Genomic DNA, 57,671 nt, shown 5'->3' on the forward strand with positions numbered 1-57,671 from the left:
TTTAGGGCCGGAAGGCGGTGCCGGTAACCTGGTGATTTGCGAAGTGCTGCTGATGCACATTAACGAAGCCATACTTGATGAAAACGGAAAAATAGACCCTTACAAGCTGGATGGTGTAGCCCGTATGGGTGGAGATTATTACCTGCGTGCCAACGGCGACTGCATCTTCGAACTCCCGAAACCGGTTAAGAATAAAGGTATTGGCATAGATATGTTACCGGAGCATATCCGGAACAGCGCTATACTTACCGGTAATAACCTGGCCCGGCTTGGTAACTCAGAAACGATACCTACACATGCTGAAGTTGAGGCATTTAAAGCTGTACCTATTGTTGCTTATACTTTAAACAAGTATAAAAACGAACCAGCTATACTTCGTCAGGAGCTTGAGATGCTGGGCAAGAAACTTTTAGAAGATAACCAGGTGCAGGAAGCCTGGAAGGTGCTACTGATGACCCAACATATACATTTGACATAGGACCCAGAGAAAAAAACTTTCAATTTCCCTATAAAGTATAAAACCCGCCAAGGCGGGTTTTATACTTTATAGTTTTGTCTTTAATCTTATATCTTACGTCCTGTGTCCTAGTTACGTACTGCAATCATCAAACCAAGCTCTTTATAACGCATACCAAAACGTTTTGCAATTTGGGCATTTGTTAAACTGCCTTTGTAAATATAAACGCCGCTACGGTAATGCTCATTCGTAAACAGCACCTCGCTTACACCGCCATACTTAGATATTTCAGTTAAGATTGGGGTAAAGATATTGCTTAGTGCTGAAGTAGCTGTGCGTGGTACCCGGGAAGGTATATTAGGAACGCAGTAGTGAATAATATCATACTTACGGTAGATCGGGCGACTATGTGATGTCAATTCAGAAGTATGAAAACAGCCTCCATGGTCGATGCATACATCAATGATCACAGAACCTGGGTTCATTTGAGCTACTACACTTTCCTCCACCATACATGGCATGCGACCATCCTCAGCCACCAAAGCGCCAATTACCACATCAGCCTGCTTTATCTCATGGTATAGTACTGTCTTATCTAATGTAGAGGTAAATAATTGTGTACCCACATTATGCTTTAACCGGCGAAGCTTATAAATATGGTTATCAAACACCTTTACTTCTGCTCCTAAACCCAAAGCTGCACGGGCTGCATATTCGGCAACGGTGCCGGCACCAAGTATAACTACCTTGCTTGGAGGCACACCTGTTATTCCGCCAAGTATAATGCCGCGCCCTTCGTTGCTAATGCTCAGGTATTCCGCTGCAATTAGCATTACAGTGCTACCGGCAATCTCGCTCATAGCCCGTACGACAGGTTTCGAATCAGATTTATCACGGAGCAACTCAAAAGAAATAGCATTAATTTTTTTACGCAGCAGCGCATTAATGTAATCTGCTGTTAAGCTACCAAACTGCAGGGCAGAAATAAGTGTCTGACCAGGTCGCAGGTATTCTATTTCGTCGTAGGTAGGTGGCGCTACTTTAAGTATAATATCGGCATCGTATACTTCTTTGGTAGAGTAAACAACTTTGGCGCCAGCCTCTGAGAATTCGTTATCAGAGTATTTTGAAGGACTTCCGGCCCCTGCTTCAATCCAGATGGTATGGCCGTGATCTGTAAGTTGTTTTACAGCATCTGGTGTAAGCCCTATGCGGTTCTCCTGAAAAGACGATTCTTTAGGTATACCTATAAATAGGTTGCGTTTACGCTCTTCCACGGCCAGCATCGACTCTTTTGGGTAAAGTGCCTGTCCGGCTGCTATTTTTCCAATTTCTACGGCGAATCGCTCCGTCATATCACACCTCATTTATCGTCATGGTACGCACCTCGCTGCTAACCTCAGGTTGCAGGGTTACAAGCAGATAATGCTCCGGCAACAGATTGGGGATCAGGGAAGGCCACTCGATCAGGCAAATATGACCAGAATCGAAGTATTCCAAGGCCCCAATGTTCAGCGCCTCACGTTCATCGCTTATCCTATAAAAATCAAAATGATAAATTAGTTTCCCAGAATCCGTTTCGTATTCGTTTACCAGGGCAAAAGTCGGGCTGCTCACATTTTCCTGTACGCCTATCTGGCGGCAAAACTCTTTTATTAAAGTGGTTTTGCCTGCACCCATCGGGCCTTCAAACAGAATAACAGGTACTTCGCTGGCGGCATCCAGCAGCATAGCCGCTGCCGTTGGCAGATCGTCTAGCGAAGTCATCTGAAATTGAGCTTTTTCTATGCCAGTGTTATACATTTTTAGGTGTAAGCGTGACAAACGGTATTATGCACTCCTCCAACGACACCCCTCCGTGCTGGAATGTGTCTTTGTAGTAGTTCACGTAGTAGTTATAGTTGTTTGGGTATGCAAAAAAGTAATCTTCTATTGCAAACACAAACGTAGTAGAAACATTGGCTTTAGGCAAGAAAAATCGCTCCGGCTTGCGTACTGTAAACACATCTTTATCAGTGTAACCCAGGTTCTTGCCGTGTTTGTAACGCAGGTTTGTATTGGTCTGTCGGTCTCCAATGATCTTAAATGGCCTTTTAACACGGATTGTACCGTGGTCAGTGGTTATGATTAGGCGGCCTTTTTTCTCGGCGATCATTTTTAGTGTATCAAACAGCGGTGAGTGCAGGAACCATGATTTTGTTATGGAACGGTAAGCTGATTCGTCCGGGGCCAGTTCGCGCACCATATTACTATCAGTTCGGGCATGCGACAGCATGTCCACGAAGTTATACACGATCACATTCAGCTTGTTGTTATCCAGGTTACTGAACTTGCCAAGTAAGTCTTTACCTGCGGCTACGTTTGTTATTTTGTGGTAGCTATGCTTGTCTGTTACCCGGTTCTGCTGAAACTGGATATCCAGAAATTCAGGTTCGTTCAGGTTTTTGCCTTCATCCTCATCGTCGCTAACCCATAGGTTCGGGTATTTTTTAGCGATCTCGGTTGGCAGCATTCCAGAGAAGATAGCATTACGGGCATAAGCAGTAGTGGTCGGAAGTATAGAATAATACATTTCTTCTGAGTCCACTGTAAAGTAATCGTTTATGATCGGCTCCAGCACTTTCCATTGGTCGTAACGCAGGTTATCAATCAGTACGAAGTATACTGGCCTGTCCGACTCTTTCATCATCGGGAAAACACGTTCTTTAAATATCTGGTGAGACATTAATGGCGCATCATCGCTCTCTTTATTTATCCAGTCTTCATAATTATCCATGATAAACCTGGCGAAGTTTGAGTTTGCCTCATCCTTCTGCATGTTTATCACATCGGCCATACTTTTGTTTTCAGTCTCGTCTATCTCCAGCTCCCAGTACGTTAGTTTTTTGTAGATATCGGCCCACTCGTTAGGGCTCAAACGCTCTCCAAAAGCCATACCCAACTGGCGGAAGTCGCGCTGATAACTTTGGTTCGTTCTTTCTGATACCAGTCGTTTATTTTCGAGGGCTTTTTTAACAGATAGAAGGATCTGGTTCGGGTTAAGGGGCTTGATCAGGTAATCAGTGATTTTGGCACCTATCGCCTCTTCCATAATATGCTCTTCCTCGCTCTTCGTGATCATGATCACGGGCATGGCCGGGCGAATCGTTTTTATTTCGTTCAGGGCTTCCAGGCCACTTATACCTGGCATATTTTCATCCAGGAAAACCACATCAAAAGGTTGCTCCTGTACTTTATCAATGGCATCGGCACCACTGTTAACAGGAGTTATGTCGTAACCTTTATCTTCCAGGAACAGAATATGTGGCTTGAGCAGGTCAATCTCATCATCGGCCCACAAAATAGTATATCTTTGCATAGTTTTATTTAGATAAATTGCTAAACTGCTTCGTTGTTAAATTGTTATAAGCACGTAACAGCACTTAAAAGTATAGGACCTGTTACTACTTACGAAATATTGTGCAGTAAGAGTATGTGTGACAGAAAGTTACGAAAAAGAAGTTAATTTCTTTAAACACAACAATTTAACCATCCAACAATTAAATACTTCGTTCTGGTGAACAAGAAAAAAATCTTCAACGACCCGGTATACGGCTTTATAACAGTTCCGTCTGAGCTCTTGTTCGATATTATTGACCATCCGTACTTTCAGCGCCTCCGCCGTATTAAGCAACTTGGCCTTACAGAGATGGTTTACCCGGGTGCATTACATACCCGTTTCCACCATGCCTTAGGTGCCATGCACCTGATGAACACTGCCTTACAGACATTAAAAAGTAAAAATAACGAAATTTCTGATAAGGAATTTGAAGCTTCTTTAATTGCCATACTGCTGCACGATATCGGCCACGGCCCTTTCTCGCATGCCTTAGAAACCGCTATTTTCAAGGAAGTGCACCACGAGCACCTCTCGCTGCATATTATGCACTTGCTTAACGAAGAATTTGGCGGAAGATTGAGCCTGGCGATAGATATATTTACAGATAACTACGAACGCAGGTTCTTTCACCAGCTTGTTTCGAGCCAATTAGACGTAGACCGCCTGGATTACCTGAACCGCGACAGTTTTTATACCGGTGTATACGAAGGCAAGATTGGGGCTGACCGCATCATAAAAATGCTGGATGTAGCCAACGACAAACTGGTTGTAGAAGAAAAAGCAATTTATAGTATTGAGAACTTTCTGGTAAGCCGACGCCTGATGTACTGGCAGGTATACCTGCACAAGACTGTTATCAGTGCAGAAAATATGGTTTTACGTGCTGTTCAACGAGCCCGCCAGTTGCTGCAGCAAGGTATAGAAGTACCAGCCAGCCCTTGCCTCAAGTTTTTCCTGGCCTCAGATCTGACCATTCAGGATTTTCAGCAGGACCCAAGTATACTGGAGCGTTTTGTTAGCTTAGACGATCATGATATCTGGAGTGGCATAAAACAATGGGCTTCTCATGAAGATAACATCTTGTCTTACTTGTCGGGTTGTATATTAAACCGTAAGCTATTTAAAGTGATCATATCTAATAAAACTATTGATGAAGATATGATGCTAGGAATTGGGGAACTGATACAGGAACGCTTTAAGGTAGCTGAGGAGGATATCAAGTACCTGATGATTTCAGGAAAGATCAGCAACAACGCTTATCAGGCCGAAGGACAATCTATTGACGTTTTAACAAAATCCGGTTACGTGGTTAACGCAGCAGATGCATCTGATCTGCCAAACATACAGGCACTCAGCAATAAAGTTGAGAAGTATTATGTTTGTTACCCAAGAGAAGTAGCACATTAAGTAAGTCTAGTTCCTAGTATGTAGAGTATGTATCAGGTTCTAGACCTAGCTGCATGCGAAACCTCTGCTAATGTTTTGATTTATTTCACCTAGCTCTCTACTAAAGCAGGAGAGGGAGCTTAGTTAGCACCTGCTATAGTTTAGGTAGTAGTTCTATAGTTGCCATTTTAACACCCCTGTGAGCTCCGCTCGCAAGTTTCGAACTCCCGTTCTCACTTGTCCTCAAGGGGACAGTTCTGCCACAACTATAGTTAGAATATAGTTTTATAGTTAGAGTCCATGAGCGGACAGGTAGCGACCTGTCCCTACGGAACTACATTACTAGAAAAGCTAAAAGCTATACTTCTCCATCAAACTATAAAATTAACTATCGAATGATATCAGTCTTCGGGTGGAGCGCCTTGTAAATATCTGGTGCCTGTAGGGCATTGCGACGTTAGGAGCAAAAGAGATTTGCACCGCGCGATGCCCGAAGACGAGGCCTCCCGGCCGTGAGGGCACCAATGCAAAAGATGAAACGATAGGCAAGTAGAGCTCCCAGGATTAAAAGTAGCTATGAAAATATAGCTTGGTTCGAGTAGGTATAGGCTTCAACTAATAAACTTATAAGACCCCCGCGATAAGAAATCAAAATGACAAAGCAGAAGCTATAAGTTCAGACTCTAGTAAGAGATGCGCACGCTATAAGGCCTTACCGATAGATTCTATCTTAAAATAATCTGGAGTGCTTTAAACGAATCTTTTCGAATTTAAACTTGATTTGACAAATCATAAACTATACTTTTAACTCCAACCACCTCCGATAATATAATAGCTCACCCTACCCTCCCACGTTAACTTTTTATTAAGTTTGCACCCCGGAAGCACTAGCGTTTTTAAGTTTTTGCTATAATTTTACATCATGGAATTTACTGTTCAACAGATAGCTGACCTATTACAGGGGGAAATCGAAGGGGATAACTTAGCGAAAGTCAGCACTTTAGCCAAAATTGAAGAAGCCCAGAAAGGTGCTTTAGCTTTTTTGGCTAATGCAAAGTACGAACCATACTTATATACTACCGGCGCCAGCGCAGTTATAGTTTCTGATAAACTGGAACTTAAAAAGCCTGTTTCGGCTGCACTGATCCGCGTAAGTGATCCTTATACCAGCTTTTCTACTCTTTTACAGTATTACCAGGCTACAATACTTGCTTCTAAAACCGGGGTTGAAGAACCTAGCTTTATCGGCAGTGGCGGCGAGATTGGGGAAAACCACTACCGTGGCGCCTTCTCTTATATTGGTAATAACTGCAAAATCGGACAGAATGTACGCATTTTCCCTCAGGCATACATCGGCGATAACGTAACCATAGGCGATAACACTACTATTTTTGCAGGAGCAAAACTTTACGCAAATACTGTTATTGGTAGCAACTGTACCATACATGCGGGTGTTGTGCTTGGCAGCGATGGCTTTGGATTTGCCCCGCAGGAAGATGGATCCTATAAAATAGTACCACAGATTGGGAATGTAGTGTTGGAGGATGATGTATCTATTGGCGCCAATGCTACTATAGATTGTGCGACCATGGGATCTACTATTATCCGTCAGGGTACAAAAATTGATAACCTGGTACAGATCGCCCATAACGTGGAGATTGGCAAGCATACAGTTATAGCAGCTCAAACAGGTATTTCAGGTTCCGCTAAAATTGGTAACTATTGTGTAATTGCGGGTCAGGTAGGTATTGTGGGGCATATTTCTATTGCAGATAAAACAACTATTGGTGCTCAGTCTGGTGTAGGAAAGACCATTAAAAAGCCTGGTACAATTATACAGGGTTCTCCTGCTTTTGATTATAAACAAAATTTACGTGCCCTTACTGTTTTCAGAAAATTACCTGAACTGCAGCGTGAATTAGAGGCCTTACGCGACAAAAATTAACTATACTTTGTAAAGCCTTTTCTCCCAGAAAAAATAATACTGGCAAGGCAGAATATAAAATCTTAAGTTTGCGGTAAAATGGTCGGCTGCTACACAATAGTTTATAAACAACGACCACAGGACCTGCTAAATGCAGCCTCCAGATAAGAATAGATTTGTAAATGAACTATAAACAGCATACCATAAAAGCTCCGGTAACAGTTTCCGGTATTGGATTGCATACAGGCGTAGTGTCGAACATGACATTTAACCCTGCTCCTGCAAACCATGGCTATAAATTCCAGCGCATTGATTTACCAGGCCAGCCCATTGTAGCAGCCGATGTTGACAATGTAGTGGACCTTTCGCGTGGTACAACCATTGAGCAGAATGGAGCCAGAGTAAATACCGTAGAGCATACCTTGGCTGCATTGGTAGGCCTGGAAATAGACAATGTACTCATTCAGTTAGATGGCCCTGAGCCTCCAATTATGGATGGTTCGTCTATCGAGTTTGTGCAGGCATTGTTAAGTGTTGGTTTGCAGGAGCAAAATGCATTACGCAATTACTTCGAGTTAACCGAAGGCATCACTTATAAAGATGAAGCACGTGGTGTTGAGATAGTTGGTTTACCCTTAAATGATTACCGCCTGACGGTAATGGTTGACTATAACTCTCCTGTTTTAGGCAGCCAGCATGCATCTATTACCAACATGAACCAGTTTGAAAAGGAAATCGCGCCTTGCCGTACTTTCTGCTTTTTACACGAACTGGAAGCACTTCACAAGCAAAACCTTATAAAAGGCGGTAACCTGGATAATGCAATCGTTATTGTTGACCGTGTGGTGAACGATGATGAACTGACAGTACTGGCAGATCTGCTTAATAAACCTAAAGTTGAGGTAAAAGAGACCGGCACGTTAAACAACGTGGAGCTTCGTTACAAAAACGAACCTGCACGCCATAAACTGCTGGATTTGATGGGTGACCTTGCCCTGATCGGCAGACCTATAAAAGGACAGATTTTGGCAGCCCGCCCAGGTCATGCAGCAAACATTGGTTTTGCGAAAAGAGTAAAGAAAGCAATTCAGGAAGCTTCTATACAGAGTGTACCAGTTTACGACGAAAAGAAGCCACCTGTAATGGATATTAACCAGATCACAGCTACCCTACCACATCGCTACCCATTCCTGCTTATTGATAAGATCATCCACCTGGATGAGACAACAGTAACAGGTGTGAAAAATATAACGATGAACGAGCCGTTCTTTCAGGGCCACTTCCCTGGTAACCCTATACTACCGGGCGTGATCCAGATCGAAGCAATGGCACAGACAGGCGGTATCCTGGTACTGAATACTGTAGAGAATCCTGAAGATTACTGGACATATTTCCTTGGCGTGGATAAATGCCGCTTTAAGCGCAAAGTTATTCCGGGAGATACTATTATCTTTAAATGTGAACTGCTGGCTCCAATCAAACGTGGAATTGCCAAAATGAGTGGTCAGGCTTTTGTAGGTGGCCAACTGGTAATGGAAGCAGAAATGTCGGCAAGTATAGTTAAGAAAAAAGCATGAACCAGCCGTTAGCATACATACACCCGGAAGCGAAGATCGCGCACAATGTGGTAATAGAGCCATTCTCTACTATATACAAAAACGTAGAAATTGGTGAAGGGACCTGGATTGGACCGAACGTAACTATTATGGAAGGCGCACGCATCGGTAAGAACTGTAAGATCTTCCCTGGTGCTGTTATCTCTTCTGTTCCGCAGGACCTTAAATTTGCAGGTGAGGAAACTACTGCCGTTATCGGTGATAACACTGTTATTCGTGAGTGTGTAACAGTAAGTCGTGGCACTATAGATAAGATGCGTACTGTAGTTGGCAGCAACTGCCTGATTATGTCTTACGCGCACATCGCCCACGACTGTATTGTTGGTAATAACTGTATTGTAGTAAATGCAGTGCAGATGGCCGGCCACGTAGAGATGGGTGATTTCGCGATTATTGGCGGGTCTAGTGCAGTTCACCAGTTTGTAAAGATCGGTGCACATGCCATGATCTCGGGAGGTTCACTGGTTCGTAAAGATGTGCCTCCTTATGTAAAAGCAGCCCGTGAGCCACTTACGTATGCTGGTATCAACTCTATCGGGTTGCGCCGCCGTGGTTTTACAAGCGAGCAAATTAACGAAGTACAGCAGTTATACCGTATCCTGTTTATGAGCGGAAATAACACAACAGAAGCACTGGATAAGATCGAACTTGAAATGGCTCCGAGCAAAGAGCGTGACGAGATTGTAAACTTTGTGCGTAACTCTGGTCGTGGCATTATTAAGAGCTACTTCGGTAAAGATGCAAATTAACCTAAGCAATTTAGGTAAACGATACAATTACGAGTGGATTTTCCGGAACCTGACCTATACTTTTGAGTCAGGCACTGCTTATGCCATACTTGGGCATAACGGGTCCGGGAAATCCACTCTTCTTACTGTTATATCAGGGCACAACCTGCACTCCGAAGGTGAGATAAAGTATAGCTCAAACGGCACCATTATACCCGTCGAAAAAATTTATACTTCCCTTTCGCTTACTGCCCCCTATCTGGAGTTGGTAGAAGAATTTACATTGCTGGAGATGATAGATTTTCATACCCGGTTTAAACCACTTCGCCATAACCTGACTAACCTGGAACTGATCGACAGGATGGGCCTGCAGAAATCAAAGTATAAATTTGTTAAGGATTTTTCCTCGGGGATGAAGCAGCGCCTGAAACTTGGCCTGGCGATTTATTCTGAATCAGAGTTACTACTGCTGGATGAGCCTACCACTAACCTTGACCAGGAAGGCGTGGCATGGTATCAGGAACATGTAACACAAAATAAAACCAACCGACTGATTATAGTTGGCTCTAATATTCACCACGAATATAGCTTTTGCGAAGAGCATTTACGCATAACAGATTACCATACCGTTTCTACCAAACGTACCGTATAAACCGTTCAAAATTGCCAGTGTAGTTATTAATTTTAAAGTAAGCTTTCTACATTTGCAATTATAACAAGCAGACACCATGGGAAGAGCATTTGAATTTAGAAAAGCCCGCAAGTTTAAGCGCTGGGATAAAATGTCGAAGGCATTTACGCGCCTTGGTAAAGAGATTGTGATGGCCGTTAAGGAAGCCGGACCAAACCCTGAAACTAACGCCAGACTTCGTGCGGCTATGCAAAACGCTAAAGGCGTTAACATGCCGAAAGACCGCGTGGAAGCTGCCATTAAACGTGCATCTTCTAAAGAAGAAAAAGATTACGAAGAAGTTGTGTACGAAGGCTATGGCCCGCATGGCATCGCTATACTTGTAGAAACCGCTACTGACAACATCAACCGAACAATTGCAAATATGCGCGTATACTTTTCGCGTGCAGGTGGCGCAGTTGGCAAAACAGGTTCACTGGATTTTATATTTACCCGTAGAGGCATTTTTAAAATAAACCCGGAAGGCGTTGATATTGAAGAGCTGGAACTGGAACTGATTGATTTTGGTGCAGATGACATTTATGAGCACGAAGGCGAAATTATAGTTGAAACTGCCTTTGCTGATTTTGGCCAGATGCAGAAAGCCCTGGAAGAAAAAGGCTTGAATGTAATAAGCGCTGAACTGCAGCGTATACCAAACACCAGAACAGAGTTAACCGACGAGCAGGCAGAAGAGATAGAGAACCTGGTTGAAAAGATTGAAGAAGACGATGACGTACAGGCTGTTTACCATAACATGGCTTAACAGCATTACATCTATAGTATACTTGCAAAAGCTGCCCTAAAGGCAGCTTTTGTTGTTTCTATCAGTACACTTTTCAGGTTAGGTCCGTACTTACTCATCTAGGCTCTCCTGATTCCGCTATGCTAATCTATGTCTTGTTTGTGATTGGTTTTGTATTGCTCATAAAGGGAGCAGATACCTTAGTTACAGGTGCAACGTCCATTGCTAAAAAGTATCAGGTTCCTGATATGGTGGTTGGCTTAACAATTGTTTCGATAGGCACTTCTTTACCTGAATTAATAGTAAATATTTTATCCAGTATAGAAGGTCAGCCTGACCTGGCAATAGGTAATATTTTTGGAAGCAATGTAGCTAACCTGCTTCTTATATTGGGTGTAACTGCTATCATCTGCCCTTTGCCAATAAAGCGAAACACCATACTTACCGAAATTCCATTTTCGCTGATAGCAACCCTATTGGTTGGGTTCCTGGCCAACGCTAAACTTTTTGATGACCATATGCAGCTGTACATCAGCCGGAGCGATGGCTATATTCTGATCTTTTTCTTTATACTATTTATGGCCTACATCTATAACATAGCCAAAACAAATAAAGATGAAGTTCTAACAGAACAGAAGTCCTCTGTTATGCCGCTCAGTAAAGCACTTATTTATATTCTTTTGGGTATCGGAGGTTTGTTTCTGGGTGGTAAATGGGTGGTAGATGGAGCCGTAAGTATAGCCAAAATTGCAGGGTTCAGCGAATCATTTATCGGGTTAACAGTGGTGGCTGTGGGTACCTCGTTGCCGGAACTGGTAACTTCAGCTACAGCTGCCTACCGCCGAAGTATAGATATTGCGGTTGGGAATGTGGTAGGCTCCAATATTTTTAACCTGCTCTTGATATTAGGTATTAGCGCTATTATACATCCGCTGCCCTTTAATGTGCTAAGCAACTACGATATTGTAATGATGATTTTTGCCAGTACCCTACTTATACTTACCATGCCTTTGGGGAAACGAAATGCAATTGGGCGAATTAGCGGCACCATCTTCCTGTTGATTTACGCTGGCTATATAGTCTTCCTGATAAATAGGGGTTAATTTACATATTAGCACTATCTGCTCATCGTTAGATTTATCTGCAATTTATACTTGACACCAGCTATATCTCCTTTAACTCATTAACCACAAGTACTCAGATCTTAAAACATTCAACACACATTTAATAATCTATATACCAATATGTTATCATATTATACTAGAAATTGACGTAGTTATGACGTACCTAAAAAGTAGCTATGATGTGGGTACTTTTTATACACTTTGCTTAATTTCAAGTAGACTTATATCACAATAGAGATAGACTTATATAGTTGAACCATAATTCTAGTTAATACATGGATCAGAGGTGTATAAGTCTTTTGGCTAATCTATGCCATTACCTCCAGTTTGTATTCTATCTTATACATTGTTTATTGCCATAGTTTGAGTTTTTAATCAATCTAACAAATTTTCCTATGAGAAAATACTTCTACACAGCTATGGGTTGTCTTACCATGGTTGCCTGCATTAACTCGGTTGCCTATGCAGACAATCCCGGTAAAGTACGACTCAAAAAAGAAAAGCGCTATGCCCAAACAGTAACTGGTAAAGTTACCTCCGAAAGCGGTGAACCACTGATCGGTGCAAGTGTTACCTTAAAAGGTACTTCTACAGGAGACGTTACTGACATAAATGGTAATTTCTCTCTTAATGTGCCGGATGCGGGTGGTACACTTGTGGTATCATACATCGGGTTTATAACACAGGAGGTGCCTATTGATGGTCGCTCAACTATAAACATCACACTTCAGACAGACGCAAAATCTCTGGAAGAAGTAGTAGTGATCGGGTATGGCGTGCAAAAGAAAAGCGTGGTAACAGGTGCGATATCCAGCGTAAAGAGCAAAGACCTGGAAAACCAACAGATAACTCGTTTGGAGCAAGCCTTACAAGGCAGAACTTCGGGTGTTGTTGTTGCATCCACATCTGGAGCACCTGGCGCCGAATCTACGGTAAGAGTTAGAGGTATAACTACACTTAATAATAATAACCCGCTCTATGTAGTAGATGGTGTTGCGGTAACTGGAGGTATAGATTATCTGAACCAGTCTGATATCGAATCAATTGAGGTATTAAAAGATGCTGCATCGGCCGCTATATATGGTACCAGAGGTGCTACCGGCGTAATACTTGTAACTACCAAAAAAGGAAAAGAGGGTTCTTTACGATTAAACTATAATGCCTACTACGGCACACAGTCACCAACCCGAAAGATTGATCTTTTAAATGCCACAGAATATGCCACTCTCAGAAACGAAGCATCTGTAGCAGGTGGTGGACCAATTATTTACGAAGATCCTAAAGCTCTTGGAGAAGGCACAAACTGGCAGGATTACGTTTTTAACGACGACGCTCGCATCCAGAACCATGACTTTAGCATAAGCGGTGGTAACAACAAATCAACATATTATGCCTCTTATGGATACTTAAACCAAGAGGGTATTGTAGCATCTGAAATATCAAACTTTGAGCGCCACAACGTACGTTTAAACTCCTCACACAAAGTAGCAGACTGGCTTACTTTTGGCCAGAATTTGGGCTATTCACATATTAAAGGTATGGGCGGCTTTAACCCAAACACTGAGTTTGGTGGTCCTCTAAACTCAGCTATCAACTTGGATCCCATCACCCCTGTTCTGATTACAGATCCTGCTATTCTAAACGATCCGAACAGCATTTATAACAAGCAACCAGTTGTAAGAAATCCACAAGGCTACCCTTATGGAATTTCAACCACAGTTATGCAGGAAATGACAAACCCATTGGCCTACATCCAGACTCAAATAGGTAATTATGGCTGGTCTGAAAACCTGGTGGGTAATGCATTTGCTGAGGTTGAGCCACTAAAGGGTTTAAAATTCAGATCAACATTAGGTGGAAAATTAGCTTACTGGGGCGGCGAAAGCTTTAGGCCAATATTTTACCTGAATGCATCTACCACTAACCAGCAAACTGCACGCAACCGTGACAGACACATGGTGATGGACTATAATATTGAAAACATACTCTCCTACACACGTGAACTCAATAATCATAATTTCACAGTTCTATTAGGTCAGGGCGCCTACAAAGATGGAGAAATAGGAGGAATGGGCTTAACATACAATGCTTTACCAGCTATAAGCTTCGACGATGCCTCCTTTAACTTACCAGTCCCAAGTTCAAACATTACAGCATACGCTTACGATAACATAGCCCATACTGTAAGCTCTTTATTCGGCCGTGTAATATATGATTACAAAGAAAAATACCTCTTTACAGGTATTATTCGGCGCGATGGATCATCCAACTTTGGCTCTAACTACCAATACGGCTACTTCCCGTCAGTTTCATTAGGTTGGGTGGCATCTAACGAAGAATTCTGGCCAGAGAATAATGTAGTAGATTTCCTAAAGATTCGTGGATCATATGGCGAAGTAGGTAATGACCAAACCAAACCATTTGGGTTTATAGCTACAGTAAGCCCAGGACGAAATTATACTTTTGGAAATACACTAAACCAAGGCTATATCATAGGTTATAGTCCTAATGCTCCTGCTAACCCTGACTTACGCTGGGAAGAAACAGCCCAGACTAACATTGGCTTTGAGACAACAGTTCTGAATAGCATCAACTTCACATTTGACTGGTTCAATAAAAAGACTTCTGGCATCTTAAGACCATTGGAGCTACCTGGCATGGCTGGGCAAACTGGTAACCCTATGGCTAACATTGCGGATATGCAGAACAGAGGTATTGAGTTGGAACTAGGTTATAATCAAAAGTTCGGTGAAGTTGGCTTCAGTATAAGTGGTAATGCTGGCTATGTTAAGAACGAAATACTTTCACTGGAAAGTGGCAAACAGTTTACAGAAGACGGTGCCGCCAGGATACAGACCTTTACATATGCACTTAACCGAAACATTGTAGGTGAATCATACTACTCTTTCTATGGCTTTAAAACAAACGGTATCTTCCAGAACCAGGAAGATGTGGAGAGTTATGTAAGCTCTGCCGGAACCGTAATACAGCCAAATGCAGTACCTGGTGATTTCCGTTGGGTAGATACAAACGACGATGGCCAGATTACAGAAGCTGACCGTGTAGTGTTAGGTAAACCTCTGCCAGACTGGACTTTTGGTTTAACGCTGAACGCAGATTGGAAAAACTTCGACGTGTTAATCTTCGGACAAGGTGCAACTGGCCATAAGATCTTCCAGGGACTACGCCGTCTGGAGATAGCAACAGCTAACTGGCAGACTAAAGCTCTGGGCCGCTGGACAGGTGAAGGTACATCCAATGACTTCCCAAGAATTTCTACTTCAGACCCTAACAACAACTTCTCAAACCCTTCTGACTTCTATTTAGAAGACGGAGATTATTTCAGGATCAAGACGTTGCAAATAGGCTATACTATACCTGCTTCGCTTACTGATAAAATTTCTATCCAGAAGGCACGCTTCTATTTGAGCGGTAACAACATCTTCACTTTTACCAAATACACCGGATACGACCCTGAAATAGGTGGAGATAGAGCTATCTATGGTATTGACCGTGCTTTCTATCCGCAGGCACGCACATTTATGGTTGGTGTAAACTTAGGTCTATAGTTGAGAAGTACTTCAAAAGAAAGAATCATGAAAAATAAATTCATATACGCAGCCATTTTTTCAATGGCACTGCCACTATTAAGCTCATGTAGTGATGATTTTCTGGATGTAGACCCGGAAGGTACCATTCTGGAATCTGAGTACTACAAAAACCCTGAAGAAGCTTATGCAGGTTTAGTAGCAGCTTACGACCCACTTGGTTGGCAGGCTGGCGATACCTATCATAACATTGGCGCAATAAACGCTGCCTCTGACGATGCACATGCAGGTGGTGGAGGCCCATCAGATATGCACACCTGGCAGGTATGGAACAGGTTTACATTAGACCCTGCTAACGGCCCGCAGGAAGAATACTGGGACCGAAACTTCAGAGGTATCGCCAGAGCGAATGTTATACTTTCGAAAGTAGAGGCTGGTGTACCAGGCTTGGCTCAGACAGTGGCAGATCGCTACATAGCTGAGGCAAAATTCCTGAGAGCTTACTACTACTTTGAACTGGTTCGCCTGTTTAAGAATGTGCCACTCATTACAGCACCGCTTGCAACCGAAGAAATATTTAACCAGGTGCAGGTAACTCCGGACCTGGTATATGCCCAGATCGAGAAAGATTTGGCAGAAGCTATACCTGATCTGCCTGTAACTGTACCTGTAGCCACAGAAGGTGGTCGTGCCACACAAGGCGCTGGTAAAGCATTACTTGGCAAAGTATACCTGTTTCAACAGAAATGGGATGAGGCAGCTGAGCAACTTGCAGATGTAAATGGCACACCTGGCGAAACAAGTATGTACGGCTACAGATTGATGGATAACTATGGTGCTATTTTCGACCCTGCAAACAAGTTTAACAGCGAATCTATTTTTGAGATTGCCCATACCAACCTTGCAAGATCCGGCTGGGAGGCATGGCCTAACTTCGAAGGCAACGTTATGGTACAGATGTTTGGGCCAAGAGGTTATTCAGGTCCTACTTATGTAGCAGGCTGGGGCTTTAACCCGCTTACTGAGGACCTGGTAAATGCACTGGAAGGCGATCCACGCTATGAGCACACAGTACTTGACATTAAAAGTATAGAGGGAGCAACCTACGAGCCTAGCTACGACGATACTGGTTTCTTCGTCAAAAAGTATGCACCAAGAGCAGCCTGGGTAACAACTGCAGGTGGCGAACCGGCCCTGAACTTTGCAGTTAACTATATCGAAATACGCTTAGCGGATACTTACCTGATGGAAGCCGAAGCTCTTGTACAGGGAGGTGGAGACATCACCAGGGCTGCCGATCTTTTAAATGCCGTTCGTGGTCGTGTTGGACTTCCAGAGGTAGCTCCTACCCTGGATAACATTTACAAAGAACGCAGACTAGAACTGGCGACAGAAGGGCACCGCTTCTTTGACCTGGTCCGCACCGGAAGAGCAGCATCTATCTTAGCACCAATGGGCTTTGTGGGAGGTAAGCACGAAATATTACCTATTCCACAGGAAGAATTATCAAATACAAAGCTGGTTCAGAACCCTGAATATCTGTAACAGCCGATCATTTCAAATATAAATGAATAAGATCATGAAATATAAAAATATACTTTCCAGAGTTTATTCTTACCTGGCTGTGGCACTGGCAGCAAGTATAGTTGGTGCCTGTACCCCGGAAGAAATGGATGGTGGATTAGGTCCTGCACCTACCTCCGAGTCAGTCGAGTTTTCTATGGCTCCAACGCAGGACAATCCAAACATCATCACCTTCACTAACCAGACCCCAGGAGCATTTAAAGCTATCTGGGATTTTGGAAATGGCAATACTGCCGTAGGCGACCAGGTGAACGGAGCTTTCCCGGTTGAAGGTACTTATACTGTAAAACTTACTGTTTTAACACGTGGTGGTTATGCATATAACACGAAAACGGTAACTATAGCCGAAACCAATGTTTCGATGCTGAACAGGGAAGATTACAACTTCCTGACCGGCGGTGCAGATGATGAGGATGGTAAAACATGGGTGATAGAGAAAGAGGTAAAAGGGCACCTTGGCGTAGGTGATGCCTCTGCCCCTAATCCCACACCTAACTGGTGGGCTGCCGGCGCAAACGAGAAAGCTGACGTTGGTTTATACGATGATGAAATGGTATTTAAACTTCAGGGCTTCTCTTATACTTACATAAACAATGGTAACACCTATGCTAACAAAGATTATGCTTCAGAGCTAGGGGGCACTAATGCTTCGGCAGATGTTACCGTAGCTTATACTCCTCCTACTAATATGAACTGGAGCATAACTGAAGAGAACGGCAAAAAATATTTGTCAATCTCTAACGGCGGCTTCTTGGGTTACTATGTTGGTGAGTCTAAATACCAGATACTGGCACTTAGCGAGAATGAATTATACCTGATGAGTTCTCAGAAAGGTGTTCCGGGCAACGCCTGGTTCTACCGACTTGTACCAAAAGGTTATGTAAGACCAGTGGAGCCTAAGCCGGTAAAAATGGAAGACATGGAAGATAACTTTGATGAAGAAGGAAACCTTGTCTGGAAGAAAGAAGCACTTACCCTGAACGAATCCTACGATAACCCTGCCCCTGTTGGCATTAACAAATCAGCTAAGGTGGCCATGTATGTAAAACAGGAAGGCCAACCTTACGAATTTGCCAACATGTTTACTGACTTTAACTATAACTTTGATTTAAGTCAGCGCAATGTATTTAAGTTAAAAGTATACGTGCCGAGCTACAACGACTTTATTACACAAGCTGGTGAAGACTGGGCAATCAAGAACTTGTTAAAACAGGTTTCTATAAAGCTTCAGGATGGCACATCGGCACAGCCTTGGGTAAACCAGGTAGAGATAAAGCAACCAGTAGATAAACTGGATCAGTGGGTGGAATTAACCTTTGATTTCTCTGCCTTTAAAGACAGAAAAGACCTGAACAGAATTGTAATACAGGTTGGTGGCGAAGGCAACTTTATACCAGGCATCTTCTTCCTGGATGACTTCAGACTTGAATAATAGGTGGATGTATAAACAGGGCCGGGAAGCTGCATTATTCCCGGCCCACATCTAACTTCTTTTTACCCAGTACCCCAAATCATACTTACCAAGACATGTTTTTTAACAGACATAAATTTCAAAAAATGCTGTTCATTGTTACTTCTCTCTTCCTGTCCATGGTAGCATCCTCTTGCTCAAAGTCGGAAGAACCCAAACCATACATATCACAACCTAAAACACCTGAAGACCTGAACTGGAAGTTCGAAACTACCCCTGTCTGGGCCGATGAGTTTAATTATAGCGGTCAGCCTGATGCTGCCAAATGGGGATACGACATTGGTGGAACCGGCTGGGGAAACAATGAACTGCAGTATTATACCAACAGTACTTCTAATGCCAATGTAAGCGACGGTACCCTGAAGATCACAGCCAAAAAGGAAAGCAAAGAAGGCAAAGAATATACTTCAGCCAGAATTGTAACCAAAAACAAAGGCGACTTTTTGTACGGCAGATTCGAGATTAAAGCGAAGCTGCCAACAGGCAGAGGTACCTGGCCTGCCATCTGGATGCTGCCAACCGATTGGGCCTATGGCGGCTGGCCAAAATCCGGAGAGATTGACATCATGGAGCATGTAGGCTACGACCAGAACAAAGTGCACATAACAGTACATACCGAAGCTTATAACCACGGTAAGAACACCCAAAAAGGTCAGAGCAAAGTAATTGAAACCGCCAGCACAGCTTTCCATACTTACCGCGTAGACTGGACCCCTTACGCTGTAAGAGGCTACATCGACGATGCTCCGGTTTTCCAGTTTGTGAATGAAGGAAAAGGATTTGAAGTATGGCCTTTCGATAAGCGTTTTCACCTGCTGCTTAACATAGCTGTCGGTGGTAACTGGGGTGGCGCACAGGGAGTTGACCCTAACGTTTTCCCACAGACAATGGAAGTAGATTATGTAAGGGTATATAAGATGATTGAGAAGTAATCTTTAAACAGATTTATACTTTCAATGTCCTCCAAATCGGGAGCAACAGAAAATACTCCTGCTTTAAGTATAACTACAAACTATAAACCCGTGAAATATACTTCTCTATTGAGCCGATGCTATAGTTTCTGTATGTTGCTGCTGATGCTCCCTTTTATCTTTTCCTGTAAAAAGGAGATGAATGATAAAGGTGGTGTTACACCCGGCAACCCTACATTCGGTAAGGTTTCTTTCTGGCTTACTGACCCGGCAGCATCTATACTTTTTAAAGAGCAGAATCAGTCGTTAGCCTTTGGAGCCTCTTCTAATCAGTATCAGGTAATAGAGATAGATACAACTACCACCTACCAGACCATAGATGGGTTTGGTTATACGTTAACAGGTGGTAGTGCTATGCTGCTTCATAAAATGACTCCTGCTTCGCGGGCGGCACTTTTAAAAGAGCTTTTCAGTACAGAAGGTGCAGGTATAGGAGTAAGTTACCTGCGGCTTAGCATCGGCGCGTCAGACCTTTCAGACCATGTTTTTTCTTACAACGATCTGCCTGCCGGACAAACAGACCTGCAGATGGAGAAGTTTGACCTAGGCCCGGATAAGCAGGATCTCATACCTATACTCAAAGAGATACTCGCTATTAATCCTGACATCAAGTTAATGAGTTCGCCTTGGTCCCCTCCCACCTGGATGAAAACCAACAACAACTCTGTAGGAGGAAGTTTGAAACCTGCGTATTATGATGCCTACGCGAAGTACTTTGTAAAGTATATACAGGCAATGGCTGCTGAAGGCATTCGTATTGATGCGATAACGGTACAGAACGAGCCCCTGCACCCGGGTAACAACCCTAGCCTGTTAATGCCAGCGCAAGAACAGGCAGCATTTATAAAGCAAAGCCTCGGACCAGCCTTCAAAGCAGCAAACCTGGATACGAAGATCATCATCTACGACCACAATGCAGACCGTATCGACTACCCTATCAGCATCCTGAATGACCCGGAAGCCAGGAAGTATATCGATGGATCAGCTTTCCACTTATATGGCGGAACTATAGATGCCCTGGACCAGGTACACAAAGCCCACCCTGACAAGAATTTATACTTTACAGAACAATGGGTCGGTGCCCCCGGTAATCTTGCTGGAGACTTAGCCTGGCATACTAAAAACCTGATTATCGGAGCTACAAGAAACTGGTGCAAAACGGTATTGGAATGGAACCTGGCTGCTGATCATAACCAAGATCCACATACAGAAGGTGGTTGTACGCAATGCCTGGGAGCTGTAACTATAAATGGCAGCAGCGTTACCCGCAATCCGGCTTATTACATTATAGCCCATGCATCCAAGTTCGCCAGACCAGGCTCTGTACGAATTGCTACTAACCTACCTGCAGGTTTACCCAATGTGGCCTTTAAAACCCCTGAAGGTAATAAGGTACTAATTGTTTTTAACGATGGTCCATCTGCCCAGACTTTTAACATCCGCTACAAAGGCAACCTGGTTACAACCAGCCTTAATAAAGGCGCTGTAGGCACTTATGTATGGTAAACTGATGGCTAAACTGAAAACAACTTTCCCGCTGAAAAAAACCAACCACTTCTGCTCTTTTGTGAAGCAGTACAAGAAGTGGAAAACTATAAAGCTGCCCGCACCGGTTGCTGAAGTAGTACCTGAAAACAAACAGAATGTTAATTCCTTACCAAACGAGAATTAAGCTACATGAAATTAACGAACGCAACATTTACAGCTGCCTTGTTAGCGTATGCCATGCTAACCGGCTGTCAGTCACAGAAACCGGCACCTGTTACAACCGAAGAAACAGCTACTGCGGTACAAGCAAACCGGGCAACTACAGAAACTGATAAAAAGATAGAAGACCTGCTTAGCCAGATGACACTGGAAGAAAAAGTGGGCCAGATGGCACAGATCACGCTGGATGTAGTTGGTAAAGGCGACAACAGATTTTCGAGTTACGAACCGTTAAAACTGGACGACAAGGAGCTGCGCAAAGCACTTGTAGACTATAAAATTGGTTCTATACTTAACACAGCCAACAACCGGGCCCGCACTCCTGAAAAATGGTACGAGATCATCAGCCAGATTCAGAACGTAGCCATGAAGGACACACGCCTGAAGATTCCGGTTATTTATGGCGTTGACATGATACACGGTGCTACTTATACGGCCGGTGCTACCATGTTTCCGCAGCAGATCGGGCAGGCCGCAACCCGCAACAGAGAGTTGGTGCGCCGTGGTGCCGAAATAACAGCCTATGAAACCCGGGCCAGCTCTATTCCCTGGAACTTCTCCCCTGTTCTGGACTTTGCACCTGACCCCCAGTTTTCCCGTCAGTTCGAGACCTTTGGTGAAGATCCCTACCTTACCTCGGAACTGGGCGTGCAGATGATTAATGGATATGAAGGGGATAATAACGACATTGGCCATCCGGAGCATGTAGCTTCCTGTATGAAACACTTTTTGGGATACCAGGTGCCTTCATCCGGTAAAGACAGAACGCCAACTTACATTCCGGAAACAGCCTTACGGGAGTACCATTTGCCTGCATTTAAGGCTGCCATCGATGCCGGATCCCATACCATCATGATCAACTCCGGTATCATCAACGGCGTTCCTGTTCATGCCAACTATGACATCCTGACGAAGCTATTAAGAGATGAACTTGGCTTTGAAGGCTTGGTGGTAACGGACTGGGGTGATATTGAATACCTGCACACCCGCGATAAAGTAGCCCCTACCATGAAAGACGCTATTATGATGGCTATAAATGCAGGTATTGATATGTCGATGATCGCCTACAACTATGAGCCGTTCTGTAATGGCTTGGTGGAACTGGTGAAAGAAGGTAAGGTTAAACAGGAACGTATTGACGATGCTGTAAGAAGAATACTACGTGTAAAGTATGCGCTAAACCTGTTCGAGAAACCAACTACGAATCCAAAGGACTATCCGAAATTTGCCAGCAAAGAGTTTGAGGAAGCTGCCTACCAGACAGCTGCAGAATCAATCACCCTCTTGAAGAACGAGAAGAATGTGTTACCGCTGAAGAAAGGAATGAAAGTTCTGGTTACAGGGCCAAATGCCAACAGCATGCGTACCCTGAACGGTGCCTGGACTTACTCGTGGCAAGGCGAAAAAGTAGAAGAATTTGCCGGCAAGTATAACACGATACTGGAGGCTGTTCAGAAGGAGATTGGCGCTGGAAACGTAACGTATGTGTCAGGCGTGAGCTACAAGATGGACGGCTTCTATTACGAAGAGTTTGCTGATAAAATGAACAATGCTGTAGCTGCAGCTAAAAATGTAGATGCCATTATACTTTGCCTTGGCGAAAATACTTCTACCGAAACACCGGGTAACATAAACGACATCTATATTTCTGATTTACAGACGGAATTAGCTAAAAAGTTAGCCCAGACAGGTAAGCCGGTTATACTTGTACTGAATGAGGGTCGCCCTCGTGTTATCAGCCGCTTCGAGCGTGACATGGATGGTATTGTGCAGATCTACCAGCCGGGTAACTATGGCGGCGATGCATTGGCAGATGTACTGTTCGGAGATGTAAACCCATCAGGTAAACTGCCTTATAACTATCCACGCTACCCGAATGCGTTGGTGCCATTTATACATAAGCCATCGGCTGAGCAGCGTAAAGCAGAAGGTGTTTATAACTACGAAGCCGACTATAACCCGCAGTATGAATTTGGCCATGGCTTAAGCTATACAACCTTTAAATACGCGAACCTGAACCTGACCAAGGAAAGCTACAGCATGGAGGAGCCGATTGAGGTTACAGTGCAGGTAACGAACACAGGTAAACGTGAAGGTAAGGAAGCTGTTCATCTTTATACTACGGACCTCTATGCGTCTGATATTACGCCGGATGTAAAACGCTTGCGCCGCTTCGAGAAAATCAATTTAAAACCTGGCGAAAGCAAGACGTTATCTTTCACCTTAACGGCTGACGACCTGAGTTATATTAACCGTAAGGGAGAAAAAATGACTGAAGCTGGTGAATTTGAGATTAGGATTGGCGACCAGGTAAAGAAGTTTATGCTGAATGGCAGTAAGACGATTGGCAAAAACTAACTATAATCCACACAAACAAAAAAGGATAAGCCAGTGCGGCTTATCCTTTTTTGTTTGTAGTATCTGAACTTAATACTTAAGTATACATTCCGTTAGGCTGGCATCCTGGTCCAGGTTCATTTTTTTCCTGATTCTATACCTGCTGGTTTCTACTCCCCTCAGGGATAGTTTTAACAACGATGCAATCTCTTTGCTCGACAGGTTCAGGCGCAGGTAAGCACACATCTTAAGGTCTTTGTGGGTCAGGTCAGGGTAGTCGTGGCTAAGGCGTTTCAGGAAGTCCTGGTGCACCTGGTTAAAATGGAGTTCGAACTGCTCCCAGTTGTTTTCAATCTTGATTTCCTCATCCACAGACCGCAGTATCTTTTTCAGTTGCAGGCGTGTATCCTTTTCCGACACCTTTTCTATTACCTGCTCCAACTGATCTTTCACTTTATACACGGCCTCCATATTCTGCATCACGTGCAGCGCCGACGAGGTCAGTTCTTTCGTTTTATGGTTTAGCTCTCTCTCCAGCTTCTCGTTATTTAACCTGATGATCTCTTTTTCAGCCTTTAGCACCTCCTCCATATGCTGGGCCTCTTTTAGCTTCAGTGCTTTTTCCTGTTCCTGCTGCAGCTTTGCTTCGGTGTTGCGGATGTGTTTCTGAACAACTTTTTTAAGTAATAATAGTGCAGCAATTCCTAACAAAATATAAAGGCCAAACGCCCACCAGGACCGGTACCAGGGAGGTAAAACCGTGAAAGTATAAGTTGCCTCTGCACTTTCCTGGTTATAAACGTTTCTGGCTTTTACCCGGAAAATATAAGTACCTTCTCTTAAATTTGTGTATTCTTTTTGCAGCGCAGTTACCCACGGCGACCAGCTTTTATCAAAACCCTCCAGGTAATACTGGTACTGCACATTTTCAATGCCATCGTAAAGAATAGCTCCGAAAGTAAATTTAAGCGAGTTCAACGCATAAGGCAACGTTACTGCCTCGGCCTTCGGATCTTCCGGAACAGCGGCCCCACCATACAAAAGCGAATCCGTGGCCTGCACGCCGGCTTCTACCCTTCTGAGCAGTGTGTTAAATCCTTCGTTTAAGTTGTTCTTTTGCAAAAATGTTGGCCGGTAATGTACAAATCCTTCATCTATACCTATCAGTACGTGCTGGTTGTTGTAGTAAGCAATGTGCTCAAAACCGCCAACCAGTTTGCCATCCAATCGTTTAAATACATTTTTAACTACTTCGCTTCTGCCATTGCTATACTTCCTGATAAAGCCCATCTCGTTTCCTGCCGAGAACCAGATTTTGCCTTCCTTATCTTCAGCTAAACTTCTTACCTGTATGTTCTTATCAAAGAGTTTATTCAGTTCATCATAGAGCTCAAACCTGTCTTTGCTCTTGTTGTAAGTATAAACCCCGTGCAGGCCGGTAAAAACAAGTCTTCCATTTATCTTGAAAACATTGATTCCGATATCAGCAGGGAAACCGTGCTTTTTAGCATAGAAGTTTACCTTTTCTACCTGCTGCAACTGGTCTGATAATTTAAGTTTGAACAAGCCTTTATAGCCATGCGCAACCCATATGTTACCCTCGCTGTCCTCTTCCATTATCCTTGAAGACTCACTGAAGCCTTTCAGTTTCCGCTGAAATTCGAGTTTGCCGTTAATCATTTTGTATAGCAGCAAACCATGATAGGTGCCACAGATAACGTAGCCAGGATGCGCCTTCAGTTGCATAAACATCCAGGCTCCGCGATGGTCAGACAACCGGACTGCTTTGTTATCGATGATCTCGAAAGGACCATTATGGTGGGATAGCAGCAGTTTACCGCCTACCTTTTGCAGCTTATATACCTGCCCCTCCGTGCCCTGTACTTGCTGTAAGGCAGATGCTGTCAGCGGGTTCTCCTGCTCTGCTAATGTCCTGTAAAACAACCCATCGCTTGTGCCCAGGTATAGTTTATTATCGAAGATCAAAGAAGTATAAGCCGTGCCGGGTAAGCCTAGCCTTGTATCATATAACGTAAACGGTGAGTTTGTTTCAACGTAGTCGATGCCATTGTTGAGCGCCAGCCATAAATTGTTTTTCTGGTCTTCGTAAATGCTGCGGACGGTACTATTTTGTAAACCTTTTTCACGGTTAATGTGCTGCCGCGGATTGCCTTCTTTATCTATAATAAGCAGTCCGTTTAAAGTTGTGCCGATGGCATACCCTTCAGATAAGGCAGTGGCTGTATTCACTTTGTTCCGGATCAGGAAATTATTAACCGGCCAGTTGCTGGCATAAAAACCGGTATATTCATCGTAAATAAAAATCCCGTTCTCTTCAGTAACAACCAGGGCCTTGCCTCCCGGGTACGGAAGTATAGAGGCTATACTATAGGCTGCTACTTTTTCGCTGCCCGGCATTAATACCAGCTTTTCGTGCTGCAGCTCATAAATACCTTTCCCCGGAACAGGTATTAGCAGCTTGCCCTGCACAAAAAACGGAAACCCGGAAGGCTCTTCCTGCGCCTTGTATACTTTTATCTTGCCATTTCTATAATGGTACACGCCTGTTACGGTGCAGAAATAAACATCTTCATCGTTGGTGTAGATATTCCACACATCTGCAAAGTTCCTATGCTTTTCCTCGACCAGGTGTTTTAACGAGAAGAATGCCATCAGCCCTTTGGCATCGGGCTTCAGATAACCAAAGTCATTCTGGCCGCCCACATAAACACTGCCCGACCTGCTGATTGCTAATGAATGGACATTTGAGCGGTTTGGGATACCGATCTGGCGCCAGTGGTTGCCATCAAACTCAAGCACGCCATGGTTATTACCAAAGTACATAATGCCCCGGTGGTCCTGTACTACAGCCCAGTTCTGCGGAGATGCCTGGTATTCTTTAAGTGTAAAATTCCGAATGTAAGGTATGCCCTCGCCATTTGCCTGCGCGGAAAGAAAAAGGATTCCAAAAAGACAAAGGGTAAGACGAAATGCGTATTTTTTCACGATGTGCCGGTTCCCATATTTTCCTTATAAATATTAGAAAAATATAGCACACTTCAAAAATCTACTATAAGGCAGATTGATAGTTTAATTGTTAAAAGGAATCGAGCTTTTATACTTTGCTCTACTTTAACCGCTAAATTCTTAAACTTCTAAACTCACAAACTCTTAAACTCTAATAATTCCAAGGATATAGTTCCGGTTCCTTAGTACCACGTGGTTTCATGTGCAGCGGGTGTACCGCATCTGTTTCATCGAAGTATAAAAAGGCATCGTAGCGCTCAGGAATAACAGTAGGAACATAGTTACCAAAGGCCTCATACTTAGGGTTGTACACTACGCCTATTGCCCTATGCCCTATCCGGCGCTTGGCTAAACCTTCTATGTTTATCAAGTCTTTGCTCAAGATCAGTTTGTTTTCATCGCTGATGCTGTGCAGTATTTCTTCCCAACTACCGGGCTGTGCCGGTGGTACTTCCATTTTCTGCATAGGCGCCCCCCACGAGTTACCCGCAATTACATACCCTTCGTAGCTGCCAAAGCCAACCAGTTTTACCTGCTCTTTGCCATACTTCTCGCGGGCCAGCTGCCCGATATTATACATGCCATCATCGGCCATATCTGTAAAGCGGGCATCACCAATATGTGTGTTATGTTCCCAAACTATAGCTTTCGAATCTGGCCCATGCAGATCCAGTAGCCTGTCTAAAGTTTCCATCATATGCGAATCGCGCACGTTCCAGGAGGCTGCTCCGCCTTTTACCATCGTTCGGTAATACTTTTCGGCATTTACAGCAACCAAGGCATTCTGCTGTGTATTGAAATCGTGCTCTATATCGCCTGTGTGCACCGGCGACTTTATAATGCGCTGCAGCATTCCAATCACTTCATCTTCGCAATCGGAGCGTACAAACGCAGTAGATTGGGCATATACCTGCGGGTCGCGGTTGTATGGCTCAAAGCAATTTATAGCAGATCGGGCTGCTTCCACGGCTTGTCCATCATTCTGCTCCAGGTACTTCAATACCTGCTCTAGCGACTCCCACAAACTATACACATCCAGCCCGTAAAACCCAATCTTATCATTTACCGTGCGCAGATGGTTAAAATCCCTGATCCACTCCATTAGTGCTGCCACCTCCCAGTTTGCCCACATCCAGGTTGGCCAGCGCCGGAAAACCTGCAATACATCTGCAATCTTACTTCCTGAATTCTGGTAGCCTTTTACAAATCGGTTTACCGCATAACATTCCGGCCAGTCGCCTTCTACAGCAATAAACTGGAAGCCCTTTTCCTCTATCAGCCTTTTAGATATAGCTGTTCGCCAGGTATAATATTCTGAAGTGCCATGAGAGGCTTCTCCCAACATAACGATGCGGGAATCACCTACTTCTTCAATAAGTCTGTCTAAGTCTTTGTCTTTGGTAAGCGGCGTATATGTAATTTGTTTGTTTTCCATAGCATGGGAGCATTTGGGCTTAGCGGCTACTTTAAATTTGCTGTATTGTACTAGCATAAAGCGCTTTATGTTCCAAAAAATAAGCCCACACCGCCAAAAGGCAATGTGGGCTTGTACTATAGGTTAGTTTATACTTCTCTTAAGACTGGTTCTCTCTCGTGAAAACGCGGCGCAGCAGTTCGGTAGTGCGGGCAATCGGGTTTTCGCGGATCTTCAGTTCCTCCTGGGCTACCAGCAAAAACAGACCGTCGATAGCTTTCTGGGTAGCGTACTCATCCAGGTTCGGATTCACTTTTTGCACCAAAGGTATCTGGTTATACTTGTTCACCAGGTCAGCGTAATAGCGGGTGGCGTTTGTTTTGTCAAGCGACTGTTGAATAACCGGCATAAAAGCATTGGTTAATTGTGTTGAAGTAGTACGCTTCAGATATTGAGTAGCGGCATCTTTGTCACCTTTCAGTATTCCCCAGGCATCCTGTATAGTCATCTGTTTGATAGCACTTACGAAAATAGGCACGGCACTCTTAGCAGCATCTTCGGCGCCACGGTTCAAGGTCATTACAAAGCGGTCTACTTCGCTGCCTAGCCCTATTTTGCGCAAAGTGTTCTCTACACGCTGCACATCCTTCGGAAACGGTATCTTGATAAGGGAATTTTTATAGTAGCCGTCGGTTTGTGAAGCCTGCCCTGCTCCGTTTTTTATACCTATTTCCAGCGCCTGCCGTAAGCCTGAAGCTACTTCGCTTTGCGTAACCGGTACTCCGGTGGTTGTTCCGGCAAGAACGCCATCAACAGTTTGTTGCACCTGGGCAGCTGTACATGCGCTTGCTCCTATAGCTAGGGCAACAAAAGAAGTGTAGAGGATTTTTTTCATATCATTATAACATCTTTAACTTGAGTCGGTTTTCAAAGCCAACGCATAAATCAGACCAAAAATACTATGGAAGCGGTAAACGCAGAAATCATTACCATCGGCGACGAGATATTATACGGGCAAATAGTAGATACTAACTCTGCCTGGATGGGTACGGAGCTTACTAAAATAGGTATAAAAGTCAAGCAGATAACCTCTATCTCGGATAGTGCGGAACATATAGTTACTGCCCTGGATGACGCTAAAACGCGTGCCGATATAATATTGATTACCGGCGGCCTGGGCCCTACCAAAGACGACCTGACAAAAGATGTACTGACAGCCTACTTCCATACATCACTTAAACTGCACGAGCCTTCGCTTGCTGATATTGCGGCTATTTTTGAGAAACGTGGCATTGAGGTAACCGAACTAAACCGTCAACAGGCTTTTTTACCAGAGAACTGCACACCTGTACGCAATGTATTGGGCACGGCGCCGGGCATGTGGTTTGAGCAGGATGGTAAAGTATACGTTTCGATGCCGGGTGTGCCGTTCGAGATGAAGTGCATGATGACAGACATTGTTCTGCCAAAATTAAAAGCCCATTTTAAAACACCGGAGATCATCCATAAAGTAATTCAGACAACAGGTATTGCCGAATCTATACTTGCTGATAAACTGGAAGAATGGGAGTTAGCTTTGCCGCCGCATATAAAGCTGGCTTACCTGCCATACTTAGCCGGCGTTCGCCTGCGCCTGACAGGTAGCGGGAGCGATGCAGTTATACTTGAAAAGGAACTACAGGCCGAAGTTGAAAAACTTACGCAGATCATCCCGAACTATATTTTTGCTTACGGCGAGGTGAGCCTGGAAGAAGCTGTAGGAAATCTGCTGAAAGAAAAGGGTTTAACCATAGCCACCGCCGAAAGCTGTACCGGTGGCTACTTGGCGCACAAGTTTACCAGTATACCAGGCAGCTCAGCTTACTTTATGGGAAGTATAATTGCTTACCACAACAATGTAAAAGTGCAGCAACTGGGCGTAAACCCGGAAACTCTACAACAACATGGCGCTGTAAGTGAAGCCACTGTTAAGGAGATGGCCGAAAATGTGCGCAAAAAGTTAAACACAAGTATAGGTGTGGCAACCAGTGGCATTGCCGGCCCCGACGGCGGAACTCCCGACAAACCGGTTGGTTCCATCTGGATTGCTTATGCAGATGAAGAGAAGACAATTGCCAGGCAACTCAACTATAATAAAAACCGCCTGCTCAATATAGAGTATACTGCCCTGGTGGCCCTCAACCTGATAAGGCAAAGTTTGCCCGCAACCGTTGACGAATAGTCTAAAATCCTTACCTTTGTTTCAAAATTAGACATGTAGTATATAGACGTTAAATAATAGACTTTTGAATACGTAATGTTAACCTAAGCTTAGGTTTCGTCTAAATACTAACTTCTAATTTCTAAAATCTCAGAAATCAACTATAAAATATGGCACTTGTAGAAATGGTTATGCCCAAAATGGGCGAGAGTATCATGGAAGGTACCGTTCTGAAATGGCTCAAAAACGTGGGTGATACCATAGAGCAGGACGAATCGGTGCTGGAAGTTGCTACTGATAAAGTGGATACAGAAGTACCTGCAATTCAGGGTGGTATACTTAAAGAAATACTGGTAAAAGAAGGTGATGTGGTAGCCGTTGGCGCTCCTATTGCCATCATTTCTACAAACGGTGAGGATACCGCTGCGCCTGCCGCACCAGCTGCTGAAGCTCCGGCCGCTGCACCGCAAACTGCTCCGGCACAAGCTGCTGCAGCTACGACTGGTTCTTCGGTTGCTAAACTGGATCAGCCTGCTTCAGGTCGCTTCTATTCTCCGCTGGTGCTTAACATTGCCCGCGAAGAAGGCATTTCGATGCAGGAACTGGAGTATATACCAGGTACAGGTAAAGAAGGTCGTGTGTCTAAAAAAGATATCATGACTTACCTCGAAAGCCGCACAGGTGCTCCTGCGCAGGCTGCTGCTCCGCAGGCCCAGCCACAGGCACAAGCTGTTCAGGCTCCGGCCGCTGCCGCTGCTCCTGTTGCTCAGCCACAGGCTGCTGCACCACAGGTTAAACCCGCTGCATCTTATGGTGGTAATGTCGAGATCATCGAGATGGACCGTATGCGTAAGATGATTGCTGACCGCATGGTGGATAGCAAGCGTATTTCTCCGCACGTTACCTCGTTTGTAGAAGCTGATGTAACCAACATCGTGAACTGGAGAAACAAGTGGAAAGATGCGTATAAGAAGCGCGAAGGTGAGAATCTTACCTTCACTCCTATCTTCATCGATGCAATTGCAAAAGCCATTAAAGATTTCCCGATGATCAACGTGTCTGTTGATGGTGGTACTATTATCCGTCACAAAGACATCAACATTGGTATGGCCGTAGCGTTGCCTTCTGGTAACCTAATAGTTCCGAACATCAAGAATGCAGACCAGCTGAACCTGAACGGGTTAACCAAAAAGGTAAATGACCTGGCAAACCGTGGCCGTATGAACAAACTGACTCCGGATGACCTGGCTGGCGGTACGTATACGGTTTCTAACGTAGGTTCTTTCGGTAACGTGATGGGTACGCCTATCATCATGCAGCCGCAGGTAGCTATTATGGCAGTTGGCGCTATCAAAAAGAAGCCAGCTGTTATCGAGACTCCGGAAGGCGACCTGATCGGTATCCGTCACTTCATGTACCTGTCGCACTCTTACGACCACCGCGTTGTAGATGGCTCACTGGGTGGCATGTTCGTACGCCGAGTTGCTGATTACCTGGAGAACTTCGACGTGAACACAACGATCTAAGTAAAAGATCAGCTAAATATAAAAGCCTGCTCCCTCAAAGAGCAGGCTTTATTTTTGGCTATAGTTTTACACATATCTTTTTACTAATATTAAAAGTATAAACTAAGGCTGCTGTAGGTATAGCGGCAAAAAACTATAAAACTATGAGAGTCATATTACCGTGGTTATTAGCTGCCATCTTCCTGTTTATGGCAGTATACTTCTACTGGCAGAAAAGCGAAGCCGAAAGCAGACAAGCCATTGCAGACCGGCAAGTAGCAAAGATTGACGAAGAACTGGAGCAGGAACAAGCTGCAACAGATTCTTTAGAAGAAATGGTGTTGCCACCTGATACCATGGAAATGGTTCCTCCGGGCGGCGCTGCTTTTGTAGACGAGCTGGGCACGCTAAGCCAAAGCGACATACAAAAACTGCAGCGCAAAGGCCTTAAAAGCCCTGAAACTGACCTGATGAACGACCTGAACCGCAAGCAAAGCCAGCTTATACCTGAAAAGGGAACTATGGGCGGCACCATGACCATCCGCGACAGCCGCATACTAAACGACCGCTACGCGCTTGCTTACTATGAAGACGGCCACAATGGTGGTTACCTGCTGCTGAAGTATACTATAACCAACGGCAACATTAGCTGGACTGTGGTAGATAGCTCTAAACTATAAATAACAGCACGAAATTTGGAAAGGAAGTATAAACTATAAACTGATGCTTATGCTGGTTATTCATACTATACTTCCTTTCTTCTTGCTGCTGCTCCAGCCACAGGTTGGCAACTATACTTTAAAACAAGACCTGGAGAAAGACCTGAAACTACTTAGCAGCACATCAGTCTTCATTAGCGATAATACTTCAGCTTCCCCTTCTGTGCAAACTATAGCGCATGATCTGCAGCTTTTCGGAGTGGTGGCAAGTATAGATGCAAGCAACAGCAAGTATAGCAGCAGCACGCAAGGCAGGCATACTATACAGCAATGGAAATTTTCAGAAGGCAATATCAAAGCGATATATCAGATAGAGACAAGTATAGCCTTGGATACAATTGTTACGCAGCGCTACCTCGAAAACAAAGCACCTACACAACACCGCATTCAGAATAAGTTTACGTTCAGGACTTATGCTGTTTCCACGTCAGCAGGATCAGGTCATCTTTATTACATGTCAGAAGCTGAACAAGGACTGTTAGATTATAGGATCGGCAGCAGACAGGTACAGATAAATTATCCTGATAAAAAAGAAGGCCTAAGTGATATTCTCCCGAAAGTGGAACAGGATGTAAGTATTATTCTGACGTCTGAAATGAAGAAGTAAAATATGGCCAGCTTTCCAGCTTTATAGTCGGCTTTAAAGTTACATAGTTACCGTTTATCCAACCACCCCCAACCCCTCCTTATCTAAGGCGGGGAGCTTTTCGGCTTTTGCTATAGTTGCAGGTATAGTTTTATAGTTTTTGCTTTCACACCCCTGTAGTCCCCTTAAGGGGACAGTTCTGTTTTAGCTATAATTAAACCTATAGTTTTATAGTTACAGAAAAGGACAGGTTTTGGCCTGTCCCTTCGGAATTACAACCACGAGAAAGGCTAAGAACTTATACTTCTCCTACAACTATACCATCAGCTATCGAACTGATTTCAGTCTTTGGGTTGAGCGCCTTTGATTTGTTGCGGTGCCGAAAGGCAGCCCGAGGTACGAGGGTAGCTTCAAATCAGCAGCGCGATGCCCGAAGACGAGGCCCCGCGGCCGTGAGCGCACCAAAGCCAACTATGGCAACTGTGGGTTAATAAAGCTCCCAGGATTGGAAGTAGCCATGGAAGTATAACTTAGTTCAAGTAAGTATAGACTCTAACTACAGGACATATAAACTCCCTCGGCTGACACTTGGGATGATAGGAAAGATATAAAACAACAGCGGCTGCTCTCCAAAGAAAGCAGCCGCTGTTGTTTTATATGAAGCTATTTTAAAGCGAGGCTAAACTCTGCTCTATGGCATTGATCTTGGCTTCGGCATCAGCCTGCTTTTTACGCTCGTTAGCAATTACCGCCTCCGGTGCACCACTAACAAAACGCTCGTTGCTCAGCTTCTTCTTCACCGACTCCAGGAAGCCTTTTGTATACTCCAGCTCTTTCTGCAGGCGCTCACGCTCGGCTTCTACGTCAATGTTTCCTTCCATTGGGATAAAGAACTCGTCGCCGGCCTCAACAAAGCTGATAGCGCCATCAACATTTTCCTGCACAAACTGAACCTCGTTAATGTTAGCCAGTTTACGGATGATGCTCAGGAAGTTCTCATATCCATCCTGGTTCATCACTTTAATAGCCAGGTCAAGTGCTTTTGTCTGCGGTATATTTTTAGAGTTACGAATGTTACGAATAGCAGCAACTACTTTCAGTACGCTCTCCATACGGGCATTCAGATCCTTATCAAATGTATCTTTCTTAGGCCAAGCAGAAACGATCAGGTACTCTTTTTCTTTACGCTCCTTCAGGTCGTGCCAGATCTCTTCTGTAATGAACGGCATAAACGGATGCAGCACCTTTAATACTCTCTCCAGGAAAGCTGTGGTAGCTTCCAGTGTTTGCTTATCAATTGGCTGCTGATAGGCAGGCTTGATCATCTCCAGGTAATTCGAGCAGAAGTCATCCCACACCAGTTTATACACAGCCAGCAATGCATCCGAAATACGGAACTTCTCGAAATGGTCTTCAATCTGGACAAATGCCTCATTAAAGCGTGACTCAAACCACTTGATAGCCGTATCGTTCGGGCATGGCAGGCTTTCGTCTACTTCCCATCCTTTTATCAACCTAAAGGCATTCCATATCTTGTTGCTGAAGTTACGGCCCTGCTCTACCAGTTTCTCATCAAACAGCAAGTCGTTACCGGCTGGTGAACTGAACAACATACCAGCACGCACACCGTCGGCACCATACTGTTCTATCAGGTCAAGCGGATCAGGTGAGTTACCCAGCGATTTAGACATTTTACGGCCCTGCGCATCACGAACTATACCAGTCAGGTACACATTCTTGAATGGCATTTCGTTACGGAACTCATAACCAGCCATGATCATACGTGCCACCCAGAAGAACAGGATCTCAGGGGCAGTTACCAGATCATTAGTAGGGTAATAGTATAGTATATCCTTGTTATCCGGGTCTTTAAAGCCATCAAACACCGAGATCGGCCATAACCATGATGAGAACCAGGTATCCAGTACGTCTTCGTCCTGGCGCAGGTCAGATGCCTGTAGCTCAGCATTTCCACTTTCTTTGCGGGCAAGCTGCAGTGCTTCTTCGGCAGTTGTAGCTACCACAAAAGTACCATCCGGCAGGTAGTAAGCCGGAATCTGCTGGCCCCACCACAATTGGCGCGAAATACACCAGTCGCGGATGTTTTCCATCCAGGAGCGGTACATGTTCTTGAACTTAGGCGGGTGCAGGCGAATCTGGTCTTCCATTACAGACTCCAGTGCCGGCTTAGCCATTTTATCCATTTTGCACCACCACTGCATCGACAAACGTGGCTCAATTACAGCACCTGTACGCTCCGAAGTCTGAAGTACACTTGGATACTCTTCTATCTTCACCAACAGGTCAGCTTCCTGCAGATCTTTTACAATATTACGACGAGCTGCAAAACGGTCCTGGCCAACATACAGCTGCGCTTTTTCATTCAGCGTACCGTCGTTGTTCAGGATATCGATGATTGGCAGGTTGTGCTTCTGGCCCAGTTCGTAGTCGTTAAGGTCGTGTGCAGGCGTTACTTTTAGTGCACCTGTACCAAAATCTATACTTACGTACTCATCCAGTATAACCGGAATCTCTTTACCCAGCAGTGGTATGCGAACAGACTTACCATGCAGGTGCATGTAGCGCTCATCATTCGGGTTTACTGCGACCGCTACGTCGGCCATTATGGTTTCCGGGCGCGAGGTTGCAACGGTTATATATGTTTTTTCGGCTTCTTCTGATACCACTTCATACTTCAGGTGGTACATTTTCGCCATTGTTTCTTTCGGGATTACCTCTTCATCAGAAAGCGCAGTCTTGCCTTGTGGGTCCCAGTTTACCATGCGCACGCCACGGTAGATCTGGCCTTTGCGGTACAGGTCCACAAACACTTCAATAACGGCAGCCGAAAGGTCGTCTTCCATGGTAAAACGGGTACGGTCCCAGTCGCAGGAAGCACCTAGTTTTTTAAGCTGCTCCAGAATAATGCCGCCATACTTCTCTTTCCACTCCCACGCATATTTCAGGAATTCTTCGCGGGTAATATCTTTTTTCTCGATGCCGCGCTCTTTTAGCATAGCCACAACTTTAGCCTCCGTAGCAATAGAAGCGTGGTCGGTACCTGGCACCCAGCAAGCCTCTTTGCCCTTCATACGCGCACGACGGATAAGCACATCCTGAATGGTATTGTTGAGCATGTGGCCCATGTGCAGCACACCGGTTACGTTTGGCGGCGGAATTACAATGGTGTAAGGCTCTTTTTTCGGGTTAGGCGTAGAGCGGAAGAAGCCACGCTCCATCCAGCTGCTGTACCACTTTTCTTCTACTTCTTTGGGATTATATTTCTTTGCTATCGACATCTTATACTTTGTATTTGCTGCTAAATGCGCTAAAAAGCAAAAATAGGGAATTTAGCTTTAATTGTTGATTGCTTATTGTTGATTGTTAAAAGTCTGAACCTTGATTAATGTCGATTTCCGGGATTAACTATAATCCTGCTATCACAAAATCCTCTAAACCCTGATTTAGAAAAGGGATCTTAAATAACCGAGCTAGTCCTATTAATCACTGACTAAACGACCTGCAGGCTATACTTGGTGAGCAACCCCTGCAAGCTATATTGCGAGAACTTTGCTTTTTTTATGGTGCTGATCTCAGGATCTATGTCAAAGTTATAGGCAGTGGACAGATCGGCGCCGGAAAGGTTGGTATAGTTAAATACAGCTCGCTCCAGGTCTGTTGTATCAAATAAAGCGCTGGTCAGGGTAGTATCAGAAAAATCTACACCTTTTAGAGAAGACTTTACAAACTTGGTTTTCGCCATTTTCTTTTTCGCAAACGAAGCATAATCCAGCAGGCAATTCTCGAAGTATACTGTAAACAGGAAATCTTCACACTCGCTGAAGTTTATACCTGTAAGCTTACACTCTTTAAAAACCACGTTATTTATACTTGCATGGTTTAGCTTCAACATAGTCAGGTTACAGCCTATAAAAGTACAGTCGGTAAAACGGGTTTCGGCAAAACTGCTGCCCGAAAAATCACAGTTCCTGAAGGTACAGTTTTCAAACTCTCTGTTCTTTATTTCTTTGTTTGGGTAAATTACCTTTTCAAAGGCTTTATCTGCGTGAATCGATCCTTCCATGTATGCGAATTTGGTAAGCAAAATAAACAAAAAAACCTGCCTTGCGAGACAGGTTTTTGTGAATTGTAGTAGTTTATACTTATGCCTCCTGGTGCAACCAGCTTTTCTTGGCAAGCAGTTCTTCTTCTGTTTCGCGGTAGTCGGGGTCGTCTACGCAGCAATCCACAGGGCAAACGGCTGCACACTGCGGCTCTTCGTGGAAGCCCATGCACTCCGTACATTTATCAGAAACGATGTAGTAAAACTCATCTGAAATTGGTGGCTGAGCCGCATCGCCGGGAATTACTTCCCCGCCGTCGATCTCCACCTCTTTCAGCGCAGTACCACCACCCCAGGTCCACTCGGCACCGCCTTCGTAAATAGCAGTGTTAGGGCATTCTGGTTCGCAAGCTCCGCAGTTTATACACTCATCGGTTATCATTATAGCCATAGTCGTATCTCCTGTATATTTTTTATACTTTTGTATATCGGTTTCTAAATCGCAAAATTAGGAACATTAAACGTCCTATCAAATAAAAATTATAAGCCACACCATACACGCCATGACATTAGAGAACAGGATTGAAGCTTTTGTGGAACTGGGCAGGCAGCTAAAAAGCCTGACGCCGGAAGACAAACAGGTATGGGCCCGTATGGCTCAGTCGCGTAACCCGTGGTTTGATGAAGAAAACGTATCCCGTGCCCTTAATGGCATAACGCAAATGCTGGAGGAACAATACCTCCGCGAATGGCTTTACCCTTATCATTTAAAACAGGTTTCGCAAAAAAAGGTTGGCGTAGTAATGGCCGGCAATATTCCGATGGTAGGTTTCCACGATTTCCTGTCGGTGCTGATGAGCGGGCATTACCTGCTGGCAAAGCTAAGCTCTGACGATACTGTGCTGATGCGACGCCTCGCTGATATGCTGGTAGGTATAGAGCCTGCTTTTGCCAACCAGTTTGAGTTTGTAGAGATACTGAAAGATGCAGATGCCATTATTGCTACCGGGTCCGACAACACTGCCCGCTACTTTGAGTATTACTTTGCCAAGCGACCACACATTATCCGCAAAAACAGAACAAGTATAGGCGTACTTACCGGCCACGAAGAAGCCGACGACCTGAAAGCGCTGGGCGATGATTTTTTCCAATACTATGGCTTGGGCTGCCGCAATGTATCGAAAGTGTTTGTGCCAGAGGGCTATACTTTTGATAAATTCTTTGAAGCCAACCAGCACCGCCAGAATATACTGGATCACCATAAATACCAGAACAACTACGACTACAACAAATCTATATTGCTGGTAAACCGTGTACCGCACTTCGACAACGGCTTTATGCTGGTGCAGCAAAGCGAGAATCTGGTCTCTCCTATCTCAGTGTTGTTTTATGATACCTTTAGCTCGTTAACAGACCTGCGTAAAAAGCTAAGCGCCATAAAAGACAAAACACAGGTTATAGTTTCGGCACATGGCTGGCTGGAGGGAAGTATACCTTTTGGTAAAGCACAATGCCCGATGGTGTGGGACTATGCCGATGGTGTCGACACGATGGCGTTTCTGCAGAAAATCTAGCGAATGGCAATTCTTAAAACTGTAGTTTTCGTAAATATAATTAGCTATATTAGTTAGGAGTATTCACCCATAAATACACCATACATGAAAGCTACAGTAAACAGAATACCTATGGTAGAGAAGGAAATGATTCCTTCCCTCCACTTCAGCCACAAAGATGTATTAGACAATACAGAAGCTCAGAAAAAGCGCCTGTGGGACTTAAACCGTGCTTCCATATTAGGCAATGGCTACCACGGCAAAGTAGAAATAACGTTTAAAACAGCTGAGGGAGATTTAAAGCGGGTAGATACAACTGTCTGGGCTGTAGACGACAAGTTTATGACATTGAAGGGAGGATGCTGTATTCCTACTTCTTCAGTGGTGGGAGTAGAATTCTACTAAGCCATATTCACATAAAGTATAAAAAACACCGCCCGTTTCTCGGCTTCTGCAGATAAACGGGCGGTGTTTTTGTTTTTTAAGCTATTAAATCCTTTCCAGCGTTTTCCGGATAAGGCTATCGATCACTTCTTCGGCGTTAGGGGCAAATTGCTGTGTAATGCGGTTGGCAACTATAGCGTTCAGCGAAAGCATTTCGTGGCCAAGCAATCGGCCCATACTATAATAACCCGCAGTCTCCATTTCGAAATTCGTTAGCTGGAAATCGCATACTTTGAAGTTCTGGTATACCTGCAGCAGGTTCTGGTTACGTAAGCCCCCACGCAGCACACGGCCTTGGGGCGCATAAAAACCCGGGCAGGTAAGTGTGTTACCCGGCACCATATCAAAGGCTATTTTATCCAACAACATTTTAGAGCCAGGCACACAGTAAGGTGTAAAACCTACCCCTAATTGTTCTTTCAGGGCGCGAGTTATACTTTGCTCATCTTCAGTCTGTTCCAGTGGGTAAAATTCCATCAGCGAGTCCAGGCCTACACTATAATGCGAAGCTAAATGGCTACCTAGAGGTATAGACTCCTGCAACGATCCTGAAGTGCCTATACGTACAATCTTCAGCTTTATCTTTTCTTCATTCGGCTCCCGGCTCATGAAATCAATATTCACCAGCGCATCCAGCTCATTCATCAGGATATCGATGTTATCGGTACCCATACCTGTTGAGATCACCGTTAAGCGCTTGCCTTTGTAGTAACCTGTGTGCGTCACAAACTCACGCTTGGCTATTTCCACCTCTATCTCATCAAAATACCTGCTTACCATTGGCACGCGTTCCGGGTCACCGACTGTAATTATAGTATCTGAGATATGCTCAGGCAAAAGGTTAAGATGATAAACAGTACCGTTCTTATTGATGATCAGTTCTGATTCGGGAATTGAAGCCATAGTTTATGGTTTAAAGTTGAAGCTGATAAATTGCTGTCCTGTTTTATACTTTGTAGCTACTATTAAGTTAAAAGCAAGCAGGGCAACAAGGGCAAAAGTAGAAACCTTCGAGTATAAATGCACTTATAGAAGTCATTTCTTCCGTTAAATCAGCAGCATTATAAACGAATGACCTTTAACACCCTCGCTTTCAAACTATAAATTTTCTGTTACTTTTACTGTTGTACAAACTATAATTACATGAGGCTACTATTACTATTGTTGCTTATGGTAAGTATAACATCTCAGGTACAAGGCCAGGAACGCAAACGGGCAAGAGATTATGGTATAAAGATAGGTGTGCTGCCAATTGGCAAGCATAATGCCATAACCGATGTACCCGGTGTAACAGTAGGCCACACAACACTTATCCAAGGCAACAATATCCGGACTGGCGTTACAGCTATACTTCCGCATAGTGGCAACATTTTCCAGAGTAAAGTACCGGCTGCTGTATATGTAGGCAATGGCTTTGGCAAACTGGCCGGCAGCACACAGGTACAGGAACTGGGCAACCTCGAAACGCCCATTCTACTTACCAATACCCTGGGCGTAGGCACCGCCCTGAATGCTGTAGTAGGTTATACTTTGCAGCAGGCAGGCAATGAAGAAGTACGATCTGTAAACGCTGTAGTAGGCGAAACCAATGATGGGTACCTGAACGACATACGAGGCAGACATGTAACAGAAAACCATGTGTTAGAAAGTATAAAACAGGCCAAAGCAGGCGCAGTGGCAGAAGGCAATGTAGGGGCAGGCACCGGCACCGTTTGCTTTGGTTTTAAAGGCGGCATTGGTACATCCTCTCGAAAGCTACCTGCAAGTGTGGGAGGCTACACGGTTGGTGTACTGGTGCAAACCAATTTTGGCGGAGTATTACAGGTTGATGGCGTACCGGTTGGCGAAGCACTTGACCAGTATTACCTGAAGCAGCAAATAAAAGACAGTGCCGATGGATCTTGTATGATAGTGGTGGCTACGGATGCCCCCCTGGATGCCCGTAACCTGGAACGGCTGGCAAAACGTGCTATGCTGGGAATGGGTAAAACAGGTGGTATTGCCTCCAACGGCAGCGGCGATTATGTCATAGCTTTTTCTACTGAGCCAACTATACGCGTACCTTATACTTCTGATAGCAAAACCCAGACAGCCACATACCTCCGCAACGATGAAATATCGCCACTTTTTATGGCGGTAATAGAAGCTACGGAAGAAGCTATCATTAACTCCCTTTTTGCAGCCGAAACCATGGAGGGCACAGACCAACACAAAGTAGAAGCGCTGCCCATCGATAAAGTAGTCAAGATCTTAAAGCAACACAATGCAATCAAACGCTAAACTCCATGCCTACATACATGGCCAGATAAAACCACTGGAGGAGTCTTTTCTACACATCAGCGACCTTGCAATACAACGTGGGTACGGTATTTTCGACTTTTTTAAGGTAGAACAAGGGAAGCCCGTGTTCCTGGAGGATTATCTGGAGCGGTTCTACGAATCTGCAATGCTAATGGAGTTGTCGGTGCCCCTGACTACAGATGCACTAAAGGATGCTATTTCTAAGCTTATCCAACTAAACAACCTGCCGCAGTCTGGGGTTAAAATGATACTGACCGGTGGGTACTCTGCCAATGGTTATGATCCCGGAGAACCGAACCTGCTGATCACGGAGCAGCCACTGGTTCTGCCGGAACAGGAGATGATCGAGAAAGGCATCAAGATCATTACCCACGAGTATATACGCGAAATACCTAGAGCTAAAACTATAAATTACTCCATGGGCATCCGGCTGATAAATAAAATAAAAGCTGCTAATGCCAGCGATGTATTATACCAGCAGAACGGAGTAGTAACCGAATTCCCCCGCTGCAACTTCTTTATTGTGACCCAGGATGATACTATAGTTACTCCTGCCGAAGATGTGTTGCTCGGCGTTACCCGTAAAAATGTGCTGAAACTAGCCCGACAAAAGTATAAAACAGAAGAAAGGGCTGTAACTATAGAAGATATTGCCCAGGCCAAAGAAGCCTTCCTGACCAGTACTACCAAACGTATCCTGCCTATAGTTCAAGTTGATGATATGGTTATTGGGGATGGAAAACCGGGTGAGGTAACAAAGAACTTACTTGATGACCTGATAAAGCTAGAGAAGATGCATTAAAGCTGATTCGGACATCTATGTCCGGATACTATCTGTAAAGGGACATCCGTGTCCATGTATCACCTCACACGGGAATATGGACATCCCCAACAGATCACTTTCAGACATAGATGTCTGAAAGAGCATTTGGTCACACTCACCGGACGCGAGCAAACGCTGAAACAATTATTACCAGTCTTTTATCCTGCGTCTGAAATCTTGTGTCTTTCTAATTGGTATAAAATAAGAAAAGCGTGGCCGTTGGGCACACGCTTTCCTTTGCTTTAGAGAATACTTATACTTGTACGTCGTTTTTCTTCTTGCGGTTGAATCCTTTTAGTGGATTATAGCCGTTCATTTCTTTCTGGTAGTAGCCAGTTCCATCATACGGGCGCTTTTCAGGGTGGCCTTTGCATTCTGTAGAGCAGGCACCTTCCAGTTCCCAGCCACACTTCTCGCATATAGCTACATGCAGGTTACAAACCGGGTTAGCACAGTTTACCATACGGTCGTCTTCGGTACCGCACACGTAGCAATGCGAAATAACTTTCGGGTTTACAGAGTTCACATCTACCGCTACACGGTTATCGAACACATAGCACTTACCTTCAAAGTCTTCGCCGCCGGCTTCTTTGCCATACTTTATAATGCCACCATGCAACTGGTAAACATCCTCAAAACCCTGCTCCAGCAAAAAGGCACTTGCTTTCTCGCATTTAATACCGCCGGTGCAGTAGGTCAGGATTTTTTTGTCTTTATACTTTTCCTTCAGCTCTGCCACCTTCTCCGGAAACTCACGGAAGTTCTCGATATCCAAGGTAACAGCATTCTTGAAGCGGCCCACATTATACTCGTAATCCGAACGCACATCCAGCACCACCACATCTTCACGGTCTTTCATCTCCCTGAACTCTTTCGGCTCCAGGTGTTTGCCGGTACGGGCATTCGGGTCTATGTGCAGCAAGCCGGAGTGTACGATCTCAGCTTTGGTACGTACGTGCATTTTTGTAAATGCATGACCCTCCGATTCGTCTACCTTAAAATCGATCTTGGCAAAGCGCGGATCTGCGTGCATGGTCTCCATATACTTTTCGCAATCTTCTTTCAGACCGGACACAGTGCCATTCAGACCCTCTTTCGAAACGATGATACGGCCGAGCAGATTTAGCTCAAGGCACATCAGGTGGTGTTGCTCACGGAATTCTTCCGGATCTGCTATCGGCGTGTAGCAGTAGTACAGTAAAATGCTGTATGGTTTGTTCATAACGGCTTAGTTTCAGCTAAGTGTTAACTATAAATTGTTGATTATATTTATTGTCTGAATCAGGATTTGAAGATAAGCTGGATTTAAAATTCACTCATCCACTCAATCTCTCATTCAAAATTATTCTGCAAAGCTATAGTTTACTTTATTGCTCTAAAATGATTTTCGTCACTCAGGCTAAATAACAGCAACTATAACTATAAAAGTTTACTTTATGGCCGCTGCCGGATTACCGAAAACAGTTGCTTTGGCAGGCACATCGGCTACCACTACCGAGCCCGCACCAACTCGTGCATTCTTCCCTATCTTCACCCCAGACACGATAACCGCACCTGAACCTATAAAAGCGCCCTCTTCTACTTTCACTTCAGAGTTGATGATAGCACCTGCCCCGATCTGTACAAAGTCAGCGATCTCGGCATTAGTATCAACTATAGCTCTGGACTGGATGATGCAGTTGTCGCCGATCTTGGCGTTGTTGTTAACTATAGCGCCAGCCGCTACCATGTTGCCGTGGCCTAACCATGCATATTCTGACACTGAACTGAACTTATGGATAGCGTTTACCGGAACCACTTTATACTCTTCCTTCAGCATGTTTATCAGGCCTTTGCGTGCAGCCGAATCTTCTACAGCCACAAACACGTCGCACTTCTTGCCAATCAGTTTCAGGAACTCATTGTCTTCGGTGCTACTCATCACCAACACATTATTGATTTCCTGGTGCTGTATATCTTTTTTGTCGTCGAGGAAGCAGTACACCACCACGCTGTTGCTGTTGAAAATATCGAGAGCGGCAGTACCCAGTTGCTGGGCGCCAAGTATAATTACAGGATTCTGCATAGCTTATTTAAATAAGGCGCAAAGGTACGAATAAGTGCCGGAGATTGAAAGTATGATTATTGGCCTAATGGCAACAGCTTTTGCATGATTCGCTGTGCTATTCTATTCTGCAGCAGCAGGTATACCAGAAACGGAAGGAAGATGATCCTGTAACGGCTTAACGTACCGAAATTAGGTGTACTGATGCCAATTACCACTGCTGAGATTACTATAAACAACAGCAGTATAATGTGCCATAAGTGCACCTTCTGTAACCAAACTTTAGAGAAAGCAGCAGCTAAAGCCACACCAGTAAGTATAAACAACAGCAGGTTTTCCAGCCCGAGGATAACGTACAGCGCGCTCCCCGACTCCCCAATAAACGGCCGGTAAAGAGAGTTAAAGAAGGCTTTTGGTGCATTGGAAAATACAGAAGTTACAGTAGGCTCTAAGGAATGATAACTGATATGCGGCCCGTGCTGCGATAAAGTCAGCAATCCGGTATAGGTCTTTACCAGCTGTTCGGTTATAAAAGCTACATTAAATATCCCACTCATTTGCCAGACCATAACAGCAGCTAACAGTGCAAGCCCGGCTAACGCCAGTAACTGCACTTTTATACTTTGCAGCTTCTTTATACTTTTAGCCAATAACGTAACAACAAGATAATACCCCAGCAGGACCAGTAATACAGCAGCAAAAAATACTTTTATTCGGATAAACAGGTATAGTTGAAAGGGCAGCAATAACCAGGTAAGTATAGATACTGGCTGCCTGTGTGCCAGTTGAAGTACAAATGCTACTATCCAACACATGCTTCCCATCAGTACCGCATCCTTTAAAAGCCCCGAACTCCAGAACACCACAGACGGAATGAACAGGAACGCAACTATAGCCGCCTTACGGGTTTCCGGAAAGATATCTGCAAGTATAGCCGCCAGCTTCGCCATGCCCCAGAAACTGAACAGCGAGAAGTATAAACTTATCAGGTAGTAACTACTGCCCGTGAGCAGGTTAAAAAGGCTGATGATCTTGAGCAGGAAAAAGGAATTTGAAAAATAAAAGAACCTGGTAAACGGCACGCTCTGCTTAAAACTCTCACTCGGAAATTCATTGAAAAGCAACAAGCGCCAGTATGTACCTAAATCCTCATATGCCAGTTGGGTCAGCTTTTGTGAGCCCCTAAAGTAAGTAATGGTATCGCCTTCGCCGTAGTAGTGAAAGTATAAAATACCAAGCAACACCCCAGAGATCAGCTTTAACAACAACGCAGGCAACAGGTAAGGTTTTAACCTTTGCGCCCACTCCTGCCTATGCAGTAACCAGCCTGCCCCGAACAGCAGCAGGATATTGAGGAAGTATACCAGCAGCGTCACGATCGGGAAAGTATGTTTTGCTTCAGGATTTTATTACCTACTGCACACTGCAGGCAGTTCACCGGCTGGCAATAGTTTTGATAAAGACTAAGTGCTGCCTGGTTATCAGCTGCGGATGTCGCTTTCCAGCCTAGTTCTTCATAAAGTCTTGTAATCTTGTTCAATGCTTCTTTTACCTTCTCCAGCAACTCGATCGCTTTTTCAAGATATGCACGGTCGACGGTAAAATGGCTGTAAGCAGCCAGCAGTGGTACTGCTACATTGATAATGAGGTTATGCGCGCTGTCCTTACCCATGGTTTTAGTTGCTTTGCCAGGCTCCGGGCTAAATGTAAAATGCTGCTGCCAGAACTCTGAAACCGGCACCATAAATAAGGCCTCGTATTGTTTAATAGTTTGGGCTTCAAGTATAGCTGTAAAAAAGCTTTGCCGGTTTGCCAGCACAGCTGCTAGCTGCGCTAACCTAACAGTCGGGAAGTTGGCAGGCCGCATGCGCATAAAATTCCAGTGGTGGCGCTGCATAGCTGTATCCTGCAAGCTATACTTGTGGCTCATGAAATTATACTCTTTCGCCAGTTGCTGCGCATAGTCAGTAGCCGCATCCGCTAAATAACCAGCCTGACCGAATAAAAGCGCCTCCAGTTGAAAAAGCTGTTGCTGTTTTCGAAGTATAGCTGTCGGCAGTGCACTGGCCAATCGTTCCATTGGCTCCTGGTTTATCTTAAACCCGAACCCTTTGAACAACACATGATAAGCGGTGGCTTCCCAGTCGTGGTTATAGTTGGCATGTAGTTGCAGCACCTCCTGTCCTTTCTGCTCCAGTCGCTCTGTTAAGGCCCGGCCCAGCATCATGGTTTTGGTAATTTCGGGCACGGCCGGCCACACATTGGCGCAGGGTATAGTAGTTCGGGCTTCCTGTAGTTGGCGGTAAGTATAAACCAGCGATGTATCAACTCTATCCTTCAGCTCCAGCACCGGAATAATGGTACCATCTGTCCGGCGTATAGTTTCGTCGGCTTGCCACACTACATGCAGAATTACCTGGTCGTATTTCAGGTCGGTCTGGTGCTGGTGGCGGCGCCAGTCTGATGCCCGTAAATGTATCTCCACACTCCCCGACCATTCCACATCGCCAATCTTAAGTATAGCTTCCCTAAAATCGGGGCCGGCATCGGTGTTGTAGTAGCCAGTCCGCAGTACCTGCAGCGGTTCGCCTTCCGTAGTAGCCAGGTCGGCTTTACGGTAGTACTGGTGTTGCCAGATGTAATGCAGGAAATCTTCTTTCATGGTAAAGCCAGCCCGTAGCAGAGCAGACTTCTAAGATAAGCGCAAATCAGCAGAAATTAAAAAATACGGATAGTAGTGGGCACCAGGTAACGTTGCTGCTGTTGTTGCTGATGATGCTTAAACCCTTGCTTTACATTGTCGGTGGCATCCATCACAGGTCCTTCAAAAATAGATTTATACTTAGCTGGCAGAGGTCCCAGATCAGGGGTAAGCGTTGATTCTTCCGGCAGCTCCAGGTTCCGTACAGCCACTTTGAAATCCTGTAGTGTAGCCCAGGGCATTACCTGTACCTCGGGTAATTGTTTGGCTGTTTGTTTCAGGGGAACGCTGGTTGTAAACTTCTCAGAAGTGTTAGTTTCAGGAATGATGATGTACTGCTTCTCAAAGCCCAGCGCCTGAAAAACCACGCTATCGCCGGGAAGGACTAGTAGTGTAAAAAAGCCATCCTGTTTTGATACCGTACCACGCTTTGAGCCGTCACATAAACGGCAATTCCGGGTAGGCCTGCAGCGCTATCAGCATTAACTACAACCCCAGACAGATGCACCACAGGTCTTTGCTGTTGTGCCATAGCCGGCTGCAGGCCAACTATAAATATAGCTAGCAGCGATAAAAGTATAGCTTGAGTTTTCAGGGAGCTATAGTTGAGTTTGTAATATGTGACTACTGCCTTACGGTTACATAAGCCGCCAGCTGCGCACCTATACCTTTTTCCCACTTGCCTAAGCTAGCTTTACGGGTATGGTGGCTTCCGCCTAGATCTCCACCATACGTAAACATAAATTCTCCCTTATGTCTAGGGTCTGGCAGGTACTCAAAGGCAATAAAGAAATCTTTATCAACTGTAATGTTATAGTCTTCCAGATCTATTGTTACCCAACCTTTATTTAGTGGCAGGCGCTTGATTATACTTTCCTCAACCATACGTTCCCCCGGGTCGCCATTTGCGTTCTCGTAAAAGTTTATCCGCATGTTGGCAGACGCTATTTTGTCGCTTCGCAGGTATAGAGAAACAGAAAGAATATCCGAGGGCTTTTTATTCAGTTTGATCAACTTGGCAAGTTCAGAAATGTCGTTAGGGTCGCGGGCTTGGGAAGTGCCATGCACAAACGGATTACGGAAGGTGATACCAAACTTTTTAATCTTCGGCTTACGGTTAGTTACCACCACTTCGCGCAGGCTGGTTGTTTTCTCAGTTAGAGTAAATTCCGACAGGTTCTTCTCGACTATAGTTTTAACCGGCACTGAGAGCTCCTGATAACCTACTGCCGAAAATGTCAGCGTATCATTTAAATAAGCTTCAGCAAGTTGCAGTGTAAATTTTCCTTCTGCTGTAGCGGCTGTGCCAATCCCTTTCTGCTTAATGCCAATATTTACATAAGGTATTGCCTCTTTTCCGGAAAGCACGGTGCCTTTTAACACGACAGCCTGGCTAAAAGCAGTAAATGATAGAAATATAAACGTGGCGACAAGTATAAGTTTGGTCATGGATTATTTGCATTTAGTATTTGCTAAACGCAACTCCCAAGTATAAAGTATAGTATAATCTGAATATTTAAAATATTGCTACACCTGTGCTTAAAACTGTATCAGCTTAACACTCCAGTGCCTGTCTGTCCCATTTTGCCAGGTTGGCGGCGGCTTCGTAACTACTCTCCAGGAAGCTCAGTAATACAGCTTCAGGGTCATCTGCTTTTCGTACAGCTTCATACGGAAGTATAAACTCTCCTAACGTTTCATGAAAGTATGCTTCTGCAGGTTCGATTTCAGCAGCTCTATACCCATCGGGCTCTGGGTAGATGTAAGCATAAAAAGCTGCTTCCGGTAATGCTTCGCTTCCTGGCCAGAAACCGCAACTATACACCTCATGCGAGTAAGCTTCCTGCGCTACCCAATCAGGTAAATTAGGCACACCGCCTGGGTGCTTGGGTGCTGTTCTCCCCGAAAAACGTGATACTGCCAGATCAAAACTTCCCCAGAAAAAATGTACCGGACTACATTTACCCCTGAATTTTGCCCGAAACTGCTGTAACACTTCCTGCGCCTTCAGCAAGGCCTGGTGCAGAGCTGTTGCCTGTGCAGGATCATAGGTTTTATGGGTCTGGTCTTCATCAAACGGTATCGGATTTTCCAGTTCGCAAGGCACCTTATAGATATGCACATCTATGCCTAAATCTGCCAGTGCATGCATCACTTTTTTGTAAAACTCCGCTACCGGCATATTAAATAAAGCAAAGGAGCGCTTTTGTCCGGCATTGGTTTTTATACTTAACTGATGTTGCACCAGGTTCAGATCTACCTGAAAATGAACACCTTGATGTGAGAGATCGCCTGTAGTTAGCCCTGTTGGAGAAACTGAGAGTGTAACGTGCCACGAGTGATTAACCCAGGGCTGCATCTGCAGTTTTATTTTACCGATGATCTGCGTCCAGAGGTGGAGGGTTTCGAGCGTATCTTTCGATGTGTGGTAATTAAGTTCAGGCCAGCCGGTTTTCATAGTTCTATCGTGTATGGTATAGTATAGATTAACGATAGAAGTTGCTTAAAGTGAGGGCTTTCAGCTGTTCATTATCAAGACGCTCCTAGGTCCTCCGTACACTCGGAGGCCGGTGGTTGCCAGACTTCGGATTGTTATCCATACCTCGGAGCGTCTTTGTCTATTTCCCCGACTCCTGTCTATACTTCTGTTGTAACCCCAGCAGGAAATTTCGCAGGATCTGGTCTTTTAGCGGGCGATAATGCTGGTGGTCGGGTTTACGGAAAAAGGCACTGAGTTCCGATTTACTTAACCGGAATTTTATCTGCTCCAGGATATCCAGGATGTCTTCGTCTTTCAGGTTAAGGGCTATTTTAAGCTTACGCAGGATGATATTGTTATTCAGGCTTTTCTCCGGTTTTGGCTGTTCGCCTTCTTTTTTGCCGCGCCTGTCGTTTATAAAGCCATTCAGGAAAGTTGCCAACTCCAGGTCGTTCAGTTTCTGAAACTCCGGGTCATCTTCCTTCTTCATCCAGTCGCTTATCTCGGCCCGGGTTACTTCTTTGCCACCTTCTGCAAATAGCTCTATCATTTTATTATCGCTGATATCGAAAGTATAGCGCAGGCGGCGCAGTATGTCGTTGTTATTCATGTATTGTAATACGTTAGATCAGTTCTTTTTGCATGCACACGCTGCTTTCCACGCCTGCATATTGCCCATAGTTCGGGATTATGGTATAGCCGCTGTTCTTGTAAAGTGCAATGGCTTCTGTTTGTTTATTACCAGTCTCTAAAATGGTGGAAGTATAGTTTAACTCTTTTGCCCATTCTTCTAAAGCAGTCAGCACCTGCCTGGCTATACTTTGCCTTCTATAATCCGGGTGCACAAACATGCGCTTTACTTCGGCTATACTTTCGGTGTAGGGTTTTATAGCGCCACAGCCAGCCGCCACGCCATCTTTGTAAGCAACAATCACTTCGTTTATACTATCCACCTTATTGAACTGCGCAAAAAAGGCATGGTCGTCGCCATCGTTCTCTTTCAGGTTCTGGTCCAGTAAAACTATAAGGTTCCGGAAATTGGGGTTATGGGATGTGGTGCGGGTTAGGGTTAGCATTAATGGTTTATGTAGAATTGATTTAGATATTTGGTCTCAATGAACGCAAAATTCCAAATAGATGCGTAAAAACTCCTTAAATGCATTGTCCTATTCGATTATCTCAACATTTAGAATGATGTAAGTGATTGGAAAAATATAACCTCCAAAATATAAGATTACTCCCAAATATTTACTTAAACGCCGATCAGCTTTACTTTGCCCTTCAAATTCTATAATATATTGTTTATACTTCCCTCCTTTTATAAACAAAAAACAATTCAGTAAAAACAAACTTAACAATAGAGCCACTACCAGTTCAGCTAAACCAAAATCTAATCTTTGCTTTTCTATTTGCATGTTTATAATATCATCCCAGCTAAACAGATTTATAACCATTATTAAGCTTAACGTAATATTCCCTGCCAACATAATAGCAGCATTCCATTCAGGGATGTCCTTCTTGCTCATTGAGTAGGAGGCTATAAAAAGGTATTTATAGAGAAACTTATACATTTAACATAACAAAAAATCGATTTTTACACTTACCGAAAAAATCTACAAATGCTGCACGTACTGCTCCAGGTATTGCTCCATTTCGCGTTGTACTTCCTGGGCTGCTTCGCGAGCTTTTTCGGCGAAGTCGCGGCCAGATGAGGCGTAGATAATAGCGCGGGAAGAATTGACCAACAGGCCGCAACGCTGGTTCATGCCTAAACGTGAGATCTCTTCGAGGCTACCACCCTGCGCACCAACTCCCGGCACCAGCAGGAAATGGTCTGGAACTATAGCACGAACACGCTGCACATACTCGGCTTGCGTGGCACCAACTACATACATTAACTGGCCGGCTGTGCCCCAGGTAGAGCTTTCGCGCAGCACCTGCTCCCACAGGTATTCTTCGCTGCCATCAGCAAGGCGAAGCATCTGGAAATCCTGGCTACCTGGGTTAGAGGTCAAAGCTAAAAGTATAACCCACTTGCCCCCCTGCACCAGGAACGGCTTCACCGAATCAGAACCCATGTAAGGCGCCACGGTAACGGAGTCAAAATTCATGGTCTCAAAAAAAGCGCGGGCATATAGTTCGGAGGTGTTGCCAATGTCTCCACGTTTGGCGTCGGCTATGGTAAAAATCTCCTGAGGTATGTAATTTATCGTTTTCTCCAGGCTCACCCACCCTTTCGGCCCCTGCGCTTCATAAAAAGCAATGTTTGGTTTGTAGGCCACGCACAGATCGGCAGTTGCATCAACTATCTGGCGGTTAAACTCAAATACCGGGTCTTCAAAGTCCAGCAGGTGTTCTGGTAGTTTTTTGGGGTCGGTGTCAAGGCCGACACACAGGTATGATTTTTTTTGCAGGATCTGCTCAAACAGTTTTTCTCTTGTCATGGCTTGGGTGGGTTTTGTCAGGTATAACAAAGCTACATTTTTACCTGCACTGCTAAAAGACTTTTCCAGGTTTATACTTTCATATCATCTTAAACATCTCTTATTTCAAATATTTGAGTATAGCTTGCAACCATTGCCTGCATTTCAGACTCTTATAAAGTATAAACCTAACCATAACACAATGACCAGACTTTTCTTTGCCTGCACTTTATTGGTAACTCTGCTTATGGGTTGCTCACAAAAAGAAGATGAAGTAAATCCTTTTGCTGCCTTAGAAAAATTTCCGGCACCTATTGTAAAGGTTGATGCTCCTACAAACGCTGCAGTTGGCGTAGTAACCCCCATAGAAGTATACTTTGTTGTAAACAGTGGTTGTGGTTATTTTGGTAGTTTTGAAGTTGAGGGCTCAGGTACCGAGCAGATAATAAAAGTTTACGCTAAATACCGAAACACCATCTGTACACAGGACCTGCCAACCCGACAGCAGACCTTTGAATTTAAACCAACTGTAAAAGGCACTTATACTTTGCAGTTCTACTACCAGCCCGACGAATATATTACCAAAACTATAGTAGTGGGTGATGTAGCTACAATCGGTCAATAGCCAGAAACTTGTTTGTAAAGTCTCCGAGATAATCGCAACTGTTAGAATTCATCTATAAATAAAAAAGGCTGCCCGGTAAGGCAGCCTTTTTTATTGTTATCTTTTATACTTAACGCAAGTCTACTACGCTTACACCTTTATACCTGGCTTTGTTAAAGCTAAAGGTATCAGCAGCCAGAGTCGGGTTAGCCTGGAAATTCTTGATGGTATAAGTATAGCGGTTACCGTTGTTGCGGAACATCTTCCAGCTCTTTAATGATTTATCTTTCTGGTTAATGTAAAGGCGCACTTTAAAGATCGGGTTATTACGGTCCTGCGGAGCCATCTCGATCACATCATAGGTCACACCATCAGCACCTTTCTCAGGGCCCGTATACGCATACTTGTAGCCTTTCTTATACATGTCAAAAATCTTGCTTGGCGACATAGCTTCTGCTTCCGGGTCTGACTCTGTGATCGTTACTTCATTCACATCTTTCAGGTAAGTCCACATTAGTTTTCCATCGCTGATGACTTCCTGACCACTTACAGCCAATCTATACTTCGGGCCGCTCACCAGTATGTTACCTTCCACGGTTTCTTTCGACTTAGCAGATGAGCTTTCCATAGTTTGGGAAAAGGTTGCTTTAAATGCCTTCATCGTTTTATACTTAGCGCTCATAGCATTCAGTATTTTAGTAGCCTGTGGGTCTTGCTGTGCACTTGCCAGGTTTATAAACAGTACCATGGCAAACAGTAGGGCGAATATTCGTTTCATTTCAAAAGGTTCTAATTATTAGCTTAACCCAACGTATTCAATAACTGTTCCAAACTGTATTCGTCGGTTACTAAAACTTCGCGGGCCTTGCTTCCCTCAAACGGACCAACTATTCCGGCAGCCTCCAGCTGGTCTATCAAACGGCCTGCGCGGTTGTAACCCAGCTTCAGGCGGCGCTGCAACAACGAGGTACTTCCCTGCTGGTGCTGTACTATAATGCGGGCTGCTTCTTCAAACAATGGATCTTTAGAGCTTGGATCGAAATCGGTCTTCTCGGCACCGCTGTCATCACCCACAAACTCTGGCAATAAATACGCATCGCTGTAGCCTTGCTGTCCGCCAATAAAATCGCATATCTTGTCTACCTCAGGAGTGTCCACAAAGGCACATTGTATACGAATTATGTCCGAACCGATGGAGAACAGCATGTCACCCTGACCGATCAGCTGATCAGCACCACCGGCATCCAGGATAGTTCTGGAGTCGATCTTAGAAGTAACTTTAAAGGAGATACGCGCCGGGAAGTTAGCCTTGATGATACCCGTAATTACGTTTACCGACGGACGCTGCGTAGCCACAACTAAGTGTATACCAATAGCTCGTGCCAGCTGGGCCAGACGTGCAATCGGTGTTTCCACTTCTTTACCGGCAGTCATCATCAAATCAGCCAACTCATCTATAACCAACACAATGTATGGCATAAAGCGGTGGCCTTTTTTCGGATTCAGGCGGCGCTCCACAAACTTGCGGTTATACTCTTTCAGGTTACGGCAGCCGGCATCTTTCAGCAGGTCGTAGCGCATATCCATCTCCATACACAGCGAGTTCAGCGTATTCACTACCTTTTTAGTATCGGTAATAATGGCTTCTTCAGTATCAGGAAGTTTGGCTAAGAAGTGGCGCTCAATCTTATTGAACAGCGACAACTCCACCTTCTTCGGGTCAACAAGTACAAACTTAAGCTGCGATGGATGACGCTTGTAAAGCAAAGAGGTAAGTATAATATTCAGACCAACTGATTTACCCTGACCGGTAGCACCTGCCATCAGCAAGTGCGGCATTTTGGCTAAGTCGGTAATGAAAACTTCGTTGGTGATGGTTTTACCGAAAGCAATCGGCAGGTCCATTTCGCTCTTCAAAAACTTCTCCGTAGAAAGTATAGATTTGATCGACACCATTTCTTTCTTGGTATTCGGCACTTCTATACCTATCGTTCCCTTACCCGGAATCGGCGCAATGATACGGATACCAAGTGCAGCTAAGCTCAGGGCAATGTCGTCTTCCAGGTTCTTGATCTTGGAGATACGCACACCGGCATCCGGCACAATCTCATATAATGTTACAGTCGGGCCGATAGTAGCTTTAATGCTGGCAATACCAATGTTATAGTTGGCCAGTGTCTCTACGATCTTGTCCTTGTTGGCTTCCAACTCTTCTTTGGTAACCGATACTTTGCTGGCACCATAATCGTTGAGCAGGTCTATAGTTGGGTACTGGTAGCGGGCAAGATCAAGAGTAGGGTCATAGTTCTCTATCGCGTCGCCGGTTTCTTCTACCGGGATATCTTCAATCTGCAGGTCCAGGTTCAGTTCATCTTCGCCTTCGGCAGTATCAAATTCGGCTTCCGCCTCATCTTCTTCAAAAAGACTTTCGTCTTCTATGTCCAGTTCCAGGGCAGGTGCAGCAGGTTTAGGCGCAAGAGGCGGTATAGAACGCAATTCCATTTCCAAAGCCTGGTTTATGGCATCTTCTTCGTCTTCATCAAAAAATTCTTCTTCCTCTTCTTCATCAAACTCAAGCGAAGCAGTAGGATCAGCGTTATGGTTGATGTTGCGCGGTGTACCATGCAATATTTCTCCTATCGAGGAAGCTGCTCTGGTTTCCGGCTGCACCTCTTCATTGGCCTCATCTGATGCTTTACCCCAGGTAAGGCTGGTGATATCGAAGAAGAACACGAGGAATATCAGGAACAAGAAACCCAGCACTAAACCTGATCCCCACCCGATCAGCGACGACATCCAGATAGCAGTTTCAATACCGATGCCGCCACCTAAAAAGCCGAAATCTTCTACAATACCGGCAATATGTACTATATAGCCCAGCGTTAAGCTCAGCCATAACATGCTAAAGCTGCACAGCCCCAGTACATACGACAGTGAAATGGTGACACGTCGGAAAACAATGCGGGCTCCGGTAAAAAACACAATCGGGATAGCAAAGAAGGCCCCAACGCCCAGCCACTTGTAAATAAAGATATGAGATAACCACGCGCCAAACAGGCCCAGCCAGTTTTCTGCTTCCTGTCCGCTTTCTTTCAAACCGGTTCCATCTACCGATTCAACTACACTCTGGTCGGCAGGGCCGGTAAAAATATACGATACGAACGCAATGACCATGCAGAACGAAAGCAGCAGAAAGAAAAAGCCGAAAAACAGCTTTATCCGCCTGTCTTGCAGGAAGCTTATTTTAAAGCTCGGAAATTTGATGCTCGGGAAAGAGAATTTAAATGATCTTCCGGATTTCTCCTTCGGTTGCGCCTGACTTCTGGGTGTATTAGCTGCAGTACGCGGCTCATTTCGTCCCCTAAATTCATTCGTTGCCCTTCTCCCGTTCAGCGGTTCGTTTCTGTACGTGTTCTTTGCCATACCCTTCGACTAATTAGAATTCCAAATTTACATTTTTTGGATGGAATGCGAAGAGCAAATAGCAGGCCGTTGAAAAATTTATCTGGTCAGCAGTTTCTTGTTTATCTGGGTGATGAGTGAAGGGCCTTCGTAAATGAAGCCAGTGTACAGTTGCACCAGGTCAGCGCCTGCGTCCAATTTCTCAATAGCATCATCAGCGGTCATAATTCCGCCTACGCCAATGATTTTTATACTTTGTGGCAAATGCTGGCGCAGGTACCGGATAATCTCTGTTGAGTGTTTGGTTAACGGTTTTCCGCTCAGGCCACCAGCTCCTATGTTCTGTACTTTTTGTGTTGCCGTGTGCAGTCCGTTGCGGTTTATAGTTGTATTGGTAGCAATAATACCGCTGAGTTTCGCTTCCTGGGCTATTTCGATGATGTCGTTAAGCTGGGGCTCGTTGAGGTCCGGGGCTATTTTAAGCAGCAGCGGTTTTGGTTTTGGCATTTTGCTGTTCTGCTCCTGTAATGCCAGCAACAGTTGCTGCAGCGGTTCTTTTTCCTGCAAAGCACGCAGGTCCGGGGTGTTTGGCGAACTTACGTTTACCACAAAGTAATCCACCACATCATATAGCGCCTTAAAGCAATACAGGTAATCGTTCAGAGCTTCTTCGTTGGGCGTTACTTTGTTTTTGCCGATGTTGCCGCCAACTATAATGTTGCTCTTGCGGGTTCTCAAACGAGCAACAGCAGCATCTACGCCTTCGTTGTTAAAACCCATGCGATTAATAATAGCCTGGTCCTCAGGCAGGCGGAACAAGCGCGGCTTAGGGTTACCTTCCTGTCCTTTTGGTGTCAGCGTCCCGATCTCGATAAAACCAAATCCCAGGTTCGCTAGTTCGTCAATCAGCTTCGCATCCTTGTCAAAACCGGCCGCCAGACCTACCGGGTTCGGAAACTTCAGCCCAAATAATTCGCGCTCCAGCTTCGGGCTCTGCACCTGAAACATGCTGTTGCTTATACTTTTCGCAAACGGCAGTTTGTAAACAGTTTGCAGGGCATCAGTGGTCAGGTAATGAACTTTCTCAGGGTCGAGTTTGAAGAGTAGCGGACGAAGCAGGCTTTTATACACGGCGGTAGCTTAAGGTTATACTTGCTGCCAACAAAGATAGGGATTGCAGTTAGAAATTTAGAAAGTTTGGATGTTAGAAAATTGGGCAGGTTGTTATCTATTATTCTGCCAGCAGAGCATTTAACTTGCTTTTAATTTTTGAGCTGTTAAAGTTATACATATCTGTTCCCTCTGAATCCTTCCTTACTTCTACAGGCAGCGTCCCAGTACTAACCTCTCTTATTATACCTGCCTTATCTATAAGAATAGTCTGAGGTAATGAGTTACCAAAGTTCATCATATAATTTCCGCTGGAGGGTAACACCGCGAAATCAAACTGATTCTTTTTAAAAAACTTCCGAAGGGTAGCTTTGTCTTCCGGAGACATGGATATAAATACGACCTCCTTACCTGCAAACTCCTTCTTTAATTTGTTTAGTTCAGGCATTTCTAAAATACAGGGTTTACAAAATGTAGCCCACAGATTCAGTACTATCACTTTTCCTTTTAAAGCTTCAGAAGCGTATGTTTCTCCAGCAATGTCCTGAGCAGAAAAGGGTATAGCAGGTGTTCCGTTAAATTTATCAGTTTCCTGTGCCTGAACGGAGAAGGCTAAGGCAAACCCT

Annotated in this window: 49 protein-coding genes (2 of these 49 only partly in view); 24 read left to right on the forward strand and 25 right to left on the reverse strand. The window is 44.6% G+C overall.

Going from position 1 to position 57,671, the window contains the following annotated elements:
* On the forward strand, nucleotides 1-478 hold the 3' portion of the coding sequence (locus tag MJ612_RS09300; RefSeq protein ID WP_250419108.1) for a flavin reductase family protein. The gene continues 467 nt to the left of window position 1, outside the view; 478 of the gene's 945 nt are visible here — the last part of the coding sequence; its start codon lies off the left edge, out of view; it ends in the stop codon at nucleotides 476-478.
* Nucleotides 479-585: 107 nt separating this feature from the next.
* Here MJ612_RS09300 and MJ612_RS09305 read toward each other — a convergent pair whose 3' ends face one another.
* From MJ612_RS09305 to porX, 3 genes are read right to left on the reverse strand one after another with little or no spacing between them, the layout of a single operon-like run.
* Entirely contained in the window at nucleotides 586-1,812 is a 1,227-nt protein-coding gene (locus MJ612_RS09305) for an alanine dehydrogenase (RefSeq protein WP_187033213.1), read from the reverse strand.
* A gap of 1 nt (nucleotide 1,813) precedes the next feature.
* Nucleotides 1,814-2,224 (reverse strand): tRNA (adenosine(37)-N6)-threonylcarbamoyltransferase complex ATPase subunit type 1 TsaE, encoded by a 411-nt coding sequence (gene tsaE / locus MJ612_RS09310; RefSeq protein ID WP_187033214.1) that lies wholly within the window; start codon nucleotides 2,222-2,224, stop codon nucleotides 1,814-1,816.
* Nucleotides 2,225-2,252: 28 nt separating this feature from the next.
* Nucleotides 2,253-3,815, reverse strand: a complete 1,563-nt coding sequence (porX, locus tag MJ612_RS09315) for a T9SS response regulator signal transducer PorX (protein WP_187033215.1) — start codon at nucleotides 3,813-3,815, stop codon at nucleotides 2,253-2,255.
* A gap of 198 nt (nucleotides 3,816-4,013) precedes the next feature.
* Between porX and MJ612_RS09320 the strand changes: the two genes are divergently transcribed.
* The 14 genes from MJ612_RS09320 (at nucleotide 4,014) to MJ612_RS09385 (ending at nucleotide 23,668) form a co-directional block, all read left to right on the forward strand.
* Complete coding sequence (locus MJ612_RS09320) at nucleotides 4,014-5,243, forward strand: HD domain-containing protein (protein ID WP_187033216.1); 1,230 nt, start codon at nucleotides 4,014-4,016, stop codon at nucleotides 5,241-5,243.
* Between the two features lie 901 nt (nucleotides 5,244-6,144).
* Nucleotides 6,145-7,167: a UDP-3-O-(3-hydroxymyristoyl)glucosamine N-acyltransferase gene (gene lpxD / locus MJ612_RS09325; protein WP_187033217.1), complete on the forward strand. Its 1,023-nt coding sequence runs from the start codon at nucleotides 6,145-6,147 to the stop codon at nucleotides 7,165-7,167.
* Between the two features lie 161 nt (nucleotides 7,168-7,328).
* Nucleotides 7,329-8,723 carry a bifunctional UDP-3-O-[3-hydroxymyristoyl] N-acetylglucosamine deacetylase/3-hydroxyacyl-ACP dehydratase gene (locus MJ612_RS09330; RefSeq protein WP_187033218.1) on the forward strand — a complete coding sequence of 465 codons (1,395 nt, stop codon included), beginning with the start codon at nucleotides 7,329-7,331 and terminating at the stop codon, nucleotides 8,721-8,723.
* Entirely contained in the window at nucleotides 8,720-9,511 is a 792-nt protein-coding gene (lpxA, locus tag MJ612_RS09335) for an acyl-ACP--UDP-N-acetylglucosamine O-acyltransferase (protein WP_187033219.1), read from the forward strand. The genes MJ612_RS09330 and lpxA overlap by 4 nt, the downstream gene beginning before the upstream one ends.
* A complete protein-coding gene (locus MJ612_RS09340) occupies nucleotides 9,501-10,142 on the forward strand; it encodes an ABC transporter ATP-binding protein (RefSeq protein WP_187033220.1) in 642 nt (213 codons plus the stop codon). Before lpxA ends, MJ612_RS09340 begins: the two co-directional genes overlap by 11 nt.
* Before the next feature lie 76 nt (nucleotides 10,143-10,218).
* Nucleotides 10,219-10,926 (forward strand): YebC/PmpR family DNA-binding transcriptional regulator, encoded by a 708-nt coding sequence (locus tag MJ612_RS09345; RefSeq protein WP_187033221.1) that lies wholly within the window; start codon nucleotides 10,219-10,221, stop codon nucleotides 10,924-10,926.
* Nucleotides 10,927-11,045: 119 nt separating this feature from the next.
* Entirely contained in the window at nucleotides 11,046-12,008 is a 963-nt protein-coding gene (locus MJ612_RS09350; RefSeq protein ID WP_187033222.1) for a calcium/sodium antiporter, read from the forward strand.
* A 416-nt stretch (nucleotides 12,009-12,424) separates the two neighbouring features.
* Entirely contained in the window at nucleotides 12,425-15,598 is a 3,174-nt protein-coding gene (locus MJ612_RS09355; protein ID WP_250419109.1) for a SusC/RagA family TonB-linked outer membrane protein, read from the forward strand.
* Between the two features lie 27 nt (nucleotides 15,599-15,625).
* Nucleotides 15,626-17,122: a RagB/SusD family nutrient uptake outer membrane protein gene (locus MJ612_RS09360; protein ID WP_187033223.1), complete on the forward strand. Its 1,497-nt coding sequence runs from the start codon at nucleotides 15,626-15,628 to the stop codon at nucleotides 17,120-17,122.
* A 34-nt stretch (nucleotides 17,123-17,156) separates the two neighbouring features.
* Nucleotides 17,157-18,593, forward strand: a complete 1,437-nt coding sequence (locus MJ612_RS09365) for a PKD domain-containing protein (protein WP_187033224.1) — start codon at nucleotides 17,157-17,159, stop codon at nucleotides 18,591-18,593.
* A 95-nt stretch (nucleotides 18,594-18,688) separates the two neighbouring features.
* Nucleotides 18,689-19,564 carry a glycoside hydrolase family 16 protein gene (locus MJ612_RS09370; RefSeq protein ID WP_250419110.1) on the forward strand — a complete coding sequence of 292 codons (876 nt, stop codon included), beginning with the start codon at nucleotides 18,689-18,691 and terminating at the stop codon, nucleotides 19,562-19,564.
* 177 nt (nucleotides 19,565-19,741) lie between these two features.
* Entirely contained in the window at nucleotides 19,742-21,109 is a 1,368-nt protein-coding gene (locus tag MJ612_RS09375) for a glycoside hydrolase family 30 protein (protein ID WP_250419159.1), read from the forward strand.
* Nucleotides 21,110-21,113: 4 nt separating this feature from the next.
* Nucleotides 21,114-21,275 (forward strand): hypothetical protein, encoded by a 162-nt coding sequence (locus MJ612_RS09380; protein ID WP_187033225.1) that lies wholly within the window; start codon nucleotides 21,114-21,116, stop codon nucleotides 21,273-21,275.
* Nucleotides 21,276-21,280: 5 nt separating this feature from the next.
* On the forward strand, nucleotides 21,281-23,668 hold the full coding sequence (locus tag MJ612_RS09385; RefSeq protein ID WP_250419111.1) for a glycoside hydrolase family 3 N-terminal domain-containing protein: 2,388 nt from the start codon (nucleotides 21,281-21,283) through the stop codon (nucleotides 23,666-23,668).
* 69 nt (nucleotides 23,669-23,737) lie between these two features.
* On the opposite strand, the gene MJ612_RS09390 is transcribed toward MJ612_RS09385, so the two are convergent.
* The 3 genes from MJ612_RS09390 to MJ612_RS09400 form a co-directional block, all read right to left on the reverse strand.
* Nucleotides 23,738-26,653 carry a two-component regulator propeller domain-containing protein gene (locus MJ612_RS09390; protein ID WP_187033226.1) on the reverse strand — a complete coding sequence of 972 codons (2,916 nt, stop codon included), beginning with the start codon at nucleotides 26,651-26,653 and terminating at the stop codon, nucleotides 23,738-23,740.
* Nucleotides 26,654-26,825: 172 nt separating this feature from the next.
* Nucleotides 26,826-28,109, reverse strand: a complete 1,284-nt coding sequence (locus MJ612_RS09395; protein ID WP_187033227.1) for an erythromycin esterase family protein — start codon at nucleotides 28,107-28,109, stop codon at nucleotides 26,826-26,828.
* A gap of 139 nt (nucleotides 28,110-28,248) precedes the next feature.
* The gene (locus MJ612_RS09400; protein WP_187033228.1) at nucleotides 28,249-28,983 is read right to left on the reverse strand and encodes a DUF4197 domain-containing protein; all 735 of its coding nucleotides are present in this window, start codon (nucleotides 28,981-28,983) and stop codon (nucleotides 28,249-28,251) included.
* A 66-nt stretch (nucleotides 28,984-29,049) separates the two neighbouring features.
* Here MJ612_RS09400 and MJ612_RS09405 point away from each other — a divergent pair, with 66 nt between their 5' ends.
* The 4 genes from MJ612_RS09405 to MJ612_RS09420 all read left to right on the forward strand — a co-directional run bounded on the left by MJ612_RS09405 (nucleotide 29,050) and on the right by MJ612_RS09420 (nucleotide 33,119).
* Nucleotides 29,050-30,309: a competence/damage-inducible protein A gene (locus tag MJ612_RS09405; RefSeq protein WP_187033229.1), complete on the forward strand. Its 1,260-nt coding sequence runs from the start codon at nucleotides 29,050-29,052 to the stop codon at nucleotides 30,307-30,309.
* A gap of 149 nt (nucleotides 30,310-30,458) precedes the next feature.
* On the forward strand, nucleotides 30,459-31,814 hold the full coding sequence (locus tag MJ612_RS09410) for a dihydrolipoamide acetyltransferase family protein (RefSeq protein ID WP_187033230.1): 1,356 nt from the start codon (nucleotides 30,459-30,461) through the stop codon (nucleotides 31,812-31,814).
* A 143-nt stretch (nucleotides 31,815-31,957) separates the two neighbouring features.
* The gene (locus MJ612_RS09415) at nucleotides 31,958-32,473 is read left to right on the forward strand and encodes a hypothetical protein (RefSeq protein ID WP_187033231.1); all 516 of its coding nucleotides are present in this window, start codon (nucleotides 31,958-31,960) and stop codon (nucleotides 32,471-32,473) included.
* 49 nt (nucleotides 32,474-32,522) lie between these two features.
* Entirely contained in the window at nucleotides 32,523-33,119 is a 597-nt protein-coding gene (locus tag MJ612_RS09420; RefSeq protein ID WP_187033232.1) for a hypothetical protein, read from the forward strand.
* Between the two features lie 647 nt (nucleotides 33,120-33,766).
* Here MJ612_RS09420 and MJ612_RS09425 read toward each other — a convergent pair.
* The 3 genes from MJ612_RS09425 to MJ612_RS09435 all read right to left on the reverse strand — a co-directional run bounded on the left by MJ612_RS09425 (nucleotide 33,767) and on the right by MJ612_RS09435 (nucleotide 37,612).
* A complete protein-coding gene (locus tag MJ612_RS09425) occupies nucleotides 33,767-36,397 on the reverse strand; it encodes a valine--tRNA ligase (RefSeq protein ID WP_187033233.1) in 2,631 nt (876 codons plus the stop codon).
* Nucleotides 36,398-36,609: 212 nt separating this feature from the next.
* Nucleotides 36,610-37,182 carry a pentapeptide repeat-containing protein gene (locus MJ612_RS09430; protein WP_187033234.1) on the reverse strand — a complete coding sequence of 191 codons (573 nt, stop codon included), beginning with the start codon at nucleotides 37,180-37,182 and terminating at the stop codon, nucleotides 36,610-36,612.
* A gap of 79 nt (nucleotides 37,183-37,261) precedes the next feature.
* Nucleotides 37,262-37,612 (reverse strand): 4Fe-4S dicluster domain-containing protein, encoded by a 351-nt coding sequence (locus MJ612_RS09435; protein ID WP_187033235.1) that lies wholly within the window; start codon nucleotides 37,610-37,612, stop codon nucleotides 37,262-37,264.
* Nucleotides 37,613-37,724: 112 nt separating this feature from the next.
* Here MJ612_RS09435 and MJ612_RS09440 point away from each other — a divergent pair, with 112 nt between their 5' ends.
* Nucleotides 37,725-38,735: an acyl-CoA reductase gene (locus tag MJ612_RS09440; RefSeq protein ID WP_187033236.1), complete on the forward strand. Its 1,011-nt coding sequence runs from the start codon at nucleotides 37,725-37,727 to the stop codon at nucleotides 38,733-38,735.
* An 84-nt stretch (nucleotides 38,736-38,819) separates the two neighbouring features.
* A complete protein-coding gene (locus MJ612_RS09445) occupies nucleotides 38,820-39,119 on the forward strand; it encodes a hypothetical protein (protein ID WP_187033237.1) in 300 nt (99 codons plus the stop codon).
* A gap of 84 nt (nucleotides 39,120-39,203) precedes the next feature.
* Here the strand turns inward: MJ612_RS09445 and MJ612_RS09450 are convergent, their stop codons facing one another.
* Nucleotides 39,204-40,061 carry a nucleoside phosphorylase gene (locus MJ612_RS09450; protein WP_187033238.1) on the reverse strand — a complete coding sequence of 286 codons (858 nt, stop codon included), beginning with the start codon at nucleotides 40,059-40,061 and terminating at the stop codon, nucleotides 39,204-39,206.
* Between the two features lie 240 nt (nucleotides 40,062-40,301).
* On the opposite strand from MJ612_RS09450, the gene MJ612_RS09455 reads away from it, so the two are divergent.
* Both MJ612_RS09455 and MJ612_RS09460 read left to right on the forward strand, forming a co-directional pair.
* Nucleotides 40,302-41,438, forward strand: coding sequence for a DmpA family aminopeptidase (locus MJ612_RS09455; RefSeq protein ID WP_187033239.1), 1,137 nt, complete (start codon nucleotides 40,302-40,304; stop codon nucleotides 41,436-41,438).
* On the forward strand, nucleotides 41,422-42,261 hold the full coding sequence (locus tag MJ612_RS09460) for an aminotransferase class IV (RefSeq protein WP_187033240.1): 840 nt from the start codon (nucleotides 41,422-41,424) through the stop codon (nucleotides 42,259-42,261). Before MJ612_RS09455 ends, MJ612_RS09460 begins: the two co-directional genes overlap by 17 nt.
* A 274-nt stretch (nucleotides 42,262-42,535) precedes the next feature.
* Here MJ612_RS09460 and trhO read toward each other — a convergent pair whose 3' ends face one another.
* From trhO to pyrF, 11 genes are all read right to left on the reverse strand, one after another.
* Complete coding sequence (gene trhO / locus MJ612_RS09465) at nucleotides 42,536-43,504, reverse strand: oxygen-dependent tRNA uridine(34) hydroxylase TrhO (protein ID WP_187033241.1); 969 nt, start codon at nucleotides 43,502-43,504, stop codon at nucleotides 42,536-42,538.
* Nucleotides 43,505-43,711: 207 nt separating this feature from the next.
* Entirely contained in the window at nucleotides 43,712-44,347 is a 636-nt protein-coding gene (locus tag MJ612_RS09470; RefSeq protein ID WP_187033242.1) for a NeuD/PglB/VioB family sugar acetyltransferase, read from the reverse strand.
* A 56-nt stretch (nucleotides 44,348-44,403) separates the two neighbouring features.
* A complete protein-coding gene (locus MJ612_RS09475; protein WP_187033243.1) occupies nucleotides 44,404-45,702 on the reverse strand; it encodes a hypothetical protein in 1,299 nt (432 codons plus the stop codon).
* Nucleotides 45,699-46,988 carry a DUF2851 family protein gene (locus MJ612_RS09480; RefSeq protein ID WP_187033244.1) on the reverse strand — a complete coding sequence of 430 codons (1,290 nt, stop codon included), beginning with the start codon at nucleotides 46,986-46,988 and terminating at the stop codon, nucleotides 45,699-45,701. Before MJ612_RS09480 ends, MJ612_RS09475 begins: the two co-directional genes overlap by 4 nt.
* A gap of 56 nt (nucleotides 46,989-47,044) precedes the next feature.
* A complete protein-coding gene (locus tag MJ612_RS09485) occupies nucleotides 47,045-47,395 on the reverse strand; it encodes a hypothetical protein (protein WP_187033245.1) in 351 nt (116 codons plus the stop codon).
* 256 nt (nucleotides 47,396-47,651) lie between these two features.
* A complete protein-coding gene (locus MJ612_RS09490; protein WP_187033246.1) occupies nucleotides 47,652-48,476 on the reverse strand; it encodes a carboxypeptidase-like regulatory domain-containing protein in 825 nt (274 codons plus the stop codon).
* Nucleotides 48,477-48,582: 106 nt separating this feature from the next.
* Nucleotides 48,583-49,485 (reverse strand): DUF5996 family protein, encoded by a 903-nt coding sequence (locus tag MJ612_RS09495; protein WP_187033247.1) that lies wholly within the window; start codon nucleotides 49,483-49,485, stop codon nucleotides 48,583-48,585.
* A gap of 160 nt (nucleotides 49,486-49,645) precedes the next feature.
* Nucleotides 49,646-50,116, reverse strand: a complete 471-nt coding sequence (locus MJ612_RS09500; RefSeq protein ID WP_187033248.1) for a YehS family protein — start codon at nucleotides 50,114-50,116, stop codon at nucleotides 49,646-49,648.
* A 13-nt stretch (nucleotides 50,117-50,129) separates the two neighbouring features.
* Nucleotides 50,130-50,582, reverse strand: coding sequence for a GNAT family N-acetyltransferase (locus tag MJ612_RS09505; RefSeq protein WP_187033249.1), 453 nt, complete (start codon nucleotides 50,580-50,582; stop codon nucleotides 50,130-50,132).
* Between the two features lie 90 nt (nucleotides 50,583-50,672).
* Nucleotides 50,673-51,032: a hypothetical protein gene (locus tag MJ612_RS09510; protein ID WP_187033250.1), complete on the reverse strand. Its 360-nt coding sequence runs from the start codon at nucleotides 51,030-51,032 to the stop codon at nucleotides 50,673-50,675.
* Between the two features lie 87 nt (nucleotides 51,033-51,119).
* Nucleotides 51,120-51,950, reverse strand: coding sequence for an orotidine-5'-phosphate decarboxylase (pyrF, locus tag MJ612_RS09515; protein ID WP_187033251.1), 831 nt, complete (start codon nucleotides 51,948-51,950; stop codon nucleotides 51,120-51,122).
* Nucleotides 51,951-52,131: 181 nt separating this feature from the next.
* Between pyrF and MJ612_RS09520 the strand changes: the two genes are divergently transcribed.
* Complete coding sequence (locus tag MJ612_RS09520; protein WP_187033252.1) at nucleotides 52,132-52,554, forward strand: hypothetical protein; 423 nt, start codon at nucleotides 52,132-52,134, stop codon at nucleotides 52,552-52,554.
* Nucleotides 52,555-52,663: 109 nt separating this feature from the next.
* Here MJ612_RS09520 and MJ612_RS09525 read toward each other — a convergent pair whose 3' ends face one another.
* From MJ612_RS09525 to MJ612_RS09540, 4 genes are all read right to left on the reverse strand, one after another.
* Nucleotides 52,664-53,311 (reverse strand): LolA family protein, encoded by a 648-nt coding sequence (locus MJ612_RS09525; protein WP_187033253.1) that lies wholly within the window; start codon nucleotides 53,309-53,311, stop codon nucleotides 52,664-52,666.
* A 23-nt stretch (nucleotides 53,312-53,334) separates the two neighbouring features.
* Nucleotides 53,335-55,956, reverse strand: coding sequence for an FtsK/SpoIIIE family DNA translocase (locus MJ612_RS09530; protein WP_187033254.1), 2,622 nt, complete (start codon nucleotides 55,954-55,956; stop codon nucleotides 53,335-53,337).
* Nucleotides 55,957-56,034: 78 nt separating this feature from the next.
* Nucleotides 56,035-57,066, reverse strand: a complete 1,032-nt coding sequence (locus MJ612_RS09535; protein WP_187033255.1) for a quinone-dependent dihydroorotate dehydrogenase — start codon at nucleotides 57,064-57,066, stop codon at nucleotides 56,035-56,037.
* A 100-nt stretch (nucleotides 57,067-57,166) separates the two neighbouring features.
* Nucleotides 57,167-57,671 carry the 3' portion of a TlpA family protein disulfide reductase gene (locus MJ612_RS09540; RefSeq protein ID WP_187033256.1) on the reverse strand. Its footprint extends 23 nt past the window's final position, so only the last 505 of its 528 coding nucleotides appear in the window; its start codon lies off the right edge, out of view — the gene reads right to left on this strand; its stop codon occupies nucleotides 57,167-57,169.

Origin of the sequence: Pontibacter deserti, from assembly GCF_023630255.1 — a bacterium.
Classification (GTDB): Bacteria; Bacteroidota; Bacteroidia; order Cytophagales; family Hymenobacteraceae; genus Pontibacter; species Pontibacter deserti.

Excerpts from the sequence above, each read along its gene's own strand:
- MJ612_RS09305 (WP_187033213.1), bottom strand. The coding sequence starts at position 1,812 with ATGACGGAGCGATTCGCCGTAGAAATTGGAAAAATAGCAGCCGGACAG.
- tsaE (WP_187033214.1), bottom strand. The coding sequence starts at position 2,224 with ATGACTTCGCTAGACGATCTGCCAACGGCAGCGGCTATGCTGCTGGAT.
- porX (WP_187033215.1), bottom strand. The coding sequence starts at position 3,815 with ATGCAAAGATATACTATTTTGTGGGCCGATGATGAGATTGACCTGCTC.
- lpxD (WP_187033217.1), top strand. The coding sequence starts at position 6,145 with ATGGAATTTACTGTTCAACAGATAGCTGACCTATTACAGGGGGAAATC.
- MJ612_RS09330 (WP_187033218.1), top strand. The coding sequence starts at position 7,329 with ATGAACTATAAACAGCATACCATAAAAGCTCCGGTAACAGTTTCCGGT.
- lpxA (WP_187033219.1), top strand. The coding sequence starts at position 8,720 with ATGAACCAGCCGTTAGCATACATACACCCGGAAGCGAAGATCGCGCAC.
- MJ612_RS09340 (WP_187033220.1), top strand. The coding sequence starts at position 9,501 with ATGCAAATTAACCTAAGCAATTTAGGTAAACGATACAATTACGAGTGG.
- MJ612_RS09345 (WP_187033221.1), top strand. The coding sequence starts at position 10,219 with ATGGGAAGAGCATTTGAATTTAGAAAAGCCCGCAAGTTTAAGCGCTGG.
- MJ612_RS09350 (WP_187033222.1), top strand. The coding sequence starts at position 11,046 with ATGCTAATCTATGTCTTGTTTGTGATTGGTTTTGTATTGCTCATAAAG.
- MJ612_RS09355 (WP_250419109.1), top strand. The coding sequence starts at position 12,425 with ATGAGAAAATACTTCTACACAGCTATGGGTTGTCTTACCATGGTTGCC.
- MJ612_RS09360 (WP_187033223.1), top strand. The coding sequence starts at position 15,626 with ATGAAAAATAAATTCATATACGCAGCCATTTTTTCAATGGCACTGCCA.
- MJ612_RS09365 (WP_187033224.1), top strand. The coding sequence starts at position 17,157 with ATGAAATATAAAAATATACTTTCCAGAGTTTATTCTTACCTGGCTGTG.
- MJ612_RS09370 (WP_250419110.1), top strand. The coding sequence starts at position 18,689 with ATGTTTTTTAACAGACATAAATTTCAAAAAATGCTGTTCATTGTTACT.
- MJ612_RS09375 (WP_250419159.1), top strand. The coding sequence starts at position 19,742 with ATGAATGATAAAGGTGGTGTTACACCCGGCAACCCTACATTCGGTAAG.
- MJ612_RS09380 (WP_187033225.1), top strand. The coding sequence starts at position 21,114 with ATGGCTAAACTGAAAACAACTTTCCCGCTGAAAAAAACCAACCACTTC.
- MJ612_RS09385 (WP_250419111.1), top strand. The coding sequence starts at position 21,281 with ATGAAATTAACGAACGCAACATTTACAGCTGCCTTGTTAGCGTATGCC.
- MJ612_RS09395 (WP_187033227.1), bottom strand. The coding sequence starts at position 28,109 with ATGGAAAACAAACAAATTACATATACGCCGCTTACCAAAGACAAAGAC.
- MJ612_RS09400 (WP_187033228.1), bottom strand. The coding sequence starts at position 28,983 with ATGAAAAAAATCCTCTACACTTCTTTTGTTGCCCTAGCTATAGGAGCA.
- MJ612_RS09405 (WP_187033229.1), top strand. The coding sequence starts at position 29,050 with ATGGAAGCGGTAAACGCAGAAATCATTACCATCGGCGACGAGATATTA.
- MJ612_RS09410 (WP_187033230.1), top strand. The coding sequence starts at position 30,459 with ATGGCACTTGTAGAAATGGTTATGCCCAAAATGGGCGAGAGTATCATG.
- MJ612_RS09415 (WP_187033231.1), top strand. The coding sequence starts at position 31,958 with ATGAGAGTCATATTACCGTGGTTATTAGCTGCCATCTTCCTGTTTATG.
- MJ612_RS09420 (WP_187033232.1), top strand. The coding sequence starts at position 32,523 with ATGCTGGTTATTCATACTATACTTCCTTTCTTCTTGCTGCTGCTCCAG.
- MJ612_RS09425 (WP_187033233.1), bottom strand. The coding sequence starts at position 36,397 with ATGTCGATAGCAAAGAAATATAATCCCAAAGAAGTAGAAGAAAAGTGG.
- MJ612_RS09430 (WP_187033234.1), bottom strand. The coding sequence starts at position 37,182 with ATGGAAGGATCGATTCACGCAGATAAAGCCTTTGAAAAGGTAATTTAC.
- MJ612_RS09435 (WP_187033235.1), bottom strand. The coding sequence starts at position 37,612 with ATGGCTATAATGATAACCGATGAGTGTATAAACTGCGGAGCTTGCGAA.
- MJ612_RS09440 (WP_187033236.1), top strand. The coding sequence starts at position 37,725 with ATGACATTAGAGAACAGGATTGAAGCTTTTGTGGAACTGGGCAGGCAG.
- MJ612_RS09445 (WP_187033237.1), top strand. The coding sequence starts at position 38,820 with ATGAAAGCTACAGTAAACAGAATACCTATGGTAGAGAAGGAAATGATT.
- MJ612_RS09450 (WP_187033238.1), bottom strand. The coding sequence starts at position 40,061 with ATGGCTTCAATTCCCGAATCAGAACTGATCATCAATAAGAACGGTACT.
- MJ612_RS09455 (WP_187033239.1), top strand. The coding sequence starts at position 40,302 with ATGAGGCTACTATTACTATTGTTGCTTATGGTAAGTATAACATCTCAG.
- MJ612_RS09460 (WP_187033240.1), top strand. The coding sequence starts at position 41,422 with ATGCAATCAAACGCTAAACTCCATGCCTACATACATGGCCAGATAAAA.
- trhO (WP_187033241.1), bottom strand. The coding sequence starts at position 43,504 with ATGAACAAACCATACAGCATTTTACTGTACTACTGCTACACGCCGATA.
- MJ612_RS09470 (WP_187033242.1), bottom strand. The coding sequence starts at position 44,347 with ATGCAGAATCCTGTAATTATACTTGGCGCCCAGCAACTGGGTACTGCC.
- MJ612_RS09480 (WP_187033244.1), bottom strand. The coding sequence starts at position 46,988 with ATGAAAGAAGATTTCCTGCATTACATCTGGCAACACCAGTACTACCGT.
- MJ612_RS09490 (WP_187033246.1), bottom strand. The coding sequence starts at position 48,476 with ATGACCAAACTTATACTTGTCGCCACGTTTATATTTCTATCATTTACT.
- MJ612_RS09495 (WP_187033247.1), bottom strand. The coding sequence starts at position 49,485 with ATGAAAACCGGCTGGCCTGAACTTAATTACCACACATCGAAAGATACG.
- MJ612_RS09500 (WP_187033248.1), bottom strand. The coding sequence starts at position 50,116 with ATGAATAACAACGACATACTGCGCCGCCTGCGCTATACTTTCGATATC.
- MJ612_RS09505 (WP_187033249.1), bottom strand. The coding sequence starts at position 50,582 with ATGCTAACCCTAACCCGCACCACATCCCATAACCCCAATTTCCGGAAC.
- MJ612_RS09510 (WP_187033250.1), bottom strand. The coding sequence starts at position 51,032 with ATGAGCAAGAAGGACATCCCTGAATGGAATGCTGCTATTATGTTGGCA.
- pyrF (WP_187033251.1), bottom strand. The coding sequence starts at position 51,950 with ATGACAAGAGAAAAACTGTTTGAGCAGATCCTGCAAAAAAAATCATAC.
- MJ612_RS09520 (WP_187033252.1), top strand. The coding sequence starts at position 52,132 with ATGACCAGACTTTTCTTTGCCTGCACTTTATTGGTAACTCTGCTTATG.
- MJ612_RS09525 (WP_187033253.1), bottom strand. The coding sequence starts at position 53,311 with ATGAAACGAATATTCGCCCTACTGTTTGCCATGGTACTGTTTATAAAC.
- MJ612_RS09530 (WP_187033254.1), bottom strand. The coding sequence starts at position 55,956 with ATGGCAAAGAACACGTACAGAAACGAACCGCTGAACGGGAGAAGGGCA.